Below are 57,431 nucleotides of genomic sequence, written 5' to 3' on the forward strand. Positions count from 1 at the left end.
GGGCGAGCCACACCTCCGCGGGGAGCGCGCCGCGCTCTGCCTGGTCCTTGGCGAACAGGCTGCCCGTGGCGACGAGGTGGGTGACACCGCCGAGGCCGCGCCCGGCACCGGTGACGTGTTCCGTCCGCCGAACACTATGAACACAACGCCCGAGCCGTGGTTCCGGTCCCGGCCCGCTCCCTAGCATCGCCGCGGACGGCGCGAAGGAGCGCCGACGAGGACAGGGAGCCGCGCCTTGGACAGGACGAGAACCCCCGCACGGGTCCGCCGGACGAGCCGTCACCGGCGTACCGGACTGCTCGCCTCGCTGGCGGCGGCCCTCACCGCCGCCTTCGCCGGCGCCCCTCCCGCGCAGGCGGAGACACCACCACCGGCCGCCGTCTCCTGCCCGGCGGAGCTCGACGGCAAGGCCACCTGTTACACCGGCCAGGACGCCGACGGCGCCTATTACGCCATCGCCGTCCCCGCGCACTGGAACGGCTCCCTGGTCGTGCACGCCCACGGCGGTCCCGACCTGGGCACCGGGTCGGACCCGGCGCGCAGCGTCGACGACCTGGCCCGCTGGTCGGTGATGGTGAAGGAGGGCTACGCCTGGGCGGGTTCGTCCTACCGCAGGGGCGGTTACGGCACTCGTATGGCCGCCGAGGACACCGAGAACGTGCGCCGGCTCTTCGTCGAGAACTTCGGCAAGCCGCGGCGGACGTATGTGCACGGCCAGTCCTGGGGCGGGGACGTCGCCGCCAAGGTCGTCGAGGTGTACGGCAAGCGGGGCGGACCGTACGACGGGGCGCTGCTCACCAGCGGTGTCCTCGGCGGCGGGTCCCGGGGGTACGACTACCGCGTCGACCTCCGTGTCGTCTACCAGTACTACTGCCACAACATGCCCCGGCCGACCGAACCCCAGTACCCGTTGTGGCAGGGGCTGCGCGCGGACTCGACGCTGACGACGGCCGGACTGCGCGCCCGGCTCCAGGAGTGCACGGGCTACGCCTCGGCCCCGCAGGAGCGCACCGCCCTCCAGCAGCGCAACCTCGACGACATCCTCGCGGTCACCGGCGTCCCCGAGCGCACCCTGGAGTCGCATCTGCGGTTCGCGGTCTTCACGTTCCGGGACATCGTGCGCGACCGGCTCGGCGGCCGTAATCCGTTCTCCGACGCGGGCGTCCGGTACTCGGGGTCGCACGACGACGAGGCGCTCAACGCCGGGGTCGAACGGTTCACCGCCGATCCGACGGCGGTACGGGACCTGTCCTACGACAGCGATCTCACCGGCAAGGTGTCGATCCCGGTGCTGACGATGCACGCGATCGACGATCCGACGGCGTTCGTGGAGCACGAGGCGGCCTACCGGGCCACCCTGCGCGGCGCGCACCGGGACCGGTACCTCGTGCAGACGTTCACCCACGAGTCCGAGCACAGTGCGCTGAGCGACGCGGAGTACGCCAACTCGATCGCGGCACTGGACGGTTGGGTGCGCACGGGCCGGAAGCCGACGCCCCGGACGATCGCGGACTCGTGCGCCGCGTTCGACCGGACCTACGCCACGGGCTGCTTCTACGACCCGGACTTCCGCCCCGCCCCCTACGCCTCCCGGGTCCGGCCGCGTCCGGGCGGGCTGCGCTGGCCCGCCATGACGGCGGCGCAGGAGAAGCGGTGGAGCAGGATCGACGGGGTCGGGATCGCCCCCTGACGGGTCCCGTCAGCGCGGCGGCAGCCGGTGCAGGGTCACCTCCGTCAAGGTCCCGTCGGCGACGGTCGCCGTGAGGTAGGTGCAGTGGGGCTGGCGGCGGCGGTCGGTCGGGGAACCGGGGTTGAGCAGCCGCAGGCCGCCCGGGGCCGTGGTGTCCCAGGGGATGTGGCTGTGCCCGAAGACCAGGACGTCCAGGTCCGGGAAGCGGGCGGCGCAGCGGGCCTCCCGGCCCTGGGCGGGGCCGGTCTCGTGGACCACCCCGAACCGCAGGCCGGCCAGGTCGGCGTAGGCCACCTCGGGGAGCCGGGCGCGCAGGCCCGGGCCGTCGTTGTTGCCGTACACCCCGATGAGTCTGCGGCTGCGGCCCTCCAGCAGGTCGAGGGTGGCCTCGTCGACCCAGTCGCCGGCGTGCAGGACGACGTCCGCGCGCGGGAGTTCGGCGAGGAGTTGGTCCGGTAGGCGCTTGGCGCGCAGCGGGAGGTGCGTGTCGGAGATCAGGAGCAGGCGCACCGGGCCAGCCTAGGTCACAGGACCTCGGGGGGATCTTCAGTTCAGACTTAACAGTTCCAACTGGACAGTCTCGGCTGGACAGTCTCGGCTGATGGTTCTACGGTGAGCGCATGGCAGAGATCTCCGATTCCGCGACCCGCGCGGCACGCGACCTGCGCGTGATGTTCAGCCGGATGCGACGCCGTATCCGGGAGGTCGCCCAGGACGCGGACCTCACCCCGTCGCAGGAGTCGGCCCTCACCCTGGTCTCGAAGCACGGCGCGGCCACGGCCAGTGCGCTGGCCTCCGCCGAGGGGGTGCGGCCGCAGTCGATGGCGGCCACCCTGGCCGCGCTCGACCAGCAGGGCCTGATCCGCCGCAGCCCCGACCCGACCGACGGCCGCCGCCAGCTGGTCACCCTGACCGAGGCCGGCCAGGCCCGTGTCGAGGGCAACCGGCAGGCGCGTGACGAGTGGCTGGCCCGCGCCTTCCAGGACCGGTACACCGAGGACGAGCGCCGGACCCTCCTCACCGCGATCGAGCTGCTCGAACGGCTGTCGCGCCCGTGATACCGAGGCTCGCCGCCGGAACCCGCAAGGACACCCGCCCGGCCCCCGCCGGATTCGACCGGCGGCTGATCGCGCCGATGGTCCTGGGGTCCGTACTGAACCCGATCAACTCCTCGATGATCGCGGTGGCCCTGGTGCCGATCGGCATCGCCTTCGGGGCCCCGCCCGCCGAGACGGCGTGGCTGGTCACCGCGCTGTACCTGGCGACCGCCGTGGGCCAGCCGGTGATCGGCCGGCTCGTCGACATGTACGGGCCGCGCCGGCTCTACCTCGTCGGCACCGGCCTGGTGGGCGTAGCCGGGCTGATGGGTGCGCTGGCGCCCTCGCTGGGCGTGCTGATCGCGGCGCGGGTACTGCTCGGCTTCGGTACGTCGGCGGCGTACCCGGCGGCGATACGGCTGACCCGGAGCGAGGCCGAGCGCACCGGGCAGGACAGCCCGGCCGGGGTGCTGACCGCGCTCGCCGTGTCCGCCCAGACCGTGGCCGTGATCGGTCCGACGCTGGGCGGGATACTGATCGGCACCGGCGGCTGGCACCTGGTGTTCACCGTCAACGTGCCGCTCTCCGCGGCCTGTCTGGTGCTCGGCGTGAAGTGGCTGCCGAGGACCGCGACCGCCGGGCAGCGGCAGCGCATGGACCTGCCGGGCATGGCCCTGTTCGCCGTCCTGCTGGTCTCGCTGATGCTGTTCCTGATGAGCCCGCGGCCCGACCGCTGGTACCTGCCGGCGCTGACCCTGGTCGCGGCCGGCGTCTTCGCGGCCCGGGAGCTGCGGGTGCCCGACCCGTTCGTCGACCTGCGGGTCCTCGGCGGCAACGTCCCGCTCATCGTCACCTATCTGCGCCAACTGCTCGCGTACACCACCTCCTACGCCTTCCTGTACGGCTACACGCAGTGGCTGGAGCAGGGCCGCGGACTCGGCGCCTCCACGGCCGGGCTCGCGTTGCTCCCGTTGTCGGCCGCCGCGCTCGTCACCGCCACGCTCACCGGCCGCCGGGAGGCCGTCCGCTCCAAGCTGGTGATCGGCTCCGTGCTGCAGATCGCGGGCTGCGCGGCCCTGCTGCTGGTCGGCGCCGGCAGCCCGGTCTGGCTGCTGCTCGCGGTCGGTGCGCTGCTCGGCATCCCGCAGGGCCTGCTCGGACTCGCCGCGCAGACCGCGCTGTACCGGCAGGCCGACCCGGAGCGGATCGGCTCCGCCGCCGGACTGCTGCGCACCTTCATGTACCTCGGCGCGCTGGGTGCCTCCGCCGCCACCGCGGCGTTCTACCCGCACCGCGCCGACACGGGCGGGCTGCACGGCCTGGCCCTGTTCATGCTCGCCGGCTCGGCACTGCTGCTGGCGATCACCCTGCCGGACCGCACTCTGGCCCGGCTCTCCCCCGAACCCCGTCAAGCCCTCCGAAAGGCCTGATCCACCCCATGTCTCTGAGCACGCTCGACCCGCGCACCGCCCTTGTCGTCATCGACCTCCAGCAGGGCATCGTGGGCATGCCCACCCAGCCGCACACCGGCGCCGAGGTGGTGGCCCGCACGGTGGAGCTCGCCGACGCCTTCCGCGCCCAGGACCTGCCCGTCGTGCTGGTCCGGGTCTCCTTCGCAGCCGACTTCGCCGACGCCGTCCCGGGCCGCACCGAGCGCCAGGCGCGCGGCCTCGCCTTCCCGGAGGGCTGGGACGTCGTCGTCGACGAACTGTCCGGCCACGACGGCGACATCCATGTCACCAAGCACAACTGGAGCGCCTTCCACGGCACCGACCTCGACGTCCAGCTGCGCCGCCGGGGCGTCACCCAGATCGTGCTGACCGGCATCGCCACCAGCATCGGCGTGGAGTCCACCGCCCGCGACGCCTACGCGCACGGCTACCACGTGACACTCGCCACGGACGCCATGGCCGACGGCGACGGCGAGGCGCACCGGGGCAGCGTCGAGCGGATCTTCCCCCGGCTCGGCGAGTCCGGCAGCACGGCCGAGGTCCTGGAACTGCTCGCCAAGACCCACGGCTGAACCGGGCCGATCGCCGGGCGGCCGGATGCCGGGGACGCCGGGGAAGGTTCCCGGTGTCCGGCAGGCCGTCCGATACGCCGCAGGGCGGCCGACGTGCTCGACGAGCCGTCGGCCGCCCTGCGGCGCGTTGCTGCGAAGTGCCTTACGCGGACAGCTCCTTGCGGATGAGCGGCAGCCCCTCCGCGAGGGCCTCCCGCCAGTCCCGCAGCGGTTCCAGACCGACCTCGGCCCACCGCTCGTGCCCGAGGGCACTGTAGGCGGGGCGGGGTGCCGGGCGGACGAACGCCTCGCTGGTGGTGGGGCGGACCCGCTCCGGGTCGGCGTCGAGCAGGCGGAACACCTCACGGGCCAGCTCGCACCAGGTGGCCGCGCCGGAGTTGGTGCCGTGGAAGACGCCGTGCGCGCGGTCGTCCCGGCCGAGGCGGGGGCCGAGGTCGGCGATCCGGGCGGCCAGGTCGGCGCTCCAGGTGGGCTGACCGCGCTGGTCGTCGACGACGTCCAGGGTGTCCCGGCGGGACTCCAGCTCGATCATGGTGCGCACGAAGTTCTTCCCGTGCGTGCCGTACAGCCAGGCGGTCCGGACGACCGCGCTCGCGCCCGGGAGTTCCGCCAGGACGGCCCGCTCGCCCGCGAGCTTGGTGCGCCCGTAGGCGGTGCGCGGGGCCGTCGGGTGGTCCTCGGGGTACGGGGCGGTGCGGGCCTCGCCGTCGAAGACGTAGTCCGTCGAGACGTGGACGAGGCGGGCGCCGTGCCGGGCGGCGGCGCGGGCCAGCAGGCGCGGGCCCTCGCCGTTGATCAGCAGGGCCCGCTCCTCGTCGGTCTCGGCGTCGTCGACGGCCGTGTACGCGGCGCAGTTGACCACCAGGTCGGGCCGGTGCGCGGCGAGCGCCGAGTCCACCGAGTCGGCGCTGGTGAGGTCGAGGCCGGCGCGGCCGAGGGCCACCACCTCTTCACCCCGGTGGGCGAGTTCCTCGGTCACGTCGTGACCGAGCATGCCGCCCGCTCCGGCGACGAGCCACTTCATCAGCGCTTCTCCTGCTCCTTGCGGGACTCCAGGGCGGCGCGCTCCTTGAGCGGCTCCCACCAGTCCCGGTTGTCGCGGTACCAGGCGACGGTGTCGGCGAGGCCGGAGGTGAAGTCGTGCTTGGGGGTGTAGCCCAGCTCGTCGTGGATCTTGCTCCAGTCGACGGAGTAGCGCTGGTCGTGGCCCTTGCGGTCGGCGACGCGGTCCACCCGGTCCCAGTCGGCGCCGCAGGCCGCCAGGAGCAGGCCGGTGAGCTCCTTGTTGCTGAGCTCGGTGCCGCCGCCGATGTTGTAGACCTCGCCGGGACGGCCACCGGTGCGGACCAGGTCGATGCCCTGGCAGTGGTCCTCGACGTGCAGCCAGTCGCGGACGTTGCTGCCGTCGCCGTAGAGCGGGACGTTCTTGCCGTCGAGGAGGTTGCTCACGAAGAGCGGGATGACCTTCTCGGGGAACTGGTGCGGCCCGTAGTTGTTGGAGCAGCGGGTGACGCGGACGTCCAGGCCGTGGGTGCGGTGGAAGGCCAGCGCGAGCAGGTCCGAGGAGGCCTTGGAGGCGGAGTACGGCGAGTTCGGCTGGAGCGGGTGGGTCTCGGGCCAGGAGCCGGTCTCGATGGAGCCGTAGACCTCGTCGGTGGAGACGTGCACGAACGGGCCGACGTTGTGCCGCAGGGCCGCGTCGAGCAGGGTCTGGGTGCCGACCACGTTGGTGCGGACGAACGCGCCGGCCCCGTCGATCGAGCGGTCGACGTGCGACTCGGCGGCGAAGTGCACGACCTGGTCGGCGTCGGCCATGAGCCTGTCGACCAGCTCGGCGTCGCAGATGTCGCCCTGCACGAAGGTCAGCCGCGGATGCGACTCGGGCAGGTTCGTCAGGGTGCCCGCGTAGGTGAGCTTGTCCAGCACGGTGATGTGCGGCGCGTCAGGGGCGGTGTCGGCGAGCAGGCCGCGGACGTACGTGGAGCCGATGAAGCCGGCGGCGCCGGTGACGAGGAGATTCATGAACGGATCTGCACCTTGCTGTGGTCTCCGAGAACGAGGCGGTGGGCGCTGGGGGTGCCGGGTGCCGGGGTGACCTCGACGTGCCGGCCGATCAGCGAGGACTCGATCCTGCCCACCCCGTCGATGGAGGAGTCCCGCAGCACTATGGAGAACTCCAGCTCACTCTCGGTGATCCGGCAGTTCTCGGCGATCGACGTGAAGGGGCCCACGTAGGAGTCGCCGACGACGGTCCCGGCGCCGATCACGGCCGGGCCGACGATCCGGGAGTTGGTGACGCGCGCACCGGCCTCGACGACCACGCGGCCGACGATCTGGCTGGACTCGTCGACCTCGCCGTCGATGCGCGGCTCCTGGGCCTCCAGGACGGTCCGGTTGACCTCCAGCATGTCGACGACGTTGCCGGTGTCCTTCCAGTAGCCCTTGATCACCGTGGAGCGCACGTCGGCGCGCTGGTCGATGAGGTGCTGGATGGCGTGGGTGATCTCCAGCTCGCCGCGCCAGGACGGCTTGATGGCGCGCACGGCGTCGTGGATGGCGGGCGTGAACAGGTAGACGCCGACCAGGGCGAGGTCGCTCTTGGGCTCCTGCGGCTTCTCCTCCAGGCCCGTCACCTGGCCGTCGGCGTCCAGCTCGGCGACGCCGAAGGCGCGCGGGTTGGGCACGTGGGTGAGGAGGATCTGGGCGTCGGGGCGGGTCTCGCGGAACTCGTCGACCAGTCCGCTGATGCCGCCGACGATGAAGTTGTCGCCCAGGTACATGACGAAGTCGTCGTCGCCGAGGAACTCGCGGGCGATCAGCACCGCGTGGGCCAGGCCCAGCGGCTGGTCCTGGGGGATGTAGGTGACGTCCAGGCCGAACTTCGACCCGTCGCCGACCGCCTCCTCGATCTCGGCGGCGGTGTCGCCGACGATCATCCCGACCTCGGTGACGCCCGCGGCCGCAAGGGATTCGAGCCCGTAGAAGAGCACGGGTTTGTTCGCCACCGGCACGAGCTGCTTCGCCGATGTGTGGGTGATCGGCCGCAGCCGGGTTCCGGCACCGCCGGAGAGCACCAAAGCCTTCATTCGCTACACCTTATAGGTGAACATCTGATTGAGACGTTCTTCTGTTTTCCTGACTGGTTACGACAGTATGGCCTTGGTGCGGACGTCATGTGACCACGAGGTGCCTTCGTAGCCGCATCCCGCCCGTTTTATCCGCTGGTCAGGAGCTCTCCGGCCGGGCCGCCGCGCGTTCCACCTCCGCCTCGATCTCGGCCCGGGACCGGCCCTCGCCGCGGGCGTACTCGTTCACCGCGGTCAGTTCGTCCCGGGCCAGGTCGCGCCAGGCGCGCAGGGCGGTCTCGTAGGTCTCCGACTGGGCGCCGCCCGACTGCTGCCGGGCCGGTGGCCCGTAGGTGTCCCGCAGTTCCAGGACCTTGTCGTGGGCCGCGTCGGCCGCGCGGTGCTTCGCCACGAGTTCTTCGAAGGTGTGTGCCACGTCATGGACACTAAGGAGGGTCGGGCCGCGCCGCCTGTCGAGAGCCGGGGCATCAGTCCGCCAGGATCAGCTCCGCCCACACCTGCTTGCCGCCGCTGGCCGGCACCGTCCCCCAGGCGGTGGACACCGCCTCCACCAGGAGGATGCCGCGCCCGCCGGTGGCCTCCCAGCCGATGTTGGTGGGCTTCACCGGGCTGCGCGGCGAGCCGTCGGCGACGGCGATCCGCAGCCGGTGGTCGACCAGGGTCAGGTCCAGCCGGACGGGTCCGTCGGTGTGGATGAGGGCGTTCGTGACGAGTTCGGAGACCACCAGCAGCGCCGAGTCCATGGCCTCGTCGGTCACGCCCCACGAGCGAAGGGTGCGCCTGCTGAAGCGGCGGGCGTGCCGGGCCGCCTCGGGGACCCGCCACACCGTCCAGCTCTCCCGCAGCGGGCGGACGGCCATGCCGTCGTAGCGCATCAGCAGCAGGGCGACGTCGTCGGCGCGGGGGGCGTTGCCGAGCAGGCCGTCGGCGACCAGGCCGAGGTGGGCGGGGTCGGAGCCGGCGAGGTCGCGGGCGAAGCGCTCCATGCCCTCGTCGATGTCGGCGTCGGGGGACTCGACCAGGCCGTCGGTGGTGAGCGCGAGCAGGGTGCCGGGGCGCAGGCTGAGCTGGGTCATCGGGAACTCGGTCCGGCCGAGCACGCCGAGCGGCGGGCCGCCCTCGGTCTCGGCGATCCGCGTGGTGCCGTCCGGCTGGCGCAGCACGGGCGGCAGGTGTCCGGCGCGTACGCACCAGGCGGTGCCGTCCTCCATGTCGACGTCGACGTAGCAGCAGGTCGCGAACAGGTCGCTCTCCATGTCCAGGAGCAGCCGGTTGGCGTGCGAGACGACCACGTCGGGGGTGTGCCCCTCGGCCGCGTAGGCGCGCAGCGCGGTGCGCATCTGGCCCATGAGGGCGGCGGCGCTCGCGTTGTGGCCCTGGACGTCGCCGATGACGAGGGCGACATGGTTGTCGGTCAGCGGGATCACGTCGTACCAGTCGCCGCCGACCTCCAGGCCGCCCTCGGTGGTGGGCAGGTAGCGGGCGACGGCCTCGGCACCGGGCAGCCGGGGCAGCCGGCGCGGCAGCAGGGCGCGCTGGAGCATCCCGACGAGCTCGTGCTCGGCGTCGAAGGCGTGGGCGCGCATCAGGGCCTCGCCGGCGAGGCCGGCGGAGGCGGTGAGCAGGGCGCGTTCGTCGGGGCCGAAGTCGCGCGGGGCGTCCCAGCCGATCAGGCAGGCGCCGGCCATCCGGCCGCCGGCGGGCAGCGGAAGGACGGCGAGGCCGCCGGGACCGACCTCGGCGAGGGCCGGTTCCAGGGCGGCCCGGGCGGGCCAGATCTGGGCACGGCCCTCGCGCAGGGCGGCGGCCAGGGTGGGCATGGACCGCACCGGGGCGTCGGGCCACTCACTGCGCCACTCGCTGCGCCACAGCTCGGGCCAGGACTCGGCCTCGGGCGGGTCGAGGACGGTGACGACCAGGCGGTCGTTCTCCAGTTCGGCCAGGGCGATCCGGTCGGCCTTGAGCGGCTCGCGCAGGGCGTTGACGACGGCCCGGCCGACGTCCTTGACCGTGCGGGCGGTGGCCAGCGCGGCGGCGAGCTGCTGCACACGGGTCACGTCGGTGACGTCCGAGCGGAGCGTGGAGGCGTCGGCGACGGTGCCGGCCATCCGAGCCGGGCGTCCCTCGCCACCGGGCACCAGCCGGCCGCGCAGCCGCAGCCACTTGGGCGGGCCCGAGGGCTGCAGGATCCGGAACTCCAGCTCGCGGTCGCCGATGGACATGTGGTCGGCCTCGACGACGGACATCAGGGCGGGCAGGTCCTCCGGCAGGGTCCGGCCGAGCAGCGTCTCGACCTTGCCGTCGAACTCGTTCCGGCCCATCCGGAAGAGGTCGAGGATGCCGTCGCCGACCGCGATCCGGCCGGTGTCCATGGCGAGGCTGAAGGCGTCGTCGGGCAGTTCGCCGGTGTCCGCGGCCGGCGGCAGCGGGGCCGGCAGGGCGATCGCCCGGGCCACCAGGTCCAGGCAGGCGCGGTCCTCGGGGCCGAACCCGTCGTCGCGCTCGCTGACGGCGACGAGGAGCCCGGCGCCGCCGGGCATCGGCAGGGCGGCCAGCCAGAACTCCTGGGACGGGGTGCGCCGCGCCTCGGGGCAGCCGGCCAGCTCGTCGGGGCCGAGCCAGACGGGCCGCCCGGTGCCGTACGCCTCCGCCGCCGGGGACCGCCCGATCGCCGGGTAGGCGTCGCGCAGCCCGTACAGGGTGCGGGGCAGGCCCGCCGACTCGGCGAGGCGCAGCACGGTCCCGCCGTCGCCGGGTGTGTAGACCCCGGCGAAGGCCGCGCCCGCGAACACCAGCGCCTGTTCGAGCACGCGGCGGAGCCGATCGGGTGCGCCGGGATCGCCAGTGAGCGTTTCGAGGGCGATTTCGGCGCGATCCGTTCTCGTTCCGCGTATCGCAGCACCCTCACTGACCACGCCGCCATTACAGCGCTTATGAGGCGTCTGCGCAGCCCCTGTGGCCGTTCCGTGGAGGGCGGGAGGCCGGCGTGCTCGAAACCCACCGAACATGTCTTGGCCCGTGCGTTGCGCACGGCGATCACGTGACAGACGTGACTGTCCGCCACGGCGCGTCGCACGGTGCCCGAGGGCCGGCGCTCGTACCCCGCCACGCGCTTCGACCGCGGGGGAATGTGCCGGGGCGAACGGGGTACGCCGGGCCGGCCCGGTGCGGGGCCCACGCCGCTCTCGCCGTGCGCCGGGCCGGCCCGGTACAGGGCCCACGCCGCTCTCGCCGTGCGCCGGTCGCCGCCACGAGGGAGCCTTGATCCCGAGGACGCGACGCGCGACCGGACGAGGAGGTGGTCGGGCGTGTCCGACGGGATGGGGGCGCCTCCAGCGGGTGCGGAGCCGGAGGTCGAGGTGCCGGTGGCCGCCGCTGGCACCTCGCCCTCCGGCCGGCCGCTGTTGTCGCTGGCGCTGGCCTCGATGATGGAGGAGGTCCGGGCGCACTCCGGCGGGGTCTATCTGCTCGCGTCCGACGAGCCGGTCCTGGAGATGGCGGTGACGGCGGGGCTGCCCCGGGCCTTCGCGGCGCCCTGGGAGCGGGTCGGGCTCAGCGCGCCGATCCCGGTCGCGGACGCGGCGCGCGAACGGCGGCTGGTGTGGGTGGGCGGCGAGGAGGACATGGCCCGCCGGTACCCGCGCATCGCGATGGTGCTGCCGTACGCGTTCGCGCTGGCCGCGCTGCCCGTGGCGACGGCGGACACCCTGTACGGGGCGGTGTACGTGACCTGGCCCGGCGCCCATCCGACGGTGCTGTCCGACCGGGAGCGGGAGTCGCTGACGTCGGCGTGCGACCGGCTGGCGGTGCGGCTGGAGCGGATCGCCCGGCACAACCGTCCGCTGAGCACCGAACCGGATCTGCTGGCGGCACCCCCGTCGGGAGTGGCGGGCACCCTGGGCACGGTGGAGGCGGCGCGGATGGTGGGGCGGCTGCCGTACGGGCTCGCCTCGCTCGATCTGCACGGCCGGGTCGCCTTCGCCAACGCGGCGGCGGCCGAGCTGCTCGGTGTGCACGTCGACGATCTGCTCGGCACCCAGCCGTGGGTCTCGGTGCCGTGGCTGAACGACCCGATGTACGAGGACCGCTACCGGGCGGCGCTGCTCAGCCAGCATGTGACGTCGTTCGTGGCGCTGCGGCCGCCGGGCGACTGGCTGTCGTTCCGGATGTATCCGAGCACGACCGGGCTGACCACCCGGATCAGCCGGGCGCGGGCGGTCGCCGAGATGGTGGGGGCGACGCCGCGCGCGGACGCGACGCCCGCGCACCGGCTGGTCTCCATCTCACAGGTGCTGAGCCTGGCCGGGGCGCTGACCGAGGCCGTCGGGGTGCAGGACGTGGTGCAGCTGGTGGCGGACGAGGTCGCCCCGTCCGTCGGCAGCCAGGCCGTGGTGATCCTCGGCCCGCGGGGCGGGCGGCTGCACGTGCTGGGGCACCACGGGTACGAGGATCCGCGGACCGTGGAGCGCTTCGACGGCCTTCCGCTGGCCGAACGCACGCCCGGCACCCATGTCCTGAACACCGGCGTGCCGGCGTTCTTCGAGTCGAGGCAGCAGCTGGAACGGCTGTATCCGGACCGGCACGAGACCCCCGACGGGTTCGCCGCCTGGGCGTACCTGCCGCTGATCGCGTCGGGCCGCCCGGTGGGCACCTGTGTGCTCGCCTACGCCGAGCCGCACGCCTTCCCGGCCGACGAGCGTGCCGTGCTCACCAGCCTCGGCGGGATGATCGCGCAGGCGCTGGAGCGGGCCCTGCTCTACGACGCGAAGAACCAGCTGGCGCACGGCCTGCAGGCGGCCCTGCTGCCGCACTCGCTGACCCCGCCGTCCGGCATCGAGGCGGCCGCCCGCTATCTGCCGGCCATGCACGGCATGGAGATCGGCGGCGACTTCTACGACCTGGTGCCCACCCGGCCACTGGCGGCGGCGGTGATCGGGGACGTGCAGGGGCACAACGTGACGGCGGCCGCGCTGATGGGCCAGATCCGTACCGGCGTACGGGCCTTCACGAGCGTCGGGCAGGCGCCGGAGGAGGTGATGTGCAGTACCAACCGGCTGCTGATCGAGTCCGGCGCCGATCTGTTCGCGAGCTGTCTGTACCTGCGGCTGGACCCGGAGCACGGGCGCGCGGTGATGGCCCGGGCGGGGCATCCGCCGCCCCTGCTGAGACGTCCGGACGGGCGGGTACGGGTCCTCGACCTGGCCGGGGGGCCGTTGCTGGGCATCGACTCGGAGGCGACGTACCCGACGACCGAGGTGTCACTCGCGCCGGGCTCGGTGCTCGTCCTCTACACCGACGGGCTGGTCGAGTCCCCTGGTGTGGACATCGAGGACGCCCTGGTCGGCCTGGGGGAACTGCTCTCGGAGAACGGTGACCAGCCCCTGGACAAGCTCGCCGACACGCTCGTGCGGCACAGTGCGGCGGCGCAGGAGCGTGTCGACGATGTCGCGGTGCTGTTGCTGCGGGCCGAGGCCGACGGCTGACCTTCGCCGGCAGCGATCCGGTCCGGCCCTCCCGCCGGAGGGCCGGACCGTCCACCGTCGGTCGGGAACCGCCGACAGGCCGCGCGAGGGGTCGGTCAGTTCGACGACGTGGTGCCGTCGGCGCCGGTCCCCGACTGGTCGCCCGTGCCGGTCTCGTCACCGGTGCCGGACTGGTCGCCGGTACCGGTCGCGTCACCGGTACCGGTCGCGTCACCGGTGCCGCTCTGGTCGCCGGCCGTCGCGGACGGGTCGGCGGAGCCGCCGATCTGGTCGCCGCCTGCCTGGTCACCGGCGCCGTTCTGGTCGCCGGCGGTGGCGGACGGGTCGGCCGTGGCACCGGCGTCACCGGCACCCGCACCCGCACCCGCGTCGCCGAGGGTCGCGCCGGTCGCCTGCAGGGCGGTGGTCACCGGCTGGAAGAAGGTCTCGCCGCCGGCGGTGCAGTCGCCGCTGCCGCCGGAGGTCATGCCGACCGCGCCGCCGTCCTGCGTGAACAGCGAGCCGCCGCTGTCGCCGGCCTCGGCGCAGACGTTGGTCTGGATGAGACCGGTGACGGTGTCGACGCCGTTGGGGTCGGTCTCGCTCTGGAAGTTGACGGTGGCGTCGAGGCCGGTGACCTGGCCGTCGTGCAGCCCGGTGGTGGAGCCCATCCGGAACACGGTCTCGCCGACGGTGGCGTCGACGGCCTGGTTGATGGCGACGGTCTGGCCGTTGCCTATGTTGACGTCACTGGTCGTCTGGGTGGCGGGGTCGTTGTACTTGACGAGCGAGAAGTCGCCGTTGCCGGGGAACTGGGCCTGGTCCACGGTGGCGATCGGCTGGCCGGTCTCGGAGTCGGACCAGTCCTTGGCAGCGACACCGCAGTGACCGGCCGTCAGGAAGGCGGGGGTGCCGTCCGAGGCGGTGACGTTGAAGCCGAGGGAGCAGCGGACGGTGCCGTCCTGCACCTGGGAGAAGATCGCGTCGCCGCCGGAGACGAGGGTCTTGAAGGTGCCCGACGACTTCTTGAGCGTCGCCATGTTCGAGCCGAGGCTCTGGACCGTCGACTCCAGCGTGTCCCACTTGGTGCCGGTGACGGTGGAGTCGGCGCTGACCACGACCTTGTTGGTCTTCGGGTCGACGGCCCAGGCGGTGCCCGGGATGGTCGCCTTGGTCTTCAGCGTCTGGGCGACGGCCGCCAGTTCGGAGGTGCTGTTCTGCACCTGACGGACGACCGCGCCGGCCTTCTCCGCCTGGACGATCACGTTGTTGTCGCCGTTGACGACGTTGACGACGAGCTGCTGCTTGGCGCTGTCGTAATAAGACCCGGCGAAGGCCTGGCCGAGCAGCTGCTGGAGCTGCGCGGCGAGGTCCGAGGCGCCCGCCGCCTTCAGGGTCTTGGGGGCTGCGGTGGCGCCGGAGGCGTTGTCCTGAGACGCGTTGGCCATCGGCAGCAGGAACGCCGCAGCTCCGAGCGCGGCGACACCGCCCACCGCGATAGCGGCCTTGCGCTTCGGAATTCGCTTGTGACTCAAACTTCTCGACCTCCAAGGGACGGAGTGTCTGCCGTTGCGGGGCAGTCGTTCGTGAGCGGCGCCTGGATGGCCATAGGTACGGGCGGGTCACGTGGTGCGTTCAATTCCGTTTGCCAACTTCCTTGACCCGGTGATGAATCGGCCATGGCGCGCCCGTGAGGGAACAGGTCCGCGTGCCGGGCGGCCGGCTCGGGAACAATCCCCCATATGACGATGACCACCGCCGAAGCCGACAAGATCCTCTCCGCCAACTTCGCCCCCTGGGTGCTCGACCTCGGCCTGGCCGTCGAGGCGCTGGGCGAGGACCGGGCGACTCTGCGTCTGCCCTGGTCGGAACGGCTGTCCCGGCAGGGCGGCGGACTGTCGGGGCAGGCACTGATGGCGGCCGCCGACACGGCGACGGTGATCGCGGTCTCGGCGGCCCGAGGCGGCTTCGTACCGATGACGACGGTGCAGCAGTCGACCTCGTTCCAGCGGGCGGTGACCGGTTCGGATGTCCTGATCGAGGCGGTGCTGACCAAACTGGGCCGCCGGATGGCGTTCGCCGACATCACGATGAGCGATCAGAGGTCGGGGGCGCTCGCGGCCCGGGCGAGCACGGTCTACGCACTCCTGGGCTGACCGAACGGACACCGTCAGCAACCGGTCATTAACGTTCCGTTGCGATCACGGACCGGAATCCTTGCTTCAGGGAATCTGCACATCCAATACCCAAGCGAGTCACGGGAAGCAGCAGATCTGCACAACCGCGCGCCCCCTGCCGTGCCCTTGGCCCGGAGTGCCGGATTCGCCGCCGGGTGGGCAAGCCGTGCGACAGGGTCGAAGTCGTGCGGCTTGTGAAGGAGTGGCCGACAAGCGGTGCGCGCGCCTGCACGGTTGCGCCCTTCTGGGACTCAAGTGCCCAGGTGAGGCGCATGGTTGATTGGAAGCGCGGACCATGGGCGTGCTTTGATCCATCGCACCGCGGGAGCCGCGAAGGGCTTCCGGAAACGGGCGCCCGGCGCCCGCGGTCGCGGCCGTCCGCTCGTCCCCCCAAGGGCCGTGTTCGTCCCTGAAGGGCGTCGGGGGGCCGCTCTCCCCCTTGTGAATATCCATATGAAGGGAAGTTCCATCATGAACTCCACCCCCCAGGTCGAGACCGTCGAGATCTCCGACGCCGAGCTCGACAACGTCTCCGGCGGCCTCTCCCTGAACGCCCTCGGCACCGTCACCGGCCTGGTGGACGGCGTCGCCCCGGTTTCCGGTCTGGTCAACACCGTTGTCGGCACCGTCGAGGGTGTCACCGGCCTGAACACCCAGCCGGTCACCAACCTGGTCGCCGGTCTCTGATCGCACCTCGTTGCCGCTGAGTCCCGGAGCCGGATCCCGGCCCCGGGGCTCTCGGGCGTTCCGGAACACCCACTCGTTCCGGACCATGTCCTCGTTCTGAAGCACCCTCTTCACCAGTGCCTCTCCCCTAGGTGAGGGAAGTTCCGTGCAGTTCCGCCAACAGGCCCTCGCCAAGCTCCAGTCACCGGAGGAGCTCGACCTCCCGGTGCGTTTCGCCCGTCCGCAGGGCTGGCTCGCGCTGTCCGTCTCGGTCGTCGTGATGGCGGCGGCCTCGGTGTGGGCGGTGACCGGTTCGGTCGCCTCCACGGTGAGCGCGCAGGCCATCCTCACCCACGGACAGGGCAGTTACATCCTGCAGAGCCCGGTCGCCGGGCAGGTCACCGCCGTCCTCGCCGAGCAGGGCGAGCGGCTGCCGACGAACTCCCCCGTCCTGAAGGTGCACACGAGCCAGGGCGACTCGGTCGTGCGCACGGTCGCCGCGGGCCGCATCAGCGCGCTCGCCGCGACCATCGGGCAGATCATCCAGACCGGTACGAACGTCGCCGCGGTGGAGAAGATCGCCCACACCTCGGACCCGCTGTACGCGACGGTCTACGTCCCCGCCGAGAACGCCTCGTCCATCCCCGCGAACGCCCCGGTCGACCTGACCGTGTCGTCGGTGTCGACACAGGAGTACGGCGTGCTGCGCGGCCATGTGAAGTCGGTGGACCGCGCCGCCCAGTCGGCGCAGTCGATCTCGGCGTTCCTCGGCGACAGCCAGCTCGGCGACCAGTTCACCAAGAAGGGCCGACCGGTGGCCGTACTGGTCCGGCTGGACCCGTCGCAGAAGACGAAGAGCGGCTACAAGTGGTCGTCGGCGGACGGGCCGCCGTTCAGGCTCGACTCCATGACCCTGGCCTCGGGTTCGATCCGGCTGGCCGACCAGCGACCCGTCGATTGGCTGCTCCCGTGACCACCGCCCAGGAGACCCGCGGCCGCCGGCGCGCCGCCCCGCCCAAGCGTCCGGTTCCCAAGGGCCGCGGCCGGACGGTCCGCACGCCCACCGTGCTCCAGATGGAGGCCGTCGAGTGCGGCGCCGCCTCTCTCTCCATGGTCCTCGGCCACTACGGCCGCCATGTTCCGCTGGAGGAGCTGCGCATCGCCTGCGGTGTCTCCCGGGACGGCTCGCGCGCCAGCAACCTGCTGAAGGCGGCCCGCAGTTACGGCCTCACCGCCAAGGGCATGCAGATGGACCTGGCCGCCCTCGCCGACGTGCAGGGGCCGGCGATCCTGTTCTGGGAGTTCAACCACTACGTCGTCTACGACGGCATGGGCCGCCGCTTCGGCCGCCGGGGCGTCTACATCAACGACCCCGCCAAGGGCCGCCGGTTCGTGCCCATGGAGGAGTTCGACGGCAGCTTCACCGGTGTCGTGCTGGTCCTGGAGCCGGGCGACGGCTTCGAGAAGGGCGGCCGCCGGCCCGGCGTCCTGGGTGCGATGCCGGCCCGGCTGCGCGGCACCGCCGGCACCATGCCCGCCGCCGTCCTGGCCAGCCTGCTCCTGGTGGTCGTGGGCGCGGCGGTACCCGCCCTCAGCCGCCAGTACATCGACCTGTTCCTCATCGGCGGCCAGACCTCGCTGCTCACCGTGCTGTTCGCCGCGATGGGCACCTGCGTCCTGCTCACCCTGGTGCTGACCTGGCTGCAGCAGGCGAACCTGCTGCACGGCCGGATCGTCTCCTCCACTCTCTCCAGCGCCCGCTTCCTGCGCCACCTGCTGCGCCTGCCGGTGACCTTCTTCTCCCAGCGCAGCCCGGCCGACCTGGTGCAGCGTCTCCAGTCCAACGACCAGGTCGCCGAGACCCTGGCCCGCGACCTCGCGGCGGCCGGCGTGGACGCGGTGGTCGTCGTCCTGTACGCGGTGCTCCTCTACACCTACGACGTCCAGCTCACCTTCCTCGGCATCGGCGTGGCCCTGCTGAACATCGTGGCGATGCGGTTCGTCGTACGGCTGCGCGCGACCCGGACCGCGAAGCTGCGCGCGGACACCGCCCGGCTCACCAACACCTCCTACACCGGCCTCCAGCTGATCGAGACGATGAAGGCGACCGGCGGCGAGGACGGCTACTTCCGCAGGTGGGCGGGGCAGCACGCGAGCACGCTTGAGGAGCAGCAGCGGCTCGGGGTGCCGAGCGCCTGGCTCGGGGTGGTGGCCCCGACGCTGGCCACCGTCAACAGCGCGCTGATCCTGTGGATCGGCGGCATGCGGGCGGTCGAGGGCGGCATCTCGGTCGGTCTCCTGGTCGCCTTCCAGTCCCTGGTCACCCGCTTCACCGCCCCGCTGACCCGGCTCAACGGCGTCGCGGGCCGCATCCAGGACTTCGCGGCCGACGTGGCCCGTCTCAAGGACGTGGAGAACTTCCAGGCGGACCCGATCTACGCCCGCCCCGGCGCGGGCGACTCCACCCGGCGGCTGCAGGGCCATGTCGAGCTGGAGAACATCAGTTTCGGCTACAGCCCGCTGGACAAGCCCCTGCTCACCGGCTTCGACCTGACGGTCGGCCCCGGCCGCCAGGTCGCCCTGGTGGGCGGCTCGGGCAGCGGCAAGTCCACCGTCTCCCGGCTGATCTCGGGACTGTACGCCCCCTGGGAGGGCGTGATCCGCATCGACGGGCAGCGCCTGGAGGACATCCCGCGCGGCGCACTGGCCGCCTCCGTCTCCTTCGTCGACCAGGACGTCTTCCTCTTCGAGGGGTCGGTGCGCGACAACGTGGCGCTGTGGGACCCGTCGGTCCCGGACGAGGCGGTGGTGGAGGCGCTGCGGGACGCGGCCCTGTACGACCTGGTGACGCGCCGGCCCGGCGGGATCCACAGCAGGGTCGAGCAGGACGGCCGCAACTTCTCCGGCGGCCAGCGCCAACGCCTCGAAATCGCGAGGGCGTTGGTGCGGCGGCCGAGCATCCTCGTCCTCGACGAGGTGACCAGCGCCCTGGACGCCGAGACCGAGCTGATCGTCATGGACAACCTGCGGCGCCGCGGCTGCGCCTGTGTCGTCATCGCGCACCGGCTGAGCACGGTGCGCGACAGCGACGAGATCGTCGTGCTCCAGCACGGCACGATCGTGGAGCGCGGGCGGCACGACGAGCTGGTGGCACACGGCGGGGCGTACGCCGCGCTGGTCAGGGAGCGATGAGATGACGACCGTGGACCAAGGCGACCTCGTACTCGGCGCGTTCGGCTCGCTGGGCGCCCGGATCGACTGCACCGGCTTCAACCGCCTCGACCTCGAAGGCCCGCAGACGCTGTGGCTGGTGGCGTCCGGCGCCCTGGACCTGTTCGCGGTCGACGCCGAACAGCAGGGGCACTGGCACCACCTTGGCCGCCTGGAGGCAGGTTCCCTGCTGCTCGGCCCGGTCACGGGGCCCCAGCACACCCTGGTGGCCCGCCCGTTGCGCGACTGCGTGGTCCACCGCATCGGCCTGCGCGAGCTCTACCAGCCCTCCCACACCCAGACCTGGTCCTACGACGAGTACGGCAACCCCCAGTACGTCCCGCCGGCCACCAGCCCCCTGGAGTACGCCCTCGCCCTCGGCGTCGGCCGCGGCCTTTCGATCCTCTTCCAGGCCCCGATGACCGCCAGTGAGCGGGCCGCGGCCCCGACCGACGACGACGTCTTCTGGATGCAGGTGCCGCCGGGCAGCGTGCAGTACGGCTCGCTGTACGGCGCGGAGGCGGCCGCCGACCTGCTGATGGACCCCGCGCTGTGGCAGAGCATGGTCGACCAGCAGTACCGGCTGCTGACCACCCTGGACCGGTGGATCGAGCAGCTGGAGCGCACCCACGAGACGCGTACGGCGGCCGGCATCAAGGCCGGTGAGGCGGTCCGCGCCCAAGCCGACCGCACGCTCCTCGCCTCCATAGGCAAGGCGGCCAAGCGCACCACGGCCGCCGACGCCGACGCCTCCTACGCGGCCTGCAGGCTGGTCGCCGAGGCCGCGGGCATCACCCTCGCGGAGCCCGCGCAGAGCGGCACCGAGAGCGACCGCATCGACCCGGTCGAACGGGTGGCCCTCGCCTCCCGGGTCCGTACCCGGGCGGTACGCCTGGACGGCCGCTGGTGGCGGGACAACGTCGGGCCGCTGGTCGGACACCGCGCCCTGTCCGGGGCGCCGGTCGCGCTGCTGTGGCGGCGCGGCGGCTACGTGGCCGTCCATCCGGCGACCGGGCGCGAGACCCCGATCGAGAAGGCGAACGCGGCGGAGTTCGAGCCGCGCGCGGTGATGTTCTACCGGCCGCTGCCCGACAAGGCGCTCAGCCCGCTCGGCCTGCTCCGCTTCAGCATGCACGGCACCCGCGGCGACCTCGGCGGTCTGCTCCTTGCCGGGCTGGTGACCGTGGCCATCGGCGCCCTGGTGCCGATCGCCACCGGCAAGGTGCTGGGCGACTACGTGCCGAAGGCCCAGACGAACCTGATCGTGCAGGTCTGCCTGGCGGTGATCGTCAGTGCCGTGGTGTCGGCCGCGTTCACGCTCCTGGAGAACCTGACCATCCTCCGTCTGGAGGGCCGCATCGAGGCGACCCTCCAACCGGCCGTCTGGGACCGGCTGCTGAGGCTGCCGACCAAGTTCTTCACCCAGCGCTCGACCGGTGAGCTGGCCAGCGCGGCGATGGGCGTCAGCGCGATGCGCCGGCTGCTCGCGGGGGTCGGTCCGGTGGTCGCCCAGTCGGTGACCGTCGGGGCGATGAACCTGGGCCTGCTGTTCTGGTACAGCGTGCCGATGGCGCTGGCGGCCATGGGCATGCTCGTCGTCATCGCCGCGCTGTTCCTGGGGCTCGGGCTGTGGCAGGTGCGCTGGCAGCGCCGCCTCGTGGTGCTCGGCAACAAGCTGAACAACCAGGCCTTCCAGACCCTGCGGGGCCTGCCCAAGCTGCGGGTGGCGGCGGCCGAGAACTACGCGTACGCGGCCTGGGCGGGCGAGTTCGCGCGCAGCCGCGAGCTCCAGCAGAAGGTGGGCCGGATCAAGAACCTCACCAGCGTGCTGGGCTCGGTCTACCTCCCGGTCTGCACCCTCCTGATGTTCATGCTGCTGGCGGGCCCGGCGAGGGGCGCCATGGACGCGGCGGCCTTCCTCACCTTCAACACGTCGGTGACGATGCTGCTCACCGCGGTCACCTCGCTGACCGGTTCCTTCGTGTCGGCGGTGGCCGCGCTCCCCCTCTTCGAGGAGATCAAGCCGGTCCTGGAAGCCGCCCCCGAGGTGCGCACCGCCAGCACCCGCCCCGGCCCGCTGTCCGGCGCCGTCGAGGCCCGCCGCCTCTCCTTCCGGTACACGGACGACGGTCCCCTGGTCCTGGACGACGTCTCCTTCGCCGTCCGCCCGGGCGAGTTCGTGGCGGTCGTCGGCCCCAGCGGCTGCGGCAAGTCGACGCTGCTGCGGTTGCTGATCGGCTTCGACAAGCCGGTCTCGGGGAGCGTGCTGTACGACGGCCAGGACCTGGGCGCCCTCGACCAGTCGGCGGTCCGCCGCCAGTGCGGGGTGGTGCTCCAGCACGCGCAGCCGTTCACCGGCTCGATCCTGGACGTCATCTGCGGCACCGAGCCGTACACCCCCGAGGAGGCGATGGCGGCGGCCGAGATGGCGGGGCTGGCCGAGGACATCAAACGGATGCCGATGGGGCTGCACACGATCGTCGCCGGGAGCGGCGCGATCTCGGGCGGCCAGCGGCAGCGGCTGATGATCGCCCAGGCGCTGATCCGGCGGCCTCGCATCCTGTTCTTCGACGAGGCGACGAGTGCGCTCGACAACGACACCCAGCGCATGGTCATCGAGAGCACCCGCAAGCTGAACGCCACCCGGATCGTGATCGCCCACCGGCTGTCCACGGTCCTGGACGCCGACCGGGTGATCGTGATGGAAGACGGCAAGGTCGCCCAGCAGGGGCCGCCGGCCCAGCTGCTCGCCGACACCGGCGGCCGGCTGCACGAGCTGGTGCGGCGGCAGCTGGCCTGACGGGTCAGGCGCCGGGGATGGGGGCGCCGGAGGGCAGGCCGGCGTCGAGATAGCCCTGGTAGTACTCCTTCCAGAGCGCGCTGACGCCGGCGTGCGGGCCCTGGAAACGCTCGCCGCGGGCCTTGGCGTCGAGGGCGGCGAGGCAGACCTCCCAGCCGGCGCTGTTGCGGGCGGCGGTGTTCTCCTCGCCCAGGACATGGGTGAGGGTGAAGCGGGTCCCGTCGGGCCCGGCGTCCTCCAGGTCGAAGCGGATCTCGTCGCCGCCCCAGTCGAAGGTCAGGTTCCGGGGCGGGTCGACGGCGAGCACGGTGCCGTGCGACTCGGGCATGTTCGGGTCGCCGGTGAACTTGACGGCACCGCCGGGGCGCAGGTCGAACTCGGCACGGGAGGGGAACCACTCGGCGAGTTCGTCGGGGTCGGTGACGAAGTGCCAGACGCGGTCGACGGGGTGGCCGTAGACGCAGCTGAAGCGGACGGCGGGGCGGCCGTCGTCGAGGGTGACGTAGGTGCCGGTGAGTTCGGCGGGCATGGGGATCAGTCCTTCGCCTTCGAAGCGGTGTCTTTCGGGTCGTCCGTCGTCTCGTCGAGGCGGCGCCCCAGAGCGTCCAGGCTGCTGTTCCACAGCCGGCGGTAGGGAGCCAGCCAGGCGTCGAGTTCGGCGATGGGTGACGGGTCCAGGGCGTAGACGCGGCGCTGCGCGTCCTGCCGCACCCGGACCAGGCCCGCCTCGCGCAGCACTTTGAGGTGCTTGGAGGTGCCCGGCTGGCTGAGGCCGCAGGCGTCCACGATCTCGCCGACGGGGCGTGGGCGGGTGAGGAGGAGGCCGACTATGGCGCGTCGGTGGGGGTCGGCCAGAGCGGTCCAGAGAGTGTCGGCGGACATGGTTCCAATATGCTCCCCTGGTTATATTCCCGTCAAGGAATATAAGGCCTTCGACGCAGTGGAGCTGCAGGCCGTTCACCACGACCACCCCGTCGACCATGATCGACCCACACCCCCAGCGAAACGTTGCCGTTTCGCTGAAAGTGGTCTAGGCTCGATGTGTACGAAACCGTTTCGTTCGCGGTTCTGTAGGCGCCGTGGCAAGGAAACGGCTTCTTGGTAAATCCCGAACGACTTCCCTGGAGTGGTTCTCGCATGTCTGAGAAGACTTTGACCGACGACGTCCGCGTCGGTACCGAGGAGGCCCCACCGGCCGCCTCCCCCAAGCGGTGGTGGATCCTCGGGGTCATCGCCGTCGCCCAGCTGATGGTGGTGCTCGACGCCACCATCGTGAACATCGCCCTCCCGTCCGCCCAGGCCGACCTCGGGTTCTCCGACGGCAACCGGCAGTGGATCGTCACCGCGTACGCCCTCAGCTTCGCGTCCCTGCTGCTGCTCGGCGGACGGATCGCCGACCTGTTCGGCCGCAAGACCGCCTTCCTCATAGGAGTCGTCGGCTTCGCCGCCGTGTCGGCGCTGGGCGGTGCCGCCAACGGCTTCGGGATGCTGGTCACCGCACGCGCCCTGCAGGGTGCCTTCGGCGCGCTGCTCGCCCCGACCGCGCTCTCGCTGCTCAACACGACGTTCACCGACGCCCGTGAGCGGGCCCGGGCGTTCAGTGTCTACGGTGCCATCGCCGGTGCCGGCGGCGCGGTGGGCCTGCTGCTCGGCGGTGTCCTCACCGACACGTTCGACTGGCGCTCGACCCTGTACGTGAACGTCGCGATCGCCGTCGTCGCCTTCGCGGGCGGTCTGGCACTGCTGCACAACCACCGTGACGCCGGGAACTCCAAGCTGGACGTGCCGGGCACGGTCCTCGTCGCGGCCGGTCTGTTCTCGCTGGTCTACGGCTTCTCCAACGCCGAGACGCACGACTGGGGTTCGCCGCTGACCTGGGGCTTCCTGATCGCCGGCGTGGGGCTGCTGGCGGCCTTCGCCTGGTGGCAGACCAAGGCCAAGTACCCGCTGCTGCCGCTGGGCATCCTGCTGGACCGCAACCGCGCGGCCTCGTTCCTCGCCGTGCTGATCTCCGCGGGCGGCATGTTCGGCGTGTTCCTCTTCCTCACCTACTACCTGCAGCTGAACCTCGGCTTCAGCCCGACGAAGACCGGAGTGGCGTTCCTGCCGATGATCGGCGGGCTGATGGTGACGGCACAGATCGGTACCCAGGTCCTGGTGCCGCGGCTCGGACCGAAGGTGGTCATCCCGCTGGGCTTCGCGGTCTCCGCGGCCGGCATGGCCTGGCTGACCGGGATCGGCGTCGGCTCCAGCTACCTCAGCGCGGTGCTGCCGCAGCTGATCATCACCGGCCTCGGCCTCGGCCTGGTCATGCCGGCCGCCATGCAGCTGGGCACGGGCGGGGTGACGGCCGACGAGGCGGGTGTCGCGTCGGCGACGGTCAACGCCATGCAGCAGGTGGGCGGTTCGATCGGTACGGCGCTGCTCAACACGCTCGCGGCGAGCGCGGCGACGGACTACCTGGCCGGGAAGGACGCGACCAGCAAGCTGGTGCAGGCACAGGCCACGATCGAGAGCTACACGACCGCGTTCTGGTGGTCGGCCGGGATGTACGCGGCCGGCGCGGTCATCGCCTTCCTGTTGTTCCGCAAGGGGGTGCCGCAGCAGGACGCCGACGCGGCGCCGGTCGTTCACATGTAACTGCCGCAGAGCCGCAGGGACTGAGGGGCCGCCGTCAGCAGGGAGACGGTGGCCCCTCACCGTTGTCGTCCGCGGGTGCGTTGTGGCTGGTCGCGCCCACGCGGCGGAGCCGCACATCAATGCAGGCCCGCGCCCCTGTCGGGGCACGTCGAGTCAAGCCAATTCAGAGAAATTCACCCGGTTGAGTGGACCTGATCTTGCATTGCCCGCATCAGGGATGGCAGGCGCTCCCGGCGGGTAACAACCGGGCCCGTATCCGCCCCAGCGAGGTGGAGCTCTGAGATGACGCCGGAAGCCGTGGACCCAGGGCTGCCCGCCGCCAACTCCTGTGCGCGCAGCCGCCGCAGCGGGGCCTTCGTCGTCGTCGAGGTCTTCGGTGAGGTCGACATCGCCACCGAGGAGCTGCTCGCCGAGCATCTGCTCGCGGTGACCACCGGACCCGAGCCCGATGTGCTCGTCGATCTGCGGCGGCTGGAGTTTCTCGACTGTTCGGGGCTGCGGGTGCTGTGCCGGGCCGAGGCGCGGGCCAGGGAGCGGGGCGGGCGGCTGCGGCTGGTGTGCGAAGGGCCCCGGATCCCCCGGCTGTTACGGGCCTCGGGGCTGCTGGGGCGTTTTCCGCCGCTCCCCGGCATTCCCCGGGACGGGAACGCCGGGGAGCGGCGGTGATGCCGGGGGTCGGACGGGCAGCCCCACACCACCCGTCCGCCCCCCGGTGCGAGATCGCAGGTTCCCCGCTCCGGAGGCCGCACTCCCCAGTTGCGGACCTGTCCGGCAGTCACGAGGACCGTGCGATCCCGGGCTCAGAAGGCGAAGACGTTCGTCCCGTAGGCGTCCCTCATGCACTGGTTGCCGAAGGTGCGCTCGTAGGAGACGCGCTTGCCCTGCCAGACGCCCTCGACCGTGACCACGACGGGATCGTAGAGCTTGGTGCACCACACGTCGGTTCTGGGCGCGAGGCCATTGAGGTCACCGCCGGCGCCGCGCAGTTCGGCGCAGGCCTCGGCGGCGGCCGGGTGGGTGCCGGAGGCGCTCGGGGCGCAGTTCAGGGTGACGGCGCGCTCGGGCGTGGCGGTGGCCGCGTCTGTGCCGTGGCCGGTGGTGAGCACCAGGGCCGAGGGGGCGTAGAGCGAGCTCGGGGCGGCGACGGCGGCCCCCGTCAGGGGTCCGCAGACGGCGGCGGCCGTGAGGCCGAGGGTCGCTGCCCAGCGCGCGGTGGTTCGCATTGTGTGCATCCTTCCGCTCGATTCGACGGGTGCCGCCCTCGGCCCGGTGGGTGCCGGGGGCGGCGGGCGCCACTCTGCCGAGTCCGCCGCCGAAACACACATCGAACCCACAGGTTTCAGTAACCTTGCGTATTGAATCAGTGGCGTGAAGTCACGGAATTCGAACGCGTCGACCGCTCAACGGAGCGGTTCTTGATCGCTGGATGCGGCCAGATGGCCTGATCTCATCGCCTCGTTAATCGTCCTGAAACATTCCGCTTCCGCTGTCGGCGGACTTCCCGGCAAGCCCTTGCCTCTGTGCCGCAACGGAGTAATCGTCATTACATGATTACTCAAGAGCAACGAGACAAGCTCCGCGGCTGGTTCGCCGGCCGCCTGCCCGACGACCTCTTCGAGGAACTGGTCGAGGTGACGGTCGACCGCGAGGAGGTCACCGTCATCGGGCGCATCCCCGGCCCCAAGCTGGCGGACGACGTGTCGGACGCCGAGCGGGAGGCGGCCGTACAGGGCCGGATCCAGGAGTTCCGGGAGCGCACCCGGGAGGGCCGGATGGCCGTGGCCAGGGAGGCGGAGCACCAGTTCCGGCGCAAGGTCTCCTGGGGCGTGGAGTGTGCCGGGCAGCGGGCACTGTTCACGCATGTGGCCGCGCCGGTGATGACCCGGCTGCGCCAGCCCGAGCGCGAGGTCCTGGACACCCTGATCGCCGGCGGTGTGGCGCGCAGCCGCAGCGAGGCGCTGGCCTGGTGCGTGCGACTCGTCCAGCGGCACACCGACGACTGGCTGACCGAACTGCGTGATTCCCTGGAGCACGTGGAGCGGGTCCGGGCCCAGGGCCCGGACACCGACCAGACCTGAACCGGCCGCTCGGCAGCGCGCCCGAAGGGGCGCTGGGAGTACCCCCGGCCGAAGCCTGGGGGAGGAACTGCGCGACCAGCCACGACGGCCGCGGACGAACGACGGCACGTCCCGCGGAGCGCCTAGTGGCCGGCCAGTTCCGCCGGCTGTGCCGACGGGCCCCCGGTCCCGGCGATGGAGAGTGAGCCACGGCTCTGGGAGGGTGCCGGGCTGTCGGTCAGCCAGTGCTGGCCGCTGGTGTGGTCGCGGACCTTGACCACGATGTCGGAGCCGGGGTCCACCCCGCCCGTCGAGAGGGCGAGGGTCTCGTCCCAGCGGGGCAGCAACTCGCCCTGGACGGTGAGGTCGTAGCGCACGTCCTCGCCGCGCTCGGCGCCCTCCGCGGCACAGGTACCGACGATGACCACCCCGGCGTCCGCGTGCGAGTCCAGGCACAGGTCCTGGCCGGCCGCGCTGCGCAGCTCGCCGTCGCTCTCGTACGTCCACTGCTGGGTCGAGGCCGTGGAGCACACCGCGAGCACGACGCTCGCCCCGGCCTTCGGGTCGCCGTTGATGTCCAGGCAGAGCTGGGCGGCGGCGTTGCGCAGCCGGGTCGTGTGGTCGGCGGCGGGCAGCCCGGCCGTGCCGGAGGTGGGCGTCGCCTCGGGCTCGGAGTCGCCGGGCACCAGGCCCGCGGTGGCGACGGCGTCGCTGCCGTCACCGCCGCCGGACAGCGTGCTGACGGCGAGCACGGAGGCGAGCAGGCCCGCGCCGGCCACGCCGACACTGGTCAGCAGCGTCTTCGACGACCAGGAGCCGGGCGGACGGCGCACCTGCACGGGGATGCGGGCGAGGATCCGGGTCCGGGCCGTCGCGCGCCGGCGGCCGCCTCCTCCGGCACGCCGGGCGGCGGCGCGGGTGAGGGGAACCTCCGTACCGCCCTTGCGCCCCGGGCGCGTGTCGAGGTAGCGGCGGGCTCCCCAGCCGAGCACCGCCTCGACCAGCAGCACACCCAGTCCGCCCTCGACATGGCCGAGTTGCTCGGCGGCGGCCCTGCAGTACGGGCACTCCGCCAGATGCTCCTGAACGTCCGGCAGCAGGGCACCGCCGCGGCGGATCGGCACGTCCAGCAGTCGGTTGTAGTAGCGGCACTCCTGGGACGGCGCGAGTTCGCGGTGGGCGCGGACACAGCCCTCGCGGAATTTCTCCCGCGCGTCTTCGAGAGCCGCCGATGCGGTTGCCGTGTCCATGCCCAACAGACCGGCCGGTACGGTTATCGGTTCGGCCTCCACCTCGGCATGCCAGAGCAGGCTCTGGGCGAGCGCCGGAAGGCCCAGGAATGAACGCTCCGCGAGGGCGCGGTTTTCCGGGGTCATGGACTTCGTGGCGCGCATACCGCGGCCGCCGGCGGGTTTCCCGAGGTCCGGAAGAACCTCCGCTATTCGGTCCTCCACGGCCCAGTTGGCGACCGTGTCGCGGACGGAGACCAGCAGGCGCGGCCGGATCGCGTCGGCCGTCTCGCCGAGGGCCACCCGGTCCAGGACCTGATGGAAGGCGGCGGCCGCGACCATGTGCGCGACAGGCCCGGAGGCGGCCAGGCAGATGACCGCGTATTCCTGAACGGGCCGCCAGTGCCTGGCCATGAGCAGCGCGGCGGACCGGGAGGCCTCGATGTCCGATCCGGCTCGCAGCGGGGCGGCGAGGGACTCGTCGGACTCCCCCGCACCACCGCCCGGCGGCGGATAGGAAGGGCGAGGCGGGTGGGGGGTGGGCACGGAGCGGATTCCTTTGGTGCGGTGGTGCGTACCTCTTCGGTGCGCCTGCGGGGAGCGGGAATTCGCCGACACGGTGTCGGTACGGTGTCGGTCGCGTTCCTCAACTACCGAATTGGACCAGGCCATTACCCCGCGCGGGCATTCACCCTCGCACAAGTCTCACACAAGCAACAAGGCACCCGTACAACATCGACAGCATTGACAGAAAGTCAGAAAGGCGGCGGTGGCTATTGCCCCTTCATGGCCGCATTCACCATTCCGCGCGCCCCGTGTGAACCGTGTGCCCGCACCGGTCCCGCGCGCACGCTCCCGGCCCGCCCGCACGGGTGGTCCACTGATGACCGGCCCTCCTCACGAGGCCCCGTGCGGAACGGCGGCTCTTCCGCACGAAACAGGCCGCCGGCCCCGTTCCTCCCGCCCTCGGCCGGCGGCCGCGGGGGCGGCTCTGCCTGCACGTCCGGGCGGGTGTCAGAGCTGCCAGGAACGGAGCCGGTCCGCCGCGGCGTAGACGTCGGCCTTGCCGCTCATCAGGTCGCGGGCGAGGTCGACGAGGGCGCCGTACGGCGGGTCGATGCCGACATCGCTGACGTACATGTAGGCCACGGCGGTCGCGCAGGCGAACCGGGCGTTGGCCGAAGGCAGCGGCTTGAGCAGGGCGAGGGTGTGCAGCAGGGCCGCGGCCCGCCAGGCGGCGTCGGAGTCCACGCCGAGCCGGGGCGGGTCGACCCGGTGCCGGGCGACGGCGGCGACCAGCGCGGAGAAGTCGTTGATGGTGGGCTGCTCGGGCAGGACTTCCTCGTGGCGCTGGAGCAGCCAGGACACGTCGATGTGGATGACCGGCGGCATGGGTCAGGCGGCCTCGCCCTTCGCGGGCGGCTCGTCGTCCGGGAACGCGGCGGCGAACTCGGCGGCGTGGGCCGCGAAGAAGCGGCGGAACTCCTCCGCCCCCTCCTGCAGGGCCCGGTGCCGGGCAATGTCGGCGGCGGCTGCCTCACGGACCAGGGCCTTCATCGACGTACCGCGCTCCTTGGCTATCTGCCTGAGGTCCTCAAGTTCGCGGTCGCTGAACTCCACGTTGAGAGCTGGCATGCCCTTCACGGTACCGCGAGGGTACTCCACCGTAAATACCCGCAGGTCACAACGGACTCGCCACGGTACCTGCGGGGCCTCAGGGCCATGTCCGTTTTCCGCCGGTCATCCGCCCGGCACGGCGACAGACTCGGTGTCACGACGTCATGAGAACTCACGGGATCTCCCGAGAGAGTCCCGAGACTTCCGAAAGCGAGGAATCCGATGGACGTGTACACCGTGTACGACAGCCCGCTGGGCGAGCTGCGCCTGACCGGCGCGGAGTCGGCCGACGGTTTCGTCCTCACGTCACTGTCCCTGCCGGGGCGGCGCCACGCCGACGCCGTCCGCGCCGACCGCCCGTTCGCCGAGGCCGTGCGTCAGCTGAACGCCTACTTCAGCGGGCGGCGCACCCGCTTCGACCTGCCGTGCGCCGCCCGGGGCACGGAATTCCAGCAACGTGTGTGGCGGGCACTCGACGACATCCCGTACGGCACCACGACGACGTACGGCGAACTGGCCGCACGGCTGGGCGTGCCCCGGACCGAGATCCGGGCGGTGGGCGCGGCGATCGGCGCCAACCCCCTGCTCGTGATCCGGCCCTGCCATCGCGTGATCGGCGCCGACGGCTCGATGCGCGGGTACGCGGGCGGGGTCGAAAACAAGGTACGGCTGCTCACGCACGAGGGCGCGCTGCAGCCGATGCTCGGCTGAGCGACATGCTCTGTCCGCGGCTGCTGCCCCTCGCCCGGGACGGGGCGGCCCGCCGGGACCGCACACCGCCTCAGCCGCCTCAGCCGCCTCAGGTGTCGAGGCGGCTGATCCGTACCGCGCCCGAGGTCTGTCCCGGGTGGGCGCTGGTCAGGGTGAGCCGGATCCTGGAGCCGCGTGCCGCGCTGAACGTGATGACGGTCGGGGTGTCCGAGGCGGTTGCCCAGTCCACCGCCGTACCCTGCACCGCCCGGTACGCCGTGCCGTCCCAGACGGCCACCTCGACCGAGGCGGGGAGGGCGTGGCCGGCGTCCACGGTGAAGGAGACCTCCACCCGGTCGAAGGTGCGGGTGCGCCCGTGGTCGACCGACACCCAGTCCGCGGTCCGGGCACCGCCGAAGGCGGGCAGCAGGGCGGTGGCCGACTTGGCGAAGCCGTTGGACCAGCCGGTGGCCGGGTCGCCGTCGAGCATGGCGGCCGGGAGCGTGTCCGGGCGGCCGGAGTAACTGGCGTCCCCGTACGGGTAGTCCGGCGGGGACGGGTAATCCGGGCCGAAGTCGGGGGCGGGGGTGCTCGCCGCGGTGCGGGCCGGGGTGGTGTGCACGGTGGCTGTGCCCTTGCGCAGGCCGGCCACCCGCGCGGTCACCTTGAGGCCTCCGGGCTTCGTACCGGAGCGGACGACGGCGAGTGCCTTGCCGTGGAAGGCGGTCCGGGTGCTGGCCTGGTAGCGCTCGGCGCTCTCCTCACGGCCGTTGTCGAGCCCGGCGAGCGAGCCGCCGGTCACCGCGAAGGAGATGAGGTCCTCGGCGTCGGGCACCACCACGCCGTGCGCGTCGACGATCTCGGCGGTGACGAAGACCAGCGAACGTCCGTCGGCGGCCAGGGAGTCGCGGTCGGGGGTGAGACGGACGGCGTGCGGGGCGCCTGCGGTGCGCAGGACGTCGGTCGCGACCACCTTGCCGTCGCGTCGGGCCACTGCTTTCAACTCGCCCGGCCGGTACGGCACTTTCCAGGTCAGGTGCAGTTTGCCCGCGCTGCCGTTGGGGCTGGTGTAGCTGCCCGGGTAGGGGCCGGTGGTGAAGGTCTTGTCGTCGCCGGTGGCCTCGGTGGTCTCCAGGTAGGTGCGGCCGTCGGTGGTCTTCTTGGTGTCGAACTCCCGTACCCCCAGGGACGTTCCGTTCAGGAACAGCTCGACGGAGGGCACGTTGGCGTACGCCCACACCTCGACCGTGTCCCCCTCCTCGTGGTTCCAGCTCATCGGCAGCAGGTGCACCATCGGCTCGCTCACCCACTGGCTGCGGAAGAGGTGGTACATGTCCTTCGGGAAGCCGGCCGTGTCGACGGCGCCGAAGAAGGACGACTTCACCGGGAACACGTCGTACGGCGTCGGCTCGCCGATGTAGTCGATGCCCGACCACAGGAACTGGCCCGCGAACCACTGCCGGTCCCGGTCCTTCTTGTGGCCGTACTCGCCGCTCATCGTCCAGGAGGCGAGGTTGTTGTCGTAGGACGAGGTAGCGCGGCGGCCCGGGGTGTGGTTCTCCCCGGTGTTGAGGTGTTCCGGCTCCTGGTACGTGCCGCGGGTCGAGGTCTCCGAGGAGGACTCGGACTCGAAGAGGAACAGGTGCGGGTAGGCCGCGTGCAGCGCGTCCACGGACTTGGCGGTGTTGTAGTTGAGGCCGAGTCCGTCGAGCTTGGCCAGCATCAGGTCGGCGGCGGAGCCCTGCTTGGGCACGCCGCGGTACTTGTCGGAGCCGATCACCAGGGGGCGGGTGTCGTCGGCGGCCCGGACGGCGGCGATGATCCGGTCGGCCATGGCGAGGCCGGCGATGGAGGTGGAGTCGGGGATCTCGTTGCCGATGGACCACAGGACGACGGCGGGCGAGTTGCGGGCGGCGAGGACCATCTCGGTGGCGTCGGCCTCGCACCACTCGTCGAAGAAGCGGCCGTAGTCGTACTTGGTCTTGCCGGTCTTCCAGCAGTCGAAGGCCTCCACCATCATCACGATGCCCAGTTCCTCGCAGACCTCGATCATCTGCGGCGAGGGCGGGTTGTGCGAGGTGCGGAAGGCGTTGACGCCCATCGACTTCATGACGGTCATCTGTCTGCGCACCGCGTCGGCGCTGATCGCCGCGCCGAGGGCACCCTGGTCGTGGTGGAGGTCGACGCCCTTGATCTTGGTGGGCACGCCGTTGAGGGAGAAGCCCTCGTCGGGGTCGAACCGGTAGCTGCGGACGCCGAAGACCGTGCGGTAGGTGTCGGTGGTGGTGCCGCCGACCCGGAGTTCGGTGTGCAGGGTGTAGCGGTGCGGGGCCTCGGCCGCCCACAACTTCGGCTTCCCGACGGTCAGTTCGTGGGTCGCGGTGGTCCCGCCGGAACCGGTCACGGTGACCGTGGAGGACGTGCGGGCGACCGTGCGGCCGTCGGAGTCGGCGATCCGGGACAGGACCGTCACGTCCGCGCCCGCACCGGACGCGTCGACCACGGCCGTGCGCACCCGCACCACCGCCCGCTCGGCGCTGACGTCCGGGGTGGTGACGTACGTCCCCCAGCGCGCCACGTGCACCGGCTCGGTCACCACCAGGCGGGCCTCGCGGTAGATGCCGCTGCCCGAGTACCAGCGGCTGCTGGGCAGTTGGTTCTGCACCTTGACCGCGATCACGTTCTCGGTGCTGCCGTCGGTGTGCAGCAGGTCGGTGAGGTCGAAGGCGAAGCCGGTGTAGCCGTAGGGGTGGCGGCCGGCCTCGGTGCCGTTGCAGTAGACGTACGAGTCCATGTAGACGCCGTCGAACTCCACCGAGATCCGCTTGCCGGCGTAGCCGGGCGGCAGGGTGAAGGCGAGCCGGTACCAGCCGAGGCCGCCCGGGAAGAAGCCGGTGCCGCTGGTGGTGCCGTGGTCGGTGGTGGGGGTCTGCTCGATGCTCCAGTCGTGCGGTACGGCGACCTGACGCCAGGCCGAGTCGTCGTACCCGGGGTCGGCGGCGTCCGCGTAGGCGCCGGTCGGGTCGGTGATCCCGCCCGGGTTGACCAGCGCGAACCGCCAGCCGTCCCGCAGGGCGACCGTGCGGCGGCCGGTGACCTGCGAGGACGTACCCCCGTCCGGGGCCGCCCAGGCGCCCGGGGCACCCAGCAGGGCGCCGGCCGTCGGGGCTGCCGTGGCGGCTGCCAGAACCGATCTGCGTGTGACCGTCATGGTGCGGCTCTCCCTCATCAGGGCCCAGAACTACTCACAACTGATCGTGAACAAACAGATTCTGACGGGGTGACACGTGTCCCCGTCAAGGGTCCGGAACCCTCCGCCCACCTCTTTCGTCCCGTCGGCCGGTCCCCGTTCGGCACCCCGGACAGGGCCCGGCCCCGGCCGACCGGCCACCGCCGCTTGCCGGTCGCGAGGGGGTCCGAAGCACTACGCTGAACACGAGTGGTGCACCTGTTGACTGTGAGTGTGCGCTTGGGAGTGGCGAGATGAGCCGGGTCTATCCCTTCGACGATGCGGCGACGGCCCGGGCTGTCATCGACGAGGAAGGCACACTGACCGAGTGGAGCGAGGGCGCGCGGCGGCTCCTCGGCCACCCGGCCGAGGAGGTCGTGGGCCGGCCCGCGGCGGTGCTGCTCGCGGCGGACGTCACACCCGGCGCGCCCGTCGGCGCCCGCTGGGACGGCACCCTCGGACTCCGCCACCGGGACGGCCGTACGATCCCGGTCTGGCTGCTCGCCCACCACACCCCGGCACACGACGGACGGCCCGGCCACTGGCTGGTGGTCTCCCCGCTGGACGGCGGCGGACCGCGCACCCCGGACGATCCGCTGGCGACGGCCGCGCTGACGCAGTCGCCGTGTGCCATCGCGGTCTACGACGACCAGCTCAGGCTGCGCCGGATGAACGACGCGATGGCACAGGTCATCGGGCTGCCCGAGGAGCGGGTCCAGGGGCTCAGGGTCACCGAGATCGGCGGCAAGCCGGAGAGCGGGAACCTGGAGCGGAACATGCTCCGGGTGCTGGCCTCGGGCCGTCCGCTGGACGTGCAGACGTACATGCGGACCGGCGGCGAGGACCGGGCGCACGCCTGGCTGGCCCGGATGGCGCCGGTCACCGACGCCGCCGGGCGGGTGTGGGGCGTGAGCCTGGCCGCCCACGACTTCACCGAGAACTACCAGGCCAGGGAGCGGCTCCAACTGGTCAACGCGGCGAGCGTGCGGATCGGCAGCACCCTCGACGTCACCCGTACGGCTCAGGAGCTGGCGGACGTCTGCGTCCCGGCCCTCGCCGACCTGGTCACCGTCGACCTGCTGGATCCGCCGGAGCACGGCGGCGACCTCCCGGCCCGGCTGAGCGCGCCGGTCACCCTGCGCCGCATCGCGCACCAGTCCGTGCTCCCCGGCGTCCCCGAGGCGGTCCTCAAGCCCGGGCAGACCGAGGTCTACCCGGCCTCCTCACCGCAGGCCGACTCGCTGACCGCGGGGCACACGATCGTGGCCTCGGTGACCTCCGGCGAGCTGGACCAGTGGCTGTCCTGGAACAAGCGCCGAGGAGAGCGGGCGCGCGAGTTCGGCGTGCACTCCTCGATGTCCGTGCCGATCCAGGCCCGCGGCACCACCCTGGGCGTCGCGGTGTTCCGGCGGCACCGGCGGCTCGACCCGTTCGGCCCGGACGACGTGCTGCTCGCCGAGGAGATCACGGCCCGGGCCGCCGTCTGCATCGACAACGCCCGCCGCTACTCGCGCGAGCGCGAGACCGCCCTGGCCCTGCAGCGCAGTCTGCTGCCGCGGACGCTGCCCCGGACCGCCGCCCTGCAGGCCGCGTCCCGCTACCTGCCGGCGGCGCGGGCCGGGGTGGGCGGCGACTGGTTCGACGTGATCCCGCTGTCCGGGCTGCGGGTCGCCATGGTCGTGGGGGACGTCGTCGGCCACGGCGTGCAGGCCTCGGCGACCATGGGCCGGCTGCGGACCGCCGTGCGCACCCTGGCCGACATCGACCTGGCCCCGGACGAGCTGCTCACCCACCTCGACGACCTGGTGCTCCGGCTCTCGGCGGAGCACGGCGGCGAGGGCAGCCCCGGCGAGGTCGGCGCGACCTGCCTGTACGCCGTCTACGACCCGGTCTCCCGGCGCTGCACACTGGCCCGTGCCGGGCACCCGCCGCCCGTTCTGGTGCGCCCGGGCCAGCGCCCGAGCCGGCTGGACCTGCCCGCCGGTCCCCCGCTGGGCCTGGGCGGGCTGCCGTTCGAGTCGGCCGAGGTGACGCTGGCCGAGGGCACGGTGCTCGCGATGTTCACGGACGGACTGATCACCTCCCGGCACCGGGACCCGGACACCGGCCGCCGGCTCCTGCACGAGGCGCTGGCGGCGTACAGCGACTCCCTGGACGAGACCTGCGACCGGATCCTGCACGCCCTGCTGCCGTCGGGCGGCGCGGCCGACGACGTGGCCCTGCTGCTGGCCCGCACCCAGGGCCTGCCGCCGACCCGGGTGGCGTCCTGGGACATCCCCGCCGACCCCGCCCTGGTCGCGCCGATCCGCAAGCAGGTCGTCGAGCAGCTCGACGTGTGGAACCTGAGCATGGCCGCCTTCACGGCGGAGTTGGTGGTCAGCGAGCTGGTCACCAACGCCATCCGCTACGGCGCCCACCCCATCGGGCTCCGCCTGATCCACGACACGACCACGCTGATCTGCGAGGTCTCCGACACCAGCCACACGGCCCCGCACCTGCGCCGGGCCAAGACCTGGGACGAGGGCGGCCGGGGCCTGCTGCTGGTGGCCCAGCTGACCCAGCGCTGGGGCACCAGGCACACCGGGGAGGGCAAGACGATCTGGGCCGAGCTGTCCCTCTTCGAGGACGAGCTCCCCTGAGTGCTCAGCGCTTCGCTGGGAGTGCCGCGTCATGTCGTCGGTCGGCTGCGGCGCCGTTGTGGCTTGTCGCGCCCACGCGGCGGTAGCCGCACATGCAATACAGCCCCGCGCCCCTTGCGGGGCGCTGCTGAACCGTCGCTGTCAGACGGTCGCTGCGGACAGGTGCTCGTGGACCGCGCGCCAGTCCTCGCCGCCGACGCGGTGGAAGACGATGGTCTCGCGTTCATGCAGTACTTCTTCCCCGGCCGTGGTGGAGACCCGGGTGGTCACCGCGTGGGTGAACACGGCCGTGTCGCCGAAGAGCTGGAGGCGGCGGTCGTCCGAGTCGCAGGCGAGGACGCGGAAGCCGTCCTCCTCGCTCCACCGCTGCCACAGGTCGCGGTACTCCTGGGTGGAGTCCAGGCGCCGGCCGGTGGTGTGGAAGACGAAGGTGGCGTCGGCGGCGAAGGCGTCGAAGTAGTCGTCGGTGCGGCCCTCGGCGAAGGCGGCGATCAGGGCGTCCGCCGCGGCGAGGGCGGTGTCGTGGTCGTTGCTCAAGGCTTCGGCTCCGAGATCCGGGCCACGGCCCGGACGGGTGCGCCGTCCGCGCCGGGCAGGTGCAGGGGGAAGAGACTGACGTGGACGTCGTGGCCGGTGTGCTGGGCGTCCAGGACCTCGGCGAGGTTGGTGAGGTTCTCGGCGATGACGGCGTCCGCGCCGCACAGGATGCGGTGGGCGGGCAGGGTCTCGCCCGGGGTGGGGTCGACGCTGAGGGCGTCGATGCCGACGGTGTGAATGCCGCGGGCGACGAGGAGGGCGGCCGCCTTCTCGGTCAGGTAGGGGTGGTCGTGGTAGGCGTCGGTGCCCCAGTGCGCGGACCAGCCGGTGGCGATCAGCACGATCCGGTCCGCCGGGACGCGGGCGAGCAGGTCGGTCCCGATGGCCGCCCGGGGCGCCAGGCCCCGGGCGTCGACGACGTGGGCCGGACCGTCGAACCGGTTCAGCGGCAACTGGTCCAGCGTGGGCAGGCCGTCCTCGATGTGGGACGGGGCGTCCACGTGGGTGCCGGACTGCGAACCCATGTGCACCTGAAGGACGTTGACCCCGTCCCGCGCCACGGTGAGCGCGGGCCGGATGTCCACCTCCGGGTCGCCGGGGTAGACCGGCATGCCGGTGCGCAGCGGCACGGACAGGTCGATCAGGCGCATCCCGCTCACACCTCCGCCGGCTCGGGGACCGCGACGGGGGCGCCGTCGGCGGCGGTGATCGGCGGCACCGGAGAGTCGACGGCGCGCACCAGCCGCGGGCCCTCGGGACCGAAGACGGCGCGGGGCTCGGGGAAGAACCACAGCAGGGCCAGGTAGAGGATCGCGGCGAGCCCCAGTCCGACGGGCAGGGAGATGTCCACGCCGCCCGCGAGGTCGCCGAGGGCGCCGACGAACTGGCCGGGGAGGTTGACGAACTGGACCGCGAGCAGGGCGGAGGCCAGCCAGGCGCTCATGCCGCGCCAGTTCCAGCCGTGCGTGAACCAGTAACGTCCGCCCCGCTGGCGGCGGTTGAAGACCTGGAGCGAGTCCGGGTCGTACCAGCCGCGGCGGGTGAGGAAGCCCAGGGTCATGATGACCATCCACGGCGCGGTGCAGACGATGATCAGCGTCGCGAAGGTGGAGATGGACTGGGTCAGGTTCGCGGCGAACCGGCCGACGAAGATGAAGGAGATCGACAGGACGCCGATGAACACGGTGGCCTGCACCCGGCTGAACCGGGGAAAGACGCTCGCGAAGTCGAGGCCGGTGCCGTAGAGCGAGGTGGTGCCGGTGGACATGCCGCCGATCAGCGCGAGCAGGCAGACGGGCAGGAAGTACCAGGACGGCGAGACGGCCAGCAGGCCGCCGACGTAGTCCGGGGCGCTCGGGTCGAGGAAGTTCCCCGCCTTCGCGGCGATGATCGAGGCGGTCGCCAGGCCGAAGAAGAACGGCAGGATCGTCGCGATCTGGGAGAGGAAGGCCGCGCCCATGACCCGGCGGCGCGGGGTGTCGGCGGGGATGTAGCGGGCCCAGTCGCCGAGGAAGGCGCCGAACGAGACCGGGTTGGAGAGCACGATCAGCGCGGAGCCGATGAACGCCGGCCAGAAGCCGGGGGTGCTCAGCGAGTGGAAGCTGCCCTGGTAGCCGGCGTCGAAGTCGCCCCCGAAGGCGAAGAGGCCGAGGACGAAGAGCAGGGAGGCGGCGGCCACCGCGATCTTGTTCACGAAGAGCATGAACCGGAAGCCGTAGATGCACACCGTCAGCACCAGCGCGGCGAACAGCCCGTACGCGAGCGCGTACACGCCCTCGTTGGTCGGCAGGTGGAACATCCGGTGCGCGCCGCCGACCAGGGCGTCACCCGAGGACCACACGGAGATGGAGAAGAAGGCGACCGCGGTCAGCAGCGAGAGGAAGGAGCCGACGACCCGGCCGTGCACGCCCAGGTGGGCGGAGGAGGACACCGAGTTGTTGGTGCCGTTCAGGGGGCCGAACACGGCGAGCGGCGCGAGGATCAGCGCGCCGACGGCGAGCCCGAGGCCGGTGGCCGCCAGGCCCTGCCAGAAGGAGAGCCCGAACAGGATCGGGAAAGCGCCGAGGACACAGGTGGCGAAGGTGTTCGCGCCCCCGAAGGCGACCCGGAACAGGTCGAGGGGACGGGCGGTGCGGTCGGCGTCCGGGATGCGCTCCACCCCGTACGTCTCGATCTCGGTCAGCGACGGGGCGTCGTGCTGCTCCGCTTGGGGGCTGGGGGTCATGTCTGCTCCTCGCGAGGGCCGGCGGAGTCCAGGGTGAACAGGCTGATCAGGTCGTAGGCGACGTGCGACGCGGCGACGGAGGTGATGTCGGCGTGGTCGTAGGCGGGGGCGACCTCGACGACGTCGCCGCCGACGAGGTTGAGCCCGGCGAGGCCGCGCAGGATCTCCAGCAGCTCACGCGAGGTCATGCCGCCGGCCTCCGGGGTACCGGTGCCGGGGGCGTGTGCGGGGTCGAGGACGTCGATGTCGACGGACACGTACAGCGGCCGGTCGCCGATGCGCTGCCGCAGCGCGTCCACCGTCTCGTCGACGCCTCGGCGCAGCACGTCGGCGGAGGTGACGATGCCGAAGCCGAGCCGGCGGTCCTCCTCCAGGTCCCGCTTGCCGTACAGAGGGCCGCGGGTGCCGACGTGGCTGAGCGCCTCGGTGTCGACGATGCCCTCCTCGACGGCGCGGCGGAACGGGGTGCCGTGGGTGTACTCGGCGCCGAAGTAGGTGTCCCAGGTGTCGAGGTGGGCGTCGAAGTGGAGGACGGCGACCGGTCCGTGCCGCTTCGCGACCGCGCGCAGCAGGGGCAGCGCGATGGTGTGGTCGCCGCCGATGGTGACCAGCTTCGTGCCGTCGGCCTGGAGGCGGGAGGCCTCGTGCTCGACGGTCTCGATCGCCTCGTTGATGTCGAAGGGGTTCACCGGGATGTCGCCGGCGTCGGCGACCTGAGCCGCCGCGAACGGCGACACGTCCAACCCCGGGTGGTACGGGCGCAGCAGCCGGGACGCCTCGCGCACCGCGGCCGGGGCGAAGCGGGCGCCGGGCCGGTAGGAGACGCCGGTGTCGAAGGGGACACCCACGACGGCGATGTCCGCGCGGGGCACCTCGTCAAGACGCGGCAGCCGGGCGAAGGTCGCGGGTCCCGCGTAGCGGGGGATCCGGGAGGAGTCCACGGGTCCACGGGGCTCGGTCGTCATGGGGAACCTTCCTGTCGAGCCTGGGCGTACACCGCCGGGTGGGCGGACCCTGGACCGGAGCTGGTGGTTCCGGTAGCGGGGGATGCCTCAGTGTGCGGACGGCCGGCCGACAGGGTCAATTGTTGACGACACGAAGAACTACAGTGGTCTTGTGTCCGACCACAAAGCAACGCCGCGTTCCGTCCTCACCGTCGGCGACCTGCTGTCCTTCCCGGCGTTGCAGATGCGTCTGCTCGCGGGCGGCGGCGGACTGGGCCGTACGGTCTCCTGGGCGCACGTCAGCGAACTGGAGGACCCCACCCCCTGGCTCCAGGGCTCGGAGGTCCTCATGACCGTGGGCCTCGCCGTGCCGCGCGGCGGCGAGGCGCAGCGGCGCTATCTGGAGCGGCTCGACGACGCGGGCGTCGCGGCGCTGGTGCTCAGCACCCAGCTGCGCACCCCGCCGCTGCGCCAGGCCTTCCTCAGGGCGGCCGAGGAGCGCGGCTTCCCGGTGCTCGAGGTGCCCCTCACGGTCCCCTTCGTCACCATCGCGCAGGAGGTCGCCGCAGCGGTCAGCGAGAAGTCCGCCGAGCGGCTCGGCGCCCAGCTCCAGGTCTTCGGCGCGCTGCGCTGGATGGCCGAGGAGAACCTGGACATCCCCGCGCTCTTCGACCGCCTGGAGCAGCTCAGCGGCTACCGCATCTTCCTGTGCACCCCCCAGGGGCGCCCGCTGCTGCCCGGCATCCCGGCGCCGGAGGACCTCTCGGTACTGCCGGCGGACCCGGACGCGCCGCCGACCGTGCCCGGCGGCTTCGTGCTCCCCGTCCTCGGCCCGGGCGGCGCGGCCGGCTACCTGGTGGCGCTGGAACAGGCCGGCGCCCGCCCGGCCGGGCTGGCCGTCGTCCAGCACCTGGCCACCGTCGCCGCCCTGCGGCTCGCGATGGTGCGCCAGGAGCGCGAGGTGCTGCGGCGGGAGGGTGCGGAGACCCTCGCCGAGCTGCTCCAGGACACCCTCGACCCGGCCGGCGCCCAGCGCCGGCTGGCCCACCACGGCCTGGACACGCAGCGGCCGGTCGTCCTCGCGGTGCTCCGGCGCGCCCAGGACGAGCAACTGGACGGCGCCCTGTCCGGCCACCCGCACCTCACCCTGCGCCGCGGCGAGGACCGGCTGGTCCTGGCCGAACCCGGCTTCACCGAGGCCCTCGCCGAGCTGCCCGGCGCAGTGTGCGGGGTGAGCCGCCCCTTCGCCGTCGGCGAGCCGCTGCGGGTCGCCCAGCAGGAGGCGGAGTGGGCGGCCGGCCGCGCGGAGGAGGCGGGCAAGCCGCTGCTCCACTACGGCGAGGACGCCACCGGACGCTGGCTGCCCGAGGACCGCCGGCTGCTGTCGGCGCTCGTCGAGCAGGTCCTCGGCGAGGCCCTGCGCTACGACGAGGCGCACGGGTCCCAGCTACTGGTCTCCGTCCGCACCTGGATGGAACGCGACCGCCGCACCGAGGGCGCCGCCGCGGCCCTGCACATCCACCCCAACACCCTCGCCTACCGGCTGCGCCGCTTCGGCGAGGTGACCGGCCGGGACCTGTCGACGACGGCCGCCTTCACCGAGGTCTGGTTCGCCGTGCGCGCGGCGACCGAGCTCGGCGTGGCGGTCGCGGGGCCGTAGCGGGCGCCCGCGACACGTCGCCGCCTGCCGATTGCGAAGGCAACGATCGCGGGCCCGCCCGACGTACAGTCGATCACGCTCGGCACCGGACGCGGAAGGGACGGCTCAGTGTCGGAGAACCCACAGCACGCTCATCCCGACGACGACGCGGACGGCCCGAGCTGGACCCGGGCGGCGAAAGTGCTCCAGGACGCCGCGCCCCTCACCATCCCCGAGGGCGCGTCGGCGATGACCATCCACGTCGAGTGGGAACCCGGCGATCCCGGAACCCCACCGCACCGCCACACCGGCCCGGCGTTCGGGTACGTCGTCAAGGGCGCGGTCCGCTTCGAGCTGGAAGGTGAGCCCGAGCGGATCGTCGAGGCCGGCGGCACGTTCTGGGAGCCGGGCGGTGACGTCATCCACTACCAGGACGGCAACGCCCTCGCCGATGCCAGGACCGAGTTCGTGGTCACCATGATGTGCGCGCCGGGCAAGCCGATGCTCGAACTGGTCGAGGCCGAGGAGCTGAGGCAGCGCGCCCATCTGCGTGCTCCCCGACCTGGCGTCTGACCTGGATGCCCCCTTCGGGGCGCTGCTCAGTCGCTCGTCAGGACCACCAGCTGCCGGGTCGCGCGGGTCATCGCGACATAGCGGTCGACACCGCCCGTCACGCCCGTGCCGAACTCCTCCGGGTCGACGAGGACGACGAGGTCGAATTCGAGTCCCTTCGACAGTTCGGGGGTGAGCGAGCTGACCCGGGGTGTCGGTGTGAAGCGGGGGTCGCCGATCACGCAGGCGACGCCCTCGGCGTGGGCGGCGAGCCAGGTACCGAGGATCTCGTCCAGTTCCGACACGGATCCGTGGATCACGGGCAGACCGCCGCCGCGGATCGAGGTCGGCACGTTGGCGTCCGGCAGCACGGCCCGGATGACCGGCTCGGCCTCCGCCATGACCTCCTCCGGGGTGCGGTAGTTGATGCTGAGCGAGGCCAGCTCGATCCGGTCCAACCCGGCCCGTGCCAGGCGTTCCTGCCAGGTCTCGGTGAACCCGTGCCGTGCCTGGGCGCGGTCCCCGACGATGGTGAAGCTCCGGGACGGGCAGCGCAGCAGCAGCATCTGCCACTCCGCGTCGGTGAGCTCCTGGGCCTCGTCGACGACGATGTGCGCGAACGGGCCGGCCAGCAGGTCGGGGGCGGGGACGGACAGTTCGGACTCGTCGACCAGGCTGACCTTGGCATCCTCGCCACGGAGCATGATCACCAGGCCCTCGCCGTCGTCGCCGTCGGCGCCGGAGTCCCGGGCGGCCCCGATCAGGTTGTCCACGACCTGGGCCATGCGCTCGCGCTGGGCATCGAGAACGGCCTCCTGCCGCCGCTTGCGCCGGGCCGCCTCCGGGTCGCCGCTGCCGGGCCGCGTCCAGGAGCGGCAGGTCGGACACCGTCCAGGCCTGGGCGTCGGCGCGCTGGAGCCTGCGCACGTCGTCGCGGCCGAGCCAGGGGGCGCACAGCCGCAGGTAGGCGGGCACCGACCAGAGGTCACCGACCAGGTCGGTCGGCTCCAGCAGCGGCCAGGCGCGGTCGAGGGTGTCGACCAGGTCCCGGTCCCGCTGCAGCGACCTGCGGAACTCCTCGGGCGCCACGTCGTCGCCGCGGTACTTGTCCAGCAGGATGGTGGCGAGCTCCTCCCAGATCTGGTCGCGTGCCTCGTTGTGCGGAGTGCCGGGAGCCGGTGCCCGGAACGCGTCGGCCCAGTCGTCGGCGGTCAGCCGGAGGCCGCCCCAGTCGGTGGTGACCGTCATCCCCCGGGCCGGGGGCTCCTCGTAGAACCGGACAGCCGTCTCGACCGCCCGCACCATGTCCGCGGACGACTTCAGCCGGGCCACCTCCGGGTCGGTCTCGACGGCAGCGCCGGCCCCTTCGTCGACGAGGTCCCGCAGGACGCAGGTCTGCACGCCCTCCTCACCGAGGCTCGGGAGGACGTCGGAGACGTAGTTCAGGTAGGGCCGGTGCGGGCCGACGAACAGCACCCCGCCCCGGCGGTGGCCGAGACGCGGGTCGGAGTACAGGAGGTGGGCGGTGCGGTGCAGGGCGACGACCGTCTTGCCGGTGCCCGGGCCGCCGTCGACGACGAGGGCGCCGCGGGATCCCGCGCGGATGATCGCGTCCTGGTCGGCCTGGATGGTGGCGAGCACGTCCCGCATCCGCTCCGAGCGGTCGGCGCCCAGGCTGGCGATGAAGGCGGACTGGTCGTCGAGCGCGGCATGCCCGTCGAGCCCGTCGGCGGTGAAGACCTCGTCCCAGTAGTCGCTGATCCGGCCGTCCGTCCAGCGGTACCTGCGCCGGCTGCGCAGCCCCGCCGGGTCGGCGTGGGTCGCCGCGAAGAACGGCTCGGCGGCCGGCGACCGCCAGTCGATCAGCAGTCGGCGGCCCGTGCTGTCGGTGAGGCCGAGGCGGCCGATGTACACGGGCTCCGGGTCGTCGGCGGCGACGATGCGCCCCAGGCACAGGTCCAGGCCGAAGCGGCGCAGGGTGCGCAGCCGTCCGGTCAGCCGGTGGACCTCGACGTCCCGGTCCATCGCGGCCCGGCCGGTGCCGCCCGGCGCCCTGAGCTCGGCGTCGAGGCGGTCGGACAGCTCGGCGATCGTCTCCGCGAGGCACTCGGCGATGGCGGCCAGGTGCCGCTCGTCGTCGGCGATCAGGGCCGGGTCGGCCTTGGCGGAGAGCCGTTCGGGCAGGTCGAAGGCGCTGGTGGTCAGGGGGTTCAAAGCATCAGCTCCGTGGAGAGGCCGTGCGGCCGCGGGCACGTACGGCAGGGCGTCCGGGGGGGACGGGACGAACATGGGGGGGCGGGGACGGCGACCGTCGTCCAGGGTTCCTTGCGGGTCGCGGTGCGGGACGGACCGCTGGGCCGTCGTGGCCGGTCGCGTCCACGACCGATTCGGCTCGCGCACCTCATGGGGGCGCCGCGGTGGCCGTGCGTGCGGCTCAGGCCCCGTCGAGGAGCAGCCGGGCGGCCACGGTGGCTCCGTCGGTGCGCATCGTGCCGGCCACGGCGGCGGCACGGGCGCGGGTGTCGGGGGTGAGGGCGGTCGCGAGCGCGGCCGAGAGGGAGTCGACGGTCGGCACCGGGCCGTCGTGGGCCGCGCCGATGCCGAGTGCGGCCACCCGGGCGGCCCAGCGCGGCTGGTCCACGATCTGGGGGACGACCACCTGGGGCACCCCGGCCACGGCGGCTGTCGTCGTGGTGCCCGCACCTCCGTGGTGGACGACGGCGGCGACCCGGCGGAACAGCGCCTGGTGGTTGACCTCGCCGACGGCGAAGCAGTCGTCGCCGTCGCCCGGGGCGAGGTCCGCCCACCCGCGGCCGACCAGCACGCGGCGGCCCTGGGCGCGGACCGCCTCGACGGCCACCCGGGCGGCGTCCGGCGTGCCGCGCATGGCCATGCTGCCGAACCCGACGTACACCGGCGGTGCGCCTGCTTCCAGGAACGCCACCAGGTCGGCCGGCAGCGGGCGGGAGTCCGGCAGCAGCCAGGCACCCGTCTGCACGAGGTCGAGATCCGTCATCTCCTGCCAGGGGGCGAGCCCCGGGTCGGCCGCCAGCCACGGCCGGTCGGTGAGGACATGGTCACGGACGTTGTCCACCGGGGGCAGGCCGAGCGCGGCCCGGTGGGTGTTGAGTGCCTCGCCGTACAGGGCGTTCACCCGCTCGGCGTCCACCTTCCACAGCGTCGGCAGGTCGGCGTCGGCAGGGGCCGGGCGGCCCGGCCGGCCCGCGGGCGGGAAGCGCGAGGACGGCAGCCCGGCCGGGTGGAAGCAGGCCAGCACGTAGCGGATGCCCAGCTTCTCGGCCACCGACCGCGCGCCGGCCGGCATCAGGCCGCCGGCCACCAGCACGTCGCAGCCCCCGGCCGCCGGGGCGACCGTGTCGAAGTGCGCGGCCACCAGCTCGGGCGCGAGCTTGAACGCGTCCTCCGGTGCCGGATTCGGCCGGGTCACCAGCGCGCGCACCGACGGCCCGAACGGCACGTGCGGTACGCCCGCACGTGCCAGCAGCTCCGCGAACTCCTCGTCCGGCGGGGCGCACACCCGCGCCTCGGCGCCGAGCTCCCGCAGCGCCACCGCGAGTCCCGCCAGCGGTTCGACGTCGCCGCGCGACCCATATCCCATCAACAGCACACGCATGTCGCGTATCCCCCAAATACCGCGGTTCCTGGCTTCGGCCTGCGATTCTGCGGGACGAGGGGGGCCTTGCCGCAAGCCCCCCAGTGCGCTATACGTTAAGAAGGGCAAGGAGAAGAACTCCTCGCCCTGTGTTTCCTCAGGGCCGCCGATGCGCGGCCCTTTCTGCTGTCACGGCGCGCTCAGCCAGGGCCGGACCTGCTTGCGGGCCTCGTGCAGCCGGGACTTCAGAGTGCCCAGCGGGATCCCCACCCGCTCGGCGACCTCGGCGTAGTCCAGCTGGCAGATGTCCCGGTAGACGAGCGGCGCGACCAGCTGCGGGTGCTCCCGCTCCAGCCGGTCCAGCGCCTCCAGCAGATCGATGCGGGACCCGGCGATCACACTCGTCGTCCGCGGGTCGACGTGCTCGGTGGGTTCGATGGTCGCGGGCTGCTCCGCCGCCCGCCGCTTCAGGTCCCGGTACTTCTGCCGGGAGCAGTTGGCGACGACCGTGTACAGCCAGGTGCTGAAGCGGCTGCGGCCCTCGAACGTGGAGATCTTCCGGGAGATCTGGAGCAGCACGTCCTGGGCCGCCTCCTCGGCGTCCTCCCGGCACGGCAGGAACCGCCCGCAGCGCCGTACGACGTCGGGCCAGACCTCGGAGAGCAGCTGGTTCAGGGCCACCTGGTCGCCGGCGGCGGCCCGCCGGGCGAGGTCTTCGGTCAGCGCGGCGTCCGGCACGGGAGGTCCCCCTCGAAGTCGATCTCAGGACAGGCATGATAGTCGTATGCAACCCCTGGAGCGGATCGGCCGCTATCGCCTCGAACAGCGCCTGGGCACCGGTGCCTTCGGGACGGTCTGGCTCGCCCACGACGACCAGCTGGACGCCCCGGTCGCGGTGAAGGTGCTCGCCGACAACTGGTCCCACCGGCTCGACATCCACGACCGCTTCCTGTCCGAGGCGCGGCTGCTGCGGCGGGCCGACTCGAAGCGCGTGGTGCAGGTCTACGACATCGGCGAACTCCCGGACGGGCGGCCGTACTTCGTGATGGAGTACGCCGACGCGGGCACCCTCGCCGGCCTGCTCGGCGGCGGCCCGCTCCCGATCCCCGACGCGCTGCGGCTGACCGCGCTGGCGGCGCGCGGCGCGGCGGACCTGCACGGGGCGGGGATCGTGCACCGGGACATCAAGCCGACCAACGTGCTGCTGCGCACCGCGCAGGACGGCACCCGGCGGGTGCTCCTCGCCGACCTGGGGCTGGCGAAGAGCCTGGCGCAGGCGTCGGGGCTGACCCTGGCCGCCGGCTCGGCGGGGTACCAGCCGCCGGAGCAGGCCGAGCCCGGCGAGGGCATCGACGCCCGCGCCGACGTCTACGCGCTGGGCGCGGTCGGCTACGAGCTGGTCACCGGGACGGTGCCGGCGGCGCCCGGGAGGGTGATCCGGCCGGAGCGGCTGCGGCCGGACCTCGGGGAGGACGTGCAGCGGGCGCTGATGCGGGCCCTGGAGCCGGACCGGCAGCGGCGCTGGCCGTCCGCGCAGGCCTTCGCGGACGAACTGGACCGGCTGGCGGCGGCCGCGGCGGCCCGCCGGCCCCGGCGTCTGGACGGTGTCCGCAGGCGGCTCAACGCGGTCACGCTGACCGTCGCCGCGGTCCTCGCGGCCGGGGGCACCGCCCTCGCGGTCACGATGGTCGACCGGAACGGGTCGGCGGGGGACGAGACGCGGGTCGCCGACTCCACCGGGCGGGTGGTGGCCGAGGTGCCGTCCGGGTGGGCGGGCGAGCTGCGGAACTCCGGCTGGAACCCGCAGGCCCTGGGGCTGGCCTCCGGGCACGAGCCGGGTCTGGAGGTCGCCGACGACGTGTCCGAGTGGCAGGACCTGACGACCGCGGTGAACGGCGTCTTCATCGGCGCGAGCGAGCACGGGGACGTCACCGCCAAGGTGAACGCCCTCTCCCACTCCGGCTGCCACTACGACGGCAGCCGCGACTTCACCGGCACCGACTGGAAGGGCCGCGTCCGCAGCTGGAGCGGCTGTTCCGGCGCGGGCGGCTCGATCCAGGAGGCGGCCCTGCGCCCGGCCGGCGGGGACAGCCAGCCCCAGGTGTATCTGCAGGTACGGCAGAAGGGCGCCGTCGACAAGACCGTCACGGACGGCATACTCCGGTCCCTTCGGGTCACCTGAGTCGAGGAATCCCGGCGTGCCCCCGAACTTTTCCGCCGTTTCTCGCATCGGATGGGAGTGACGGCGCACGGAGCGCCCCCGGCACGCCTCTCGGACGTGCCACGACACATCCAGGAGTGGTGAGACACATGGCGCACACGTCCCAGTCCTTGCGGCGCGGGGCGGCCCTGCTCGCGAGCACGGTCGCCGCCCTGGGCCTGCTGACCGCCTGCGGCAACGGCGGTCAGGGCAAGTCCCCGGAGTCGGTGTCGGGCACGGCCGCGCCCGCGACCGGCAACGCGTCGAGCACGGACACCTCGAACACCTCCGCCGTCCCGTCCAGCACCGGATCTTCGTCGGCGTCGCAGACCGGCGGCTCGGCGACGGGCGGCGGTTCGTCGACCGGTGGCACCACGACGAGCAGCGCCGCCGCGGCCCGCTGCCACACCTCGGAGCTGACCGCCTCGGTGGGCGGCAACAACCCGGGGGCCGGTCAGGAGAACTTCCCGGTCGTGCTCACCAACAAGTCGGGCCGCACCTGCACCGTGCGCGGCTTCCCGGGCGCCGCCTTCCTGAACGCTTCCGGCACCCAGCTCGGCCCCGACCCGCAGCGCGAGTCGGGCAGCACCCCCACGACGGTCACGCTCAAGCCGGGCCAGAGCGCCTGGGCGGGGCTGACCTTCTCCAGCCCGGAGATCAGCGGCGCCAAGACGGCGACGCCGGCCGCGCTGCTGGTCACCCCGCCGGACGAGAAGGACTCGCTGAAGGTCACCTGGAAGAACGGCGCGGTCCCGGTCTCCGGGAACGCCTCCTCGGTACGCCTGAGCGTGTTCAGCGCCGGCACCGGCGCCTGACCACCCCCTGACCGGACCCCGCTGCCCACTCCCCCGGGCAGCGGGGTTCGTCATGTCCGGGCCACGACTGTCACAGGCGTGCAACACGCACGGCGAGCTCCGATCTTTTTCGCCGGACCGGCCATCGAACCCGTCGACCACACAGCAACGGGGCTCCGCAAGGGGCCGGGACGACGGAATCGGGGACGGACATGAGCGGCATCTCTCGCAGGCGGGTGCTGACGGCGGGCGCGACGGCGGGGGCCCTCGGCGCCCTCTCCGCATGCTCGAACGGCAACTGGACGCTGGGCGGCAGCAGCTCGGCCGACGGCAAGGGCGGCGGCACGGGCGGCAGCGCGTCGGCGAAGCCGCTGAAGCTCATCGGTGACGGCTCCACCGCGGACACCGGCGCGCAGCCGCACCAGCCGAAGGCGACGCGGATGGCGCCCGGCAGCAAGCCGCCGCAGTTCGTGGTGTTCTCCTGGGACGGCGCGGGCGAGCTCAGCAACAAGCTGTTCTCCCGCTTCCGCAAGGTGGCCGCGGACCACGGCGCGAAGATGACGTTCTTCCTCTCCGGCATCTACACCCTGCCCGAGTCCAAGAAGGACCTCTACCGTCCCCCGCAGCACCCGGTCGGCGCCTCCGCGATCGGCTACCTCTCGGACCCGCACATCCACAACACGCTCCAGCAGGTGCGCGCCGCCTGGCTGGAGGGCCACGAGATCGGCACCCACTTCAACGGGCACTTCTGCGGCTCCGACGGCGTGCGCAACTGGTCCTCCGCCGAGTGGCGCAGCGAGATCGACCAGGCCATGGACTTCGTCACCAAGTGGAAGACGAACACGGGCTTCACCGACCTGGAGCCGCTGCCCTTCGACTACCGCAAGGAGCTGATCGGCGGCCGCACCCCGTGCCTGGAGGGCCAGGCCAACCTGCTGCCCACCGCGGCCGCGCTCGGCTGGAAGTACGACGCGTCCTCCCCCGGCGGCCTGCAGATCTGGCCGGGCAAGGTGCAGGGCAACCGGATCTGGGACTTCCCCCTGCAGTCCATACCGTTCCCCGGGCACTCCTTCCAGGTCCTGTCGATGGACTACAACATGATGTACAACCAGTCCGCCGGCAATCCGCTGGGCGACAAGACCCAGTACGACGCCTGGCGCACCCAGGCCCGCGACAGCTACGTGGCGGGCTTCGAGCGGGCGTACACCACCAACCGGGCGCCGTTCTTCATCGGCAACCACTTCGAGCGCTGGAACGGCGGCATCTACATGGACGCCGTCGAGGAGGCGATCGGCAAGATGGCCGAGCACGACGACGTGCGCTTCGTGTCCTTCAAGCAGCTGGTGGCGTGGCTGGAGGCGCAGGACCCGGCGGTGCTGCGGACGCTGCGCACGCTGAACCCGGGGCAGGAGCCCACGGGCGGCTGGGGGGAGTTCCTGGGCGCGGCGGGTACCCCGTCCTCGTAACCGGGTCCGTCTGCCGTCATCTGCTTTCATGGGCGGGCCGTACTTGATCACGCCTCCGAGGGACGCGCCCTGAACACCCCGCTCGCCGAGACCCTGTCCGTCCTCCTGCTCGCCGCCGTCCTCGCCTGGGCCGTGATCCGGCCGCGCGGCTGGCCGGAGGCGGTGCTCGCCGTACCGGCGGCGGGGATCGTCGCCGCCACCGGAGCGATCTCCCTCGACCACGCGCGGGCGGAGGCCGAGCAGCTGGGGCCGGTCGTCGGTTTCCTCGCCGCGGTCCTGGTACTGGCCCACTTCTGTGACGTGGAGGGCCTGTTCCAGGCCTGCGGGGCGTGGATGGCCCGCTGGTCGGGCGGGCGGCCGGTGCGGCTGCTGACCGCGGTGTTCGCGCTGGCGTCGGTGATCACGGCCGTGCTCAGTCTGGACGCGACGGTGGTGCTGCTGACGCCGGTGGTGTTCGCGACGGCGGCCCGGTCCGGGGTGCGGGCGAAGCCGCACGTCTACGCCTGTACGCACCTGTCGAACACCGCCTCGCTGCTGCTGCCGGTGTCCAATCTGACGAACCTGCTGGCGTTCGCGGCGAGCGGGCTGAGCTTCACCCGGTTCGCGGCGCTGATGGTGCTGCCCTGGCTGGTGGCGATCGGCGCCGAGTACCTGGTGTTCCGGCGGTTCTTCGCCCGGGACCTGTCGTCGGCGGCCCCGGGCTCCCAGGACCCCGGCGAGCCGCCCCGGCTGCCGGTGTTCGCGCTGGTGACGGTGGCCTGCACGCTCGCCGGGTTCGTGCTCACCTCGGCGGTCGGCATCGACCCGGCGTGGGCGGCGTGCGCGGGTGCGCTGGTGCTGGCCGGGCGGGCGCTGCTGCGGCGGCGGGCGACCCCGCTGACGGTGGTGAAGGCGGCCGCGCCCGCGTTCCTGGCGTTCGTGCTGGCGCTCGGGATCGTGGTGCGGGCGGTCGTCGACAACGGGCTCGCGGACGCCCTCGGCCAGGTGCTGCCGGGCGGGACCGGGCTGCCGGCGCTGCTCGGCATCGCCGCGCTCGCCGCCGTCCTCGCGAACATCGTCAACAACCTGCCGGCGATATTGGTGCTGCTGCCGCTGACCGCCCCGGCCGGGCCGGGCGCGGTGCTGGCGGTGCTGCTCGGGGTGAACATCGGCCCGAACCTCACCTACGCCGGGTCGCTCGCCACGCTGTTGTGGCGCAGGATCGTGCACCAGCACGACCACGGGGTGGACCTCGGGGAGTTCACCCGGCTGGGGCTGCTCGCCGTGCCGGCCGCGCTGTGCGCGGCGGTGGTGGCACTGTGGGGGGCGCTCCAGGTGGTCGGGATCTGAGTCGGGTATCTGGTCGGGATCTGGACGGGAGGCCATGGAGATGCGGGTGATCGTCTGGCTGGTCGAGGGGACCTGGCCGGCCTGTGTGGACGCGGCGCGCGGCTACGCGCGGGACGCGTCCGAGGTGGTGCTGCTGCACGTGGCCGAGCCGGGGGTGGCCGGGCTCGCGCACGGCGCCTTCGCGGGACTGCTGGGCCGGGCCGGCTCGGAACCCGACCCGGAGCGGCGGCTGGTGGAGCTCGGCGGGACGTCGGCGGCGGAGCTGCTGGACGCGGCCGAGGCCCGGCTGGGGCGGCCGTGCACCCGGCTGGAGCAGGTCGGCCGGGTCGAACGGGAGGTGGTGGCCGCCGCCGGCGACGCCGATCTGCTGGTCCTGGCCCGGGACGGCGACCGCTCTCGGCTCGGGCCGCACAGCCTGGGCAAGGCGGCGCGGTTCGTCGTCGACCACGCGCCCTGCCCGGTGCTGCTGGTGTGGCCGGAGGGCGCGCCGGACCTGACGACGATGCCGCCCCCGCCGCCGCACCCCTGAGCCCGCGCGGGCTCAGTGCCCGTGGTGGCCCCCGCCCCCGCCGCCGTAGCCACCGCCGTAACCGCCGCCGTCGCCCCAGCCGCCGCCGTACTGGCCGTCCCCGGAGCCGTAGCAGTAGCCCGGGTACTCGACGCACGGGTCGTAGCTGGGGGTGCTCGACGGCGTCGGCTGCGCGGTCGTCCTCGACGCCGACGGGGTGGGCGTCGGCGTGGCGGGCTTCGCCGCCTTGGTGGTCGGGGTGGCGGACGCGGTCGGGGTCGGCGTGGTGTCGGCGTCCCAGTTGACGATCTGCATCTGCAGGTCGGGCTGGGAGGTGTCCATCACCCACCGCTGGGCGCCGGCGTTCGTCCGGTTCTTGACCACCAGCGCGCCACCGCCGTCGGTGGCGGCCGGAGCGAGGGCCAGGTCCTGGTCCCAGCGGGGCACCAGCGCGCCCTGGAGGGTGAAGTCGTAGTGGACGCTCTTGGCCTTGGTCCCGGCCGCCGCCGTGCACGGGGAGAGCTGGACGGAGTAGCCGAGGTGCGAGTCGAGGCACAGGTCGGGGGCCGCGGCGTTGCGCAGCAGTCCGTCGCCCTCGTACGTCCACTGCTGGCTGGCGACCGAGGAGCACTCGGCGAGTTCGGTCTCGGCGCCCTCGACGGCCTTCTTCCCCACCACGCCGATGCACAGGCCGGAGGCGATGTTGTGCAGGCGGCCGCGCAGGGTGCCCTGGGTGGTCCGGCTGGTGCCGATCCAGGACGGGCCGGAGGTGGCGGAGCCGGCCGGCGTGGCGGACGGCTTGGCGGCGGCCGAGGTGCTGTCGTCGCCGGAGCCGAGCACCGACCACAGCACCAGCGGCAGGACGACCAGGCCGCTCACCGTGCCCACGGCCACGGTGAGGTTGCGGCGGCGCACCCGGCGGGCGGCCCGCTGCTTGGCGCGGCGGGAGGCGGCCGGGTGCACGACCAGGTCCTTGCCCGAAGCGGCGGGCGGCACGAACGCCTCGCCGCCCGCGAACCCCCCGACGGGCGTGACCTCGGGCTCGCCGGGCTCCTCGGTCAGGCGGGCCCGGGACTCCATGTAGGCGCGGGCGCCCCAGCCGAGCACGGCCTCGGCGAGGGCGATGCCGAGGCCGCCGTTGAACTGGTGGAGCTGGTCGGCGGTGTACCGGCAGTGCTTGCAGCCGTTCAGGTGCTGCTGGAGGTCCCGGTCGACGTCGATCCCGCCACGCCGGAAGGTCACGTCGATCATCCGGACGTAGCGCTGGCACTCGTCCTCGTGGGCGAGTTCGCGGTGCACCTGGATGCACTCCTCGCGCATCCGCTCGCGGGCCCGGCGCAGTTCGACGTGCGCGTCCTGCTCGTCCAGGCCCAGCAGTGCGGCGGGTGCCGTCAGGGGTTCCGACTCGACCTCGGTGTGCCACAGCACGGTCCGCGAGGACGGGGTGAGCCGCTGGAAGGCGCGGGAGAGCAGCCGCCGGTTCGCGGGCGGGAGCAGCCGGGAGGCGGCCCGTTCGCCCTTGCCGACGCGCAGTTGGGGGTGGAGCAGTTCGCCGCGGCCGTCGTTGTCCCATTCGGCGGCGATACGGCGGACGGTGACAAGGAGTTGGGGGCGCCAAGCAGCAGTCGGCCCGGCCTGGCGGAGGGATTCACCGAAGAGTCTGGTGAATGCGGCGGTGGTGAGCATTCCCGCGCCGCGCGTCCCGTCGGTGCACAGACGGGCGTAGGCGAAGGCCGCTTCCCAGTGCCGGTCGAGAAGTTCACCGACGGGGTGCAGGGCGGGTGCCGTGCCCGTCCACTGCTTGAGCTCGGCGCTGAGCTGCTCGTCGGTGACGTCGAACGGCCGGGCGGGGGTAGGGGAATTCCCCAGGCCTGCGTCATTCACGGCTGCATTCCTTCCAGACGCAACGCGGGATTCGGTCCATACCGTCTGGTATGTGACCGATATGCGGCCCGGCCGACGTCTAGGTCGGATGGGCTTGTTGGGGGGTTCGGCACGCCGGAAGCGGCCTCGCGCACGCGGTGGTCGAAAATAATTGTCCGCATGCCGACACGGCACACCTTTGCACAGGCCAGCAGGGCAGAACAAGAGATTCCAGGGTTTTGCGCATTGCCCGGAGGCTGCGGTAATTTGACGATTCGTCAACGAGGGAGTCCGCGCTTTGTCGCCGTATCGACATCGCAATTGACGCGGGGATTCAGAGCCGACCACCCCCGTATCGGTGCCAACCATTGAACCACGGCCCGACCTGCGCAGGCCGCCCGGCCGTCGGCGCCCATGAACCAATAACCGGGCGCTTTACCGACGTTCACCGGAGCGGTAGACGCCGGGCGGGACACCGTATCTTTCTCGGAAAACCCGGTTGAAGTGGAACGGGCTGGGAAATCCGGACGCGGCGGCGACCCGCTCGACGGTCAGGTCGGTGCTCTCCAGCAGCCGGGCCGCGTGTCGCAGCCGCGCCTCGCGCAGCGCGCGCATCGGCGGCACGCCGGTCTGACCGGTGAAAAGGTGGGCGAACCGGGACGGCGACAGCGCGACACGCCCGGCGAGCGAGCGAACCGTGTGCGGGGCGCCCGGGTCGGCGGCGATCAGGTTCTCGGCGCGGCGTACCCGCTCGTCCCCGGCGTCCCGGCCGGGCGCCGCCGGGTGCGCGCCGGCGGTCGCGAGCAGGACGGCTTCCTCCAGCGCGCACAGGGCGAGTTCGCGTGCGGCGGTGCCGTGCGCGACCGCGACGGGGTCGTCGCCGGGTGCCGGAGCGGGCGGCGCGCCGGTGCCGGTCCAGCGGGAGTCGGCGAGCACGCGGTGGAAGGCCGCCTCGATGCGGGCGTGGGTCCCGGCCGGGGCGCCGACGGCGTACACCCCGTCGCCGAGGGCGCGCGGACCCAGCCACGGCATCCAGTGGGGGCGGACCTGGCAGTGCGTCCACCAGAACCGCCAGCGGCGCGCGCCGGGCCCGACGGCGTAGCTGTGCGGGACGCCGGGGGCGAGGACGACGAGGTCGCCGGGGCGTGCCGGGGTCTCCACCGCCCCCTGCCGGAGCAGGCCGCGGCCCTCCGTCGTCCAGGTGAGCAGCCAACTGCCGGATCCTTCGGGGCGGTTGACCCGGTAGCCGGGCCCCTCGTCGTAGCGGCCGGTGACGACCATGCCCGGCGGGGGCGCCGGGTCAGCAGTGCCGGGCAGTTCCGCAGCGCTCATGGGCATCCTCTCCGGGGGCGCGTCGGCCTAGCGTGACAGGTCCAGGGCACCGGACCGAGGAGGGCGGGCATGACAGCCACGGGCATCGACACGACCATCCAGCGGCAGTTCGAAGAGGACGGGTTCACCGTCGTACGGCGGCTGTTCGGGTACGACGAGATCGACCGGCTGTGCGCGGAGTTCGCGGCGCTGCACGCGGCGGGGCGGGTCGTGCCGGGGCACTTCGAGCCGAGGCCGACGGGGGATCCGCTGCACCGGTATCCGCGGGTGATGCAGCCCCACGAGATCAACGCGCTCGCGCGGCGGTTCCTGCTGGACGCGCGGCTTCGGGTGATCTTGGAGGCGCTGTTCGGGGAGGAGGTGCTGGCCGCGCAGAGCATGTTCTACTTCAAGCCGCCGGGGGCCCGGGGGCAGGCGCTGCACCAGGACAACTTCTACCTGCGGGTGGAGCCGGGGACGTGCGTCGCCGCGTGGGTCGCCTGTGAGGCGATCGACCGGGAGAACGGCGGCCTTGAGGTGGTGCCGGGGACGCATCGGATGGACTTGTTCTGTCCGGAGGAGTCGGATGCGGGGCTGTCGTTCGCGCGGGAGTACGTGGCACCGCCGGAGGGGCTCGCGGCGGTGCCGGTCGATATGGGGCCGGGGGATGTGCTGTTCTTCAACGGGAGTCTGGTGCACGGGTCCCAGCCCAATCGCTCCGCTGGGCGGTGCCGGCGGTCGTTCATCGGCCACTATGTGGGGCGGTCGGCGGAGCGGATCGGGGCGTACTACCGGACGTTGAGCATGGGTGGGGAGAGGGTTCCTCTGCTGGAGAGCGAGGGGACCGGGCCGTGCGGGACCGAGCGGTTGTGATTCGGGTGCGGGTGCGATGTGGTTGCTCGCGCGGTTCCTCCCCCAGCCTTCGGCTGGGGGTACCCCCAGCGCCCCTGAGGGGGCGCTTCAGTGGCCGGAGATGGGATGGGGGCCGTAGGGCTGCTCCAGCTCTTCCAACTCCTTGTCGCTGAGCGCCAGTTCCACCGCCGCCACCGCGTCCTCGATGTGGTTCGGCTTCGACGCGCCGATGATCGGGGCCGTCACCGTGTTCTGGTGGAGGAGCCAGGACAGGGCCACCTGGGCGCGCGGGACGCCTCGGTCGTCGGCGATGCGGGTGACCGCCTCGACGATCGTGCGGTCGCCCTCCTGGTAGAGGCGGTTGCCGAAGTTGTCCGTGGAGCTGCGCTCGGTGACCGTGCCCCAGTCGCGGGTGAGGCGGCCCCGGGCCAGCGGGCTCCACGGCAGCACGCCCACGCCCTGGTCGGCGCAGAGCGGGAGCATCTCGCGCTCCTCCTCGCGGTAGAGGAGGTTGTAGTGGTTCTGCATGGACACGAACTTGCTCCAGCCGTGCCGCTCGGCCGTGTACTGGGCCTTGGAGAACTCCCAGGCGTACATCGAACTCGCCCCGATGTAACGCGCCTTGCCCGCCTTGACGACGTCGTGCAGCGCCTCCATCGTCTCCTCGATCGGCGTGGCGTGATCGTAGCGGTGGATCTGGTAGAGGTCGACGTAGTCGGTGCCGAGACGGCTGAGGCTGTGGTCGATCTCGGTGAGGATCGCCTTGCGGGACAGCCCGCCGCCGTTGGGGCCCGGGCGCATCCGGCCGTGCACCTTGGTGGCGAGGACGATCTCGTCGCGCTGGGCGAAGTCGCGCAGCGCCTTGCCGACGATCTCCTCGCTGGTGCCGTCGGAGTAGACGTTGGCGGTGTCGAAGAAGTTGATGCCGGCGTCGAGCGCCTGCCGGATCAGCGGGCGGGTCGCCTCCTCGTCGAGGGTCCACTCGTGGGTACCGCGGTCGGGCAGGCCGTAGGTCATGCAGCCGAGGCAGATCCGGGACACGTCCAGACCGGTGCGGCCGAGCTTCACGTACTCCATCGTTGTCTCCCACCGTCGAGATCACGTCGTACAGAGGCGAGCGTACGTCGGCCGGCCGTCCGGTCTCCTGTCGTGGCGGTGGTTATCGGACGATGTCAGGGCTGCTCCAGCAGGTCGAGTGCCTGTTCCCAGGCGAACTCGGGGCGCCCGCCGTCCGCTTCGGCCTCGCCGGCACAGGGGTCGCCGAAGCGGACGCCGAGCGCGCGCAGCCGGGTCAGGCTCTCCTGGTAGGCGGGGTGGGCGGCCAGCGCGCCGGCGACGCAGGGCAGG

The 57,431-nt window shown here is 72.5% G+C and carries 48 protein-coding genes and 1 pseudogene (1 of these 49 running past the window's edge); 24 read left to right on the top strand and 25 right to left on the bottom strand.

Annotation, left to right across the window (positions count from 1 at the left end; translation table 11 throughout):
* Both ABT137_RS23195 and ABT137_RS23200 read left to right on the top strand, forming a co-directional pair.
* The coding region (locus tag ABT137_RS23195; RefSeq protein ID WP_351712211.1) for a hypothetical protein at positions 1-184 on the top strand (184 nt) is incomplete at its 5' end.
* Between the two features lie 51 nt (positions 185-235).
* Positions 236-1,690 carry a hypothetical protein gene (locus tag ABT137_RS23200; protein ID WP_502984568.1) on the top strand — a complete coding sequence of 485 codons (1,455 nt, stop codon included), beginning with the start codon at positions 236-238 and terminating at the stop codon, positions 1,688-1,690.
* A gap of 9 nt (positions 1,691-1,699) precedes the next feature.
* Here ABT137_RS23200 and ABT137_RS23205 read toward each other — a convergent pair whose 3' ends face one another.
* Positions 1,700-2,200 (bottom strand): metallophosphoesterase family protein, encoded by a 501-nt coding sequence (locus ABT137_RS23205; protein WP_351711810.1) that lies wholly within the window; start codon positions 2,198-2,200, stop codon positions 1,700-1,702.
* 110 nt (positions 2,201-2,310) lie between these two features.
* Between ABT137_RS23205 and ABT137_RS23210 the strand changes: the two genes are divergently transcribed.
* Genes ABT137_RS23210 through ABT137_RS23220 form a run of 3 tightly spaced genes read left to right on the top strand, consistent with a single transcriptional unit; the run spans position 2,311 to position 4,750 of the window.
* A complete protein-coding gene (locus ABT137_RS23210) occupies positions 2,311-2,748 on the top strand; it encodes a MarR family winged helix-turn-helix transcriptional regulator (RefSeq protein WP_351711812.1) in 438 nt (145 codons plus the stop codon).
* Complete coding sequence (locus ABT137_RS23215; RefSeq protein ID WP_351711814.1) at positions 2,745-4,157, top strand: MFS transporter; 1,413 nt, start codon at positions 2,745-2,747, stop codon at positions 4,155-4,157. Before ABT137_RS23210 ends, ABT137_RS23215 begins: the two co-directional genes overlap by 4 nt.
* An 8-nt stretch (positions 4,158-4,165) precedes the next feature.
* Positions 4,166-4,750, top strand: a complete 585-nt coding sequence (locus ABT137_RS23220; RefSeq protein ID WP_351711816.1) for a hydrolase — start codon at positions 4,166-4,168, stop codon at positions 4,748-4,750.
* 142 nt (positions 4,751-4,892) lie between these two features.
* Here the strand turns inward: ABT137_RS23220 and rfbD are convergent, their stop codons facing one another.
* The 5 genes from rfbD to ABT137_RS23245 form a co-directional block, all read right to left on the bottom strand.
* Positions 4,893-5,774, bottom strand: coding sequence for a dTDP-4-dehydrorhamnose reductase (gene rfbD, locus ABT137_RS23225; protein ID WP_351711818.1), 882 nt, complete (start codon positions 5,772-5,774; stop codon positions 4,893-4,895).
* Positions 5,774-6,772 (bottom strand): dTDP-glucose 4,6-dehydratase, encoded by a 999-nt coding sequence (gene rfbB / locus ABT137_RS23230; protein ID WP_351711820.1) that lies wholly within the window; start codon positions 6,770-6,772, stop codon positions 5,774-5,776. The genes rfbD and rfbB overlap by 1 nt, the downstream gene beginning before the upstream one ends.
* Positions 6,769-7,836: a glucose-1-phosphate thymidylyltransferase gene (locus tag ABT137_RS23235; RefSeq protein ID WP_351711822.1), complete on the bottom strand. Its 1,068-nt coding sequence runs from the start codon at positions 7,834-7,836 to the stop codon at positions 6,769-6,771. Before ABT137_RS23235 ends, rfbB begins: the two co-directional genes overlap by 4 nt.
* Positions 7,837-7,975: 139 nt before the next feature.
* Positions 7,976-8,251 carry a hypothetical protein gene (locus tag ABT137_RS23240; RefSeq protein WP_351711824.1) on the bottom strand — a complete coding sequence of 92 codons (276 nt, stop codon included), beginning with the start codon at positions 8,249-8,251 and terminating at the stop codon, positions 7,976-7,978.
* A 52-nt stretch (positions 8,252-8,303) separates the two neighbouring features.
* Positions 8,304-10,751 carry a SpoIIE family protein phosphatase gene (locus ABT137_RS23245; protein ID WP_351711826.1) on the bottom strand — a complete coding sequence of 816 codons (2,448 nt, stop codon included), beginning with the start codon at positions 10,749-10,751 and terminating at the stop codon, positions 8,304-8,306.
* Between the two features lie 405 nt (positions 10,752-11,156).
* Between ABT137_RS23245 and ABT137_RS23250 the strand changes: the two genes are divergently transcribed.
* Positions 11,157-13,319 carry a PP2C family protein-serine/threonine phosphatase gene (locus ABT137_RS23250; RefSeq protein WP_351712189.1) on the top strand — a complete coding sequence of 721 codons (2,163 nt, stop codon included), beginning with the start codon at positions 11,157-11,159 and terminating at the stop codon, positions 13,317-13,319.
* 95 nt (positions 13,320-13,414) lie between these two features.
* Here ABT137_RS23250 and ABT137_RS23255 read toward each other — a convergent pair whose 3' ends face one another.
* A complete protein-coding gene (locus tag ABT137_RS23255; protein WP_351711828.1) occupies positions 13,415-14,833 on the bottom strand; it encodes a S1 family peptidase in 1,419 nt (472 codons plus the stop codon).
* A gap of 207 nt (positions 14,834-15,040) precedes the next feature.
* Here ABT137_RS23255 and ABT137_RS23260 point away from each other — a divergent pair, with 207 nt between their 5' ends.
* From ABT137_RS23260 to ABT137_RS23280, 5 genes are all read left to right on the top strand, one after another.
* On the top strand, positions 15,041-15,454 hold the full coding sequence (locus ABT137_RS23260) for a PaaI family thioesterase (RefSeq protein ID WP_351711830.1): 414 nt from the start codon (positions 15,041-15,043) through the stop codon (positions 15,452-15,454).
* Positions 15,455-15,946: 492 nt separating this feature from the next.
* On the top strand, positions 15,947-16,162 hold the full coding sequence (locus ABT137_RS23265; RefSeq protein WP_351711832.1) for a type A2 lantipeptide: 216 nt from the start codon (positions 15,947-15,949) through the stop codon (positions 16,160-16,162).
* 145 nt (positions 16,163-16,307) lie between these two features.
* Positions 16,308-17,114, top strand: coding sequence for an HlyD family efflux transporter periplasmic adaptor subunit (locus ABT137_RS23270; RefSeq protein WP_351711834.1), 807 nt, complete (start codon positions 16,308-16,310; stop codon positions 17,112-17,114).
* On the top strand, positions 17,111-19,333 hold the full coding sequence (locus ABT137_RS23275; protein WP_351711836.1) for an NHLP family bacteriocin export ABC transporter peptidase/permease/ATPase subunit: 2,223 nt from the start codon (positions 17,111-17,113) through the stop codon (positions 19,331-19,333). Before ABT137_RS23270 ends, ABT137_RS23275 begins: the two co-directional genes overlap by 4 nt.
* Before the next feature lies 1 nt (position 19,334).
* Positions 19,335-22,151: an NHLP bacteriocin export ABC transporter permease/ATPase subunit gene (locus ABT137_RS23280; protein ID WP_351711838.1), complete on the top strand. Its 2,817-nt coding sequence runs from the start codon at positions 19,335-19,337 to the stop codon at positions 22,149-22,151.
* 4 nt (positions 22,152-22,155) lie between these two features.
* Here ABT137_RS23280 and ABT137_RS23285 read toward each other — a convergent pair whose 3' ends face one another.
* A complete protein-coding gene (locus tag ABT137_RS23285; protein WP_351711840.1) occupies positions 22,156-22,680 on the bottom strand; it encodes an SRPBCC family protein in 525 nt (174 codons plus the stop codon).
* Between the two features lie 5 nt (positions 22,681-22,685).
* Positions 22,686-23,033, bottom strand: coding sequence for an ArsR/SmtB family transcription factor (locus ABT137_RS23290; protein ID WP_351711842.1), 348 nt, complete (start codon positions 23,031-23,033; stop codon positions 22,686-22,688).
* 255 nt (positions 23,034-23,288) lie between these two features.
* On the opposite strand from ABT137_RS23290, the gene ABT137_RS23295 reads away from it, so the two are divergent.
* Both ABT137_RS23295 and ABT137_RS23300 read left to right on the top strand, forming a co-directional pair.
* Positions 23,289-24,791 carry an MFS transporter gene (locus tag ABT137_RS23295; protein WP_351711844.1) on the top strand — a complete coding sequence of 501 codons (1,503 nt, stop codon included), beginning with the start codon at positions 23,289-23,291 and terminating at the stop codon, positions 24,789-24,791.
* A gap of 282 nt (positions 24,792-25,073) precedes the next feature.
* The gene (locus ABT137_RS23300; protein WP_351711846.1) at positions 25,074-25,457 is read left to right on the top strand and encodes an STAS domain-containing protein; all 384 of its coding nucleotides are present in this window, start codon (positions 25,074-25,076) and stop codon (positions 25,455-25,457) included.
* A 134-nt stretch (positions 25,458-25,591) separates the two neighbouring features.
* On the opposite strand, the gene ABT137_RS23305 is transcribed toward ABT137_RS23300, so the two are convergent.
* The gene (locus ABT137_RS23305; RefSeq protein WP_351711848.1) at positions 25,592-26,014 is read right to left on the bottom strand and encodes a subtilase-type protease inhibitor; all 423 of its coding nucleotides are present in this window, start codon (positions 26,012-26,014) and stop codon (positions 25,592-25,594) included.
* Between the two features lie 324 nt (positions 26,015-26,338).
* Here ABT137_RS23305 and abmR point away from each other — a divergent pair, with 324 nt between their 5' ends.
* Positions 26,339-26,869 (top strand): ATP-binding transcription factor AbmR, encoded by a 531-nt coding sequence (gene abmR, locus ABT137_RS23310; protein WP_351711850.1) that lies wholly within the window; start codon positions 26,339-26,341, stop codon positions 26,867-26,869.
* 122 nt (positions 26,870-26,991) lie between these two features.
* On the opposite strand, the gene ABT137_RS23315 is transcribed toward abmR, so the two are convergent.
* The 3 genes from ABT137_RS23315 to ABT137_RS23325 all read right to left on the bottom strand — a co-directional run bounded on the left by ABT137_RS23315 (position 26,992) and on the right by ABT137_RS23325 (position 29,712).
* On the bottom strand, positions 26,992-28,623 hold the full coding sequence (locus ABT137_RS23315; RefSeq protein ID WP_351711852.1) for an RICIN domain-containing protein: 1,632 nt from the start codon (positions 28,621-28,623) through the stop codon (positions 26,992-26,994).
* Positions 28,624-29,091: 468 nt separating this feature from the next.
* Positions 29,092-29,469, bottom strand: a complete 378-nt coding sequence (locus ABT137_RS23320) for a toxin Doc (protein ID WP_351711854.1) — start codon at positions 29,467-29,469, stop codon at positions 29,092-29,094.
* A 3-nt stretch (positions 29,470-29,472) separates the two neighbouring features.
* Entirely contained in the window at positions 29,473-29,712 is a 240-nt protein-coding gene (locus ABT137_RS23325) for a hypothetical protein (protein WP_351711856.1), read from the bottom strand.
* 204 nt (positions 29,713-29,916) lie between these two features.
* Here ABT137_RS23325 and ABT137_RS23330 point away from each other — a divergent pair, with 204 nt between their 5' ends.
* Positions 29,917-30,405 (top strand): methylated-DNA--[protein]-cysteine S-methyltransferase, encoded by a 489-nt coding sequence (locus ABT137_RS23330; protein ID WP_351711858.1) that lies wholly within the window; start codon positions 29,917-29,919, stop codon positions 30,403-30,405.
* An 88-nt stretch (positions 30,406-30,493) separates the two neighbouring features.
* Here the strand turns inward: ABT137_RS23330 and ABT137_RS23335 are convergent, their stop codons facing one another.
* Positions 30,494-33,595: a glycoside hydrolase family 2 TIM barrel-domain containing protein gene (locus ABT137_RS23335; protein ID WP_351711860.1), complete on the bottom strand. Its 3,102-nt coding sequence runs from the start codon at positions 33,593-33,595 to the stop codon at positions 30,494-30,496.
* A 272-nt stretch (positions 33,596-33,867) separates the two neighbouring features.
* Between ABT137_RS23335 and ABT137_RS23340 the strand changes: the two genes are divergently transcribed.
* The gene (locus tag ABT137_RS23340) at positions 33,868-36,252 is read left to right on the top strand and encodes a SpoIIE family protein phosphatase (RefSeq protein ID WP_351711862.1); all 2,385 of its coding nucleotides are present in this window, start codon (positions 33,868-33,870) and stop codon (positions 36,250-36,252) included.
* Between the two features lie 141 nt (positions 36,253-36,393).
* Here ABT137_RS23340 and ABT137_RS23345 read toward each other — a convergent pair whose 3' ends face one another.
* Genes ABT137_RS23345 through speB form a run of 4 tightly spaced genes read right to left on the bottom strand, consistent with a single transcriptional unit; the run spans position 36,394 to position 39,978 of the window.
* A complete protein-coding gene (locus tag ABT137_RS23345; protein WP_351711864.1) occupies positions 36,394-36,789 on the bottom strand; it encodes a nuclear transport factor 2 family protein in 396 nt (131 codons plus the stop codon).
* Complete coding sequence (locus ABT137_RS23350; protein ID WP_351711866.1) at positions 36,786-37,439, bottom strand: cyclase family protein; 654 nt, start codon at positions 37,437-37,439, stop codon at positions 36,786-36,788. The genes ABT137_RS23345 and ABT137_RS23350 overlap by 4 nt, the downstream gene beginning before the upstream one ends.
* 5 nt (positions 37,440-37,444) lie before the next feature.
* On the bottom strand, positions 37,445-39,013 hold the full coding sequence (locus ABT137_RS23355) for a purine-cytosine permease family protein (protein WP_351711868.1): 1,569 nt from the start codon (positions 39,011-39,013) through the stop codon (positions 37,445-37,447).
* A complete protein-coding gene (gene speB / locus ABT137_RS23360) occupies positions 39,010-39,978 on the bottom strand; it encodes an agmatinase (protein WP_351711870.1) in 969 nt (322 codons plus the stop codon). Before speB ends, ABT137_RS23355 begins: the two co-directional genes overlap by 4 nt.
* A gap of 151 nt (positions 39,979-40,129) precedes the next feature.
* Here speB and ABT137_RS23365 point away from each other — a divergent pair, with 151 nt between their 5' ends.
* Positions 40,130-41,617 (top strand): PucR family transcriptional regulator, encoded by a 1,488-nt coding sequence (locus tag ABT137_RS23365; RefSeq protein ID WP_351711872.1) that lies wholly within the window; start codon positions 40,130-40,132, stop codon positions 41,615-41,617.
* Between the two features lie 108 nt (positions 41,618-41,725).
* On the top strand, positions 41,726-42,169 hold the full coding sequence (locus ABT137_RS23370) for a cupin domain-containing protein (RefSeq protein ID WP_351711874.1): 444 nt from the start codon (positions 41,726-41,728) through the stop codon (positions 42,167-42,169).
* Between the two features lie 26 nt (positions 42,170-42,195).
* On the opposite strand, the pseudogene helR reads toward ABT137_RS23370, so the two are convergent.
* The 3 genes and pseudogenes from helR to ABT137_RS23385 form a co-directional block, all read right to left on the bottom strand.
* Positions 42,196-44,362, bottom strand: a pseudogene (gene helR / locus ABT137_RS23375) (RNA polymerase recycling motor ATPase HelR).
* 220 nt (positions 44,363-44,582) lie between these two features.
* Positions 44,583-45,782: a glycosyltransferase gene (locus tag ABT137_RS23380; protein ID WP_351711876.1), complete on the bottom strand. Its 1,200-nt coding sequence runs from the start codon at positions 45,780-45,782 to the stop codon at positions 44,583-44,585.
* Positions 45,783-45,950: 168 nt separating this feature from the next.
* The gene (locus ABT137_RS23385; protein WP_351711878.1) at positions 45,951-46,499 is read right to left on the bottom strand and encodes an RNA polymerase sigma factor; all 549 of its coding nucleotides are present in this window, start codon (positions 46,497-46,499) and stop codon (positions 45,951-45,953) included.
* 46 nt (positions 46,500-46,545) lie between these two features.
* Between ABT137_RS23385 and ABT137_RS23390 the strand changes: the two genes are divergently transcribed.
* The 5 genes from ABT137_RS23390 (at position 46,546) to ABT137_RS23410 (ending at position 52,079) form a co-directional block, all read left to right on the top strand.
* Entirely contained in the window at positions 46,546-47,943 is a 1,398-nt protein-coding gene (locus ABT137_RS23390; RefSeq protein ID WP_351711880.1) for a serine/threonine-protein kinase, read from the top strand.
* Between the two features lie 128 nt (positions 47,944-48,071).
* Entirely contained in the window at positions 48,072-48,776 is a 705-nt protein-coding gene (locus ABT137_RS23395; RefSeq protein ID WP_351711882.1) for a DUF4232 domain-containing protein, read from the top strand.
* A 191-nt stretch (positions 48,777-48,967) separates the two neighbouring features.
* Complete coding sequence (locus ABT137_RS23400; protein ID WP_351711884.1) at positions 48,968-50,221, top strand: polysaccharide deacetylase family protein; 1,254 nt, start codon at positions 48,968-48,970, stop codon at positions 50,219-50,221.
* Positions 50,222-50,290: 69 nt separating this feature from the next.
* Complete coding sequence (locus ABT137_RS23405) at positions 50,291-51,550, top strand: arsenic transporter (protein ID WP_351712191.1); 1,260 nt, start codon at positions 50,291-50,293, stop codon at positions 51,548-51,550.
* 40 nt (positions 51,551-51,590) lie between these two features.
* The gene (locus ABT137_RS23410) at positions 51,591-52,079 is read left to right on the top strand and encodes a universal stress protein (protein ID WP_351712193.1); all 489 of its coding nucleotides are present in this window, start codon (positions 51,591-51,593) and stop codon (positions 52,077-52,079) included.
* A gap of 12 nt (positions 52,080-52,091) precedes the next feature.
* Here the strand turns inward: ABT137_RS23410 and ABT137_RS23415 are convergent, their stop codons facing one another.
* Both ABT137_RS23415 and ABT137_RS23420 read right to left on the bottom strand, forming a co-directional pair.
* Complete coding sequence (locus ABT137_RS23415; RefSeq protein WP_351711886.1) at positions 52,092-53,942, bottom strand: RICIN domain-containing protein; 1,851 nt, start codon at positions 53,940-53,942, stop codon at positions 52,092-52,094.
* 414 nt (positions 53,943-54,356) lie between these two features.
* Positions 54,357-55,253 carry a helix-turn-helix domain-containing protein gene (locus tag ABT137_RS23420; protein WP_351711888.1) on the bottom strand — a complete coding sequence of 299 codons (897 nt, stop codon included), beginning with the start codon at positions 55,251-55,253 and terminating at the stop codon, positions 54,357-54,359.
* A 69-nt stretch (positions 55,254-55,322) separates the two neighbouring features.
* On the opposite strand from ABT137_RS23420, the gene ABT137_RS23425 reads away from it, so the two are divergent.
* Positions 55,323-56,105: a phytanoyl-CoA dioxygenase family protein gene (locus tag ABT137_RS23425; RefSeq protein WP_351711890.1), complete on the top strand. Its 783-nt coding sequence runs from the start codon at positions 55,323-55,325 to the stop codon at positions 56,103-56,105.
* A gap of 87 nt (positions 56,106-56,192) precedes the next feature.
* On the opposite strand, the gene ABT137_RS23430 is transcribed toward ABT137_RS23425, so the two are convergent.
* The gene (locus ABT137_RS23430; RefSeq protein ID WP_351711892.1) at positions 56,193-57,161 is read right to left on the bottom strand and encodes an aldo/keto reductase; all 969 of its coding nucleotides are present in this window, start codon (positions 57,159-57,161) and stop codon (positions 56,193-56,195) included.
* 95 nt (positions 57,162-57,256) lie between these two features.
* Positions 57,257-57,431: the final stretch of a flavoprotein gene (locus tag ABT137_RS23435; protein WP_351711894.1), read on the bottom strand. It continues 359 nt past the right edge of the window; 175 of the gene's 534 nt are visible here — the last part of the coding sequence; its start codon lies beyond the right edge, outside the window — the gene reads right to left on this strand; it ends in the stop codon at positions 57,257-57,259.

The sequence above is a fragment of the Streptomyces sp. NPDC001980 genome (assembly GCF_040296885.1).
GTDB lineage: Bacteria > Actinomycetota > Actinomycetes > Streptomycetales > Streptomycetaceae > Streptomyces.

Bases quoted from the DNA above. Each gene is read 5' to 3' on its own strand.
- ABT137_RS23295 (WP_351711844.1), top strand. From the start codon at position 23,289: ATGTCTGAGAAGACTTTGACCGACGACGTCCGCGTCGGTACCGAGGAG.
- ABT137_RS23395 (WP_351711882.1), top strand. From the start codon at position 48,072: ATGGCGCACACGTCCCAGTCCTTGCGGCGCGGGGCGGCCCTGCTCGCG.
- ABT137_RS23305 (WP_351711848.1), bottom strand. From the start codon at position 26,014: ATGCGAACCACCGCGCGCTGGGCAGCGACCCTCGGCCTCACGGCCGCC.
- ABT137_RS23260 (WP_351711830.1), top strand. From the start codon at position 15,041: ATGACGATGACCACCGCCGAAGCCGACAAGATCCTCTCCGCCAACTTC.
- ABT137_RS23285 (WP_351711840.1), bottom strand. From the start codon at position 22,680: ATGCCCGCCGAACTCACCGGCACCTACGTCACCCTCGACGACGGCCGC.
- ABT137_RS23330 (WP_351711858.1), top strand. From the start codon at position 29,917: ATGGACGTGTACACCGTGTACGACAGCCCGCTGGGCGAGCTGCGCCTG.
- ABT137_RS23350 (WP_351711866.1), bottom strand. From the start codon at position 37,439: ATGCGCCTGATCGACCTGTCCGTGCCGCTGCGCACCGGCATGCCGGTC.
- ABT137_RS23420 (WP_351711888.1), bottom strand. From the start codon at position 55,253: ATGAGCGCTGCGGAACTGCCCGGCACTGCTGACCCGGCGCCCCCGCCG.
- ABT137_RS23335 (WP_351711860.1), bottom strand. From the start codon at position 33,595: ATGACGGTCACACGCAGATCGGTTCTGGCAGCCGCCACGGCAGCCCCG.
- rfbB (WP_351711820.1), bottom strand. From the start codon at position 6,772: ATGAATCTCCTCGTCACCGGCGCCGCCGGCTTCATCGGCTCCACGTAC.
- ABT137_RS23400 (WP_351711884.1), top strand. From the start codon at position 48,968: ATGAGCGGCATCTCTCGCAGGCGGGTGCTGACGGCGGGCGCGACGGCG.
- ABT137_RS23340 (WP_351711862.1), top strand. From the start codon at position 33,868: ATGAGCCGGGTCTATCCCTTCGACGATGCGGCGACGGCCCGGGCTGTC.
- ABT137_RS23320 (WP_351711854.1), bottom strand. From the start codon at position 29,469: ATGCCGCCGGTCATCCACATCGACGTGTCCTGGCTGCTCCAGCGCCAC.
- ABT137_RS23300 (WP_351711846.1), top strand. From the start codon at position 25,074: ATGACGCCGGAAGCCGTGGACCCAGGGCTGCCCGCCGCCAACTCCTGT.
- ABT137_RS23280 (WP_351711838.1), top strand. From the start codon at position 19,335: ATGACGACCGTGGACCAAGGCGACCTCGTACTCGGCGCGTTCGGCTCG.
- abmR (WP_351711850.1), top strand. From the start codon at position 26,339: ATGATTACTCAAGAGCAACGAGACAAGCTCCGCGGCTGGTTCGCCGGC.
- ABT137_RS23425 (WP_351711890.1), top strand. From the start codon at position 55,323: ATGACAGCCACGGGCATCGACACGACCATCCAGCGGCAGTTCGAAGAG.
- speB (WP_351711870.1), bottom strand. From the start codon at position 39,978: ATGACGACCGAGCCCCGTGGACCCGTGGACTCCTCCCGGATCCCCCGC.
- ABT137_RS23390 (WP_351711880.1), top strand. From the start codon at position 46,546: ATGCAACCCCTGGAGCGGATCGGCCGCTATCGCCTCGAACAGCGCCTG.
- ABT137_RS23290 (WP_351711842.1), bottom strand. From the start codon at position 23,033: ATGTCCGCCGACACTCTCTGGACCGCTCTGGCCGACCCCCACCGACGC.
- ABT137_RS23235 (WP_351711822.1), bottom strand. From the start codon at position 7,836: ATGAAGGCTTTGGTGCTCTCCGGCGGTGCCGGAACCCGGCTGCGGCCG.
- ABT137_RS23355 (WP_351711868.1), bottom strand. From the start codon at position 39,013: ATGACCCCCAGCCCCCAAGCGGAGCAGCACGACGCCCCGTCGCTGACC.
- ABT137_RS23265 (WP_351711832.1), top strand. From the start codon at position 15,947: ATGAACTCCACCCCCCAGGTCGAGACCGTCGAGATCTCCGACGCCGAG.
- rfbD (WP_351711818.1), bottom strand. From the start codon at position 5,774: ATGAAGTGGCTCGTCGCCGGAGCGGGCGGCATGCTCGGTCACGACGTG.
- ABT137_RS23410 (WP_351712193.1), top strand. From the start codon at position 51,591: ATGCGGGTGATCGTCTGGCTGGTCGAGGGGACCTGGCCGGCCTGTGTG.
- ABT137_RS23220 (WP_351711816.1), top strand. From the start codon at position 4,166: ATGTCTCTGAGCACGCTCGACCCGCGCACCGCCCTTGTCGTCATCGAC.
- ABT137_RS23210 (WP_351711812.1), top strand. From the start codon at position 2,311: ATGGCAGAGATCTCCGATTCCGCGACCCGCGCGGCACGCGACCTGCGC.
- ABT137_RS23430 (WP_351711892.1), bottom strand. From the start codon at position 57,161: ATGGAGTACGTGAAGCTCGGCCGCACCGGTCTGGACGTGTCCCGGATC.
- ABT137_RS23250 (WP_351712189.1), top strand. From the start codon at position 11,157: ATGGGGGCGCCTCCAGCGGGTGCGGAGCCGGAGGTCGAGGTGCCGGTG.
- ABT137_RS23325 (WP_351711856.1), bottom strand. From the start codon at position 29,712: ATGCCAGCTCTCAACGTGGAGTTCAGCGACCGCGAACTTGAGGACCTC.
- ABT137_RS23380 (WP_351711876.1), bottom strand. From the start codon at position 45,782: ATGCGTGTGCTGTTGATGGGATATGGGTCGCGCGGCGACGTCGAACCG.